Here is a 45,042-nt window from a genome sequence, read left to right on the forward strand (position 1 = left end):
GCGCAGTTTGAAGGAGAACACCGGCTGGAGATCCTCACGCTTCAACCAGACCGTGTTGTTCAGTCGGCGGCTCAGATTGGGGGCGTGATCCAGGGGGGTTTCACGCGCCACGTCGTAAACGCGTGCACGCAGGATCCGCTGCAGGTAGTCGGTCATCTCACCATTCTTCCAAGGGTTCGATCCAGACAGCATCCGGGCTGGTTCCCGTAGATTGCTCGTATTGGAACTGGCAGTGCATGCATCTCGGAGATCTCAAGCATCCGAATGAACTGCACGGACTCAGCCCGGCTCAGCTCGAGGATGTGGCACGGCAGATCCGTGAGAGGCATCTGCAGGTTGTGTCGACCAGTGGTGGACACCTTGGTCCTGGTCTGGGTGTTGTGGAGCTCACACTCGCTCTTTACCAGACCCTCGACCTCGATCATGACCGCGTGGTCTGGGATGTCGGTCATCAGGCATACCCCCACAAATTGATCACAGGGCGGTTCAACGATTTCGATTCCCTGCGCCAGCAGCGTGGGGTGGCTGGATACCTCAAGCGTTCGGAGAGTGGCTTCGATCACTTCGGAGCCGGTCACGCGAGCACGTCGATATCCGCTGCGCTGGGGATGGCGATGGCGCGAGACAACAAGGGTGAGTCGTACAAATGCGTTGCTGTCATCGGTGATGGTGCCCTGACAGGCGGCATGGCCCTGGAAGCCATCAATCACGCGGGGCACCTTCCCAATACCCCGCTCCTGGTGGTGCTGAACGACAACGACATGTCGATCTCCCCACCGGTGGGAGCCCTATCGAGTGTTCTGAACCGTGCGCGGCTCAGCCCACCGATGCAGTTCATCTCGGGAAGTGTCGAAGAGAGTGTTCGTCACCTGCCGTTTATGGGTGGAGAGCTTCCTGCGGAACTCAATCGCCTGAAGGGAAGCATGCGACGTCTCGCTGTTCCCAAGGTTGGTGCCGTGTTCGAGGAACTCGGTTTCACTTACATGGGTCCGATCGACGGCCACGACATCGGTGAGATGGTGCGCACTTTTCAGGCGGCCCACCGTGAGGGTGGTCCTGTTCTGGTGCATGTGGTCACGACAAAGGGCAAGGGATATCCCTACGCCGAGGCTGATCAGGTCGGCTACCACGCGCAATCAGCTTTCGATCTCAATACCGGTAAGGCGATCCCCTCATCGAAACCCAAGCCCCCCAGCTACAGCAAGGTGTTTGGTCAAACCCTCGTCAAGCTGTGCGAGCAAAACAGTCGGGTGGTGGGAATCACTGCGGCGATGGCCACCGGTACCGGGCTCGATCTGCTGCAGAAGGCCATCCCCAACCAGTATGTGGACGTCGGCATTGCCGAGCAGCATGCCGTCACCCTTGCAGCGGGGATGGCATGTGAAGGCTTGCGTCCTGTCTGCGCGATCTACAGCACCTTTCTGCAGCGGGCCTACGACCAGTTGATCCACGACGTTGGAATCCAGAAGCTGCCGGTCACCTTCGTGCTGGATCGTGCGGGCATCGTCGGTGCCGATGGGCCGACGCACCAGGGTCAATACGACATCAGCTACATGCGTGCCATTCCCAATTTCACGGTGATGGCTCCGAAGGATGAGGCTGAGCTGCAGCAAATGCTGGTGACCTGCCTCAGTCACGACGGACCGACAGCCCTGCGCATTCCCCGGGGATCGGGTGAAGGCGTGCCCTTGATGGAAGAGGGTTGGGAATCCCTGCCGATCGGCCGTGGAGAACTGCTGCGGGAAGGTGACGACTTGATGATCGTTGCCTACGGCTCCATGGTGGCGCCGGCTCTTGCCACAGCCACCCTGCTTGAGGAAGCAGGTCTTTCGACCACGGTGATCAATGCCCGGTTCCTGCGGCCGCTGGACCAGGCCCTCATTCATCCTCTGGCTCGACGCATCCCCCGTGTGGTCACCATGGAGGAGGGAGCCCTCCCCGGAGGATTTGGGGCCGCCGTTCTCGAGTCGTTGAGCGATCAGGACATCACTGTCTCAATGCTGCGGATCGGCATCCCCGATCAGCTGGTCGATCACGCCACTCCTCAACAGAGCAAGGAAGCTCTTGGCCTAACTCCTGCACAGATGGCTGAACGCATCCTTGAGCGCTTCAGCAAGGCCGCTGGTGATATGCCATCCAGCGCTTCGATCAAGGCTCTGCAGGCCTGAAGCGGAAGGATCTGTGTCGGTTCTAATCGTTGGTGCGGGGCCTTCCGGTGCCCGCCTGGCGATCCAACTGGCGCGCAGGGGTGCTGAGGTCACCCTGGTGGATCGCTTGATGGATCCGGATCGCAATGCCTATTCCAGCGCAGCTCTTCCTCTGGAGGCTGTTCGTCGGCTTGGCCTGCCGGATGAAATCATTGCCGCAACCTGGCAGGGCTGGCAGCTGCACGATCCTTCCGGTCTGGTGCATCAGTGGTGGTCTGACGACGATCTGGGGGTGGTGCTCGACTTCGGCAGGCTCCGTTCCTTCCTCTGGTCGGAAGCGCGTCGCCATGGTGTGGAGTTGATTCAAGGCTGTCGGGCAGTTCTGAAAAGCCTCAGCGCAGAGAACGCCACCGTGCAGCTGCAGACGCGCGATGGTGTGGAGTCGTTGCGCTCAGTCCGGTGGCTGATTGACGCCACGGGTGCTCGTCGCGATCTGCTTCAGCAGGCTGGTGTCAAGCCCAATCCAGCTGATCCGCTGCTGCAGGGGATCGGTGTCGAGTGGCTGCTTCAAGCCGATGATCGCCACGCCGCAGCCTGGCGGGATCGGATCAGTTTTTTTCTGGGGACACCCTGGATCAGCCACGGATACGGCTGGATCTTCCCTATGCAAGGACAACGGCTGAAGGTGGGTGTCTGTCAGCTTCCTCCGCCCCATCGTCAGACCCCCGGCAGCCTGGCGCAGCCCCTGCAGCGGTTGATTCAACGCTGCGGCTTGTCCGACTGTCTCGTTCTGGATCGCCATGGTGGGCCTGTTTCCAGCTCGATCTCCCGATCTGAAGCGCTGGGTGCCGATGCGCTGTTGGCTGTTGGAGATGCGGCAAGTACAGCCAATCTTCTCGGTGGAGAAGGCATCCGCCATGCGATGGACAATGCCGATCAACTGGCCGATCTGTTGATCGCTGATGGGATGCGCGGCGACTCAGCAACCATTCCCCATCGCTACAGACAGGAACTTGACGCCAAGCGGAGCTGGCGATGGTCGGTGTCAGGCCGTCTGGCGCGGCGCACCTGGTGGGGTCTCAACAATTGCCGGGCTGATCAACGACTCCAACGTCTGATCAATGGACTTTCTTCCACAGCAAAAGCAAGTGCTCTCTCTGAGCTGCTGTTTGAGTACAGATTCGAGCGTTACGGCTTACGCCTGTTGCCCTATCTGCTTTGAGCGATGTTGTTTCCGGGGAGGAGCCGTGGCTCCTTCCCGGAAAGGTGTTGCTTCAGAGCACACCGCGGGCTGCCAGACCCTGGATTGCACCGATGCCGATGATGTGGCCAAGGCTGGTGGTACCGAGCATGGCTGCATGTCCCATTCCACCGAAGAAGGTGGAGTTGGGAAGTGCAGCGCCTTCGTTGGGGTGCTTAATCGTGGCCTTGCCGACCATGATGGCAACCACATTGCAGAGGATCATCACCAGGGCGACCTTGGGAGACCAGGACACGGTGGCGGGAGCGATCGCGAAAAGGTGGGTCAGCATTCGAGCCAATGAGCGACACCTCATCATCCGGGGCTTCCGCCCTCTTGCCTGAGTCTCTTAAGAGTTGTTCACCCTTTCTTGGGGGTCGGTAGCAGCAGTCCGATCACCAGAACGGTGTTGCCGAGCGTTAGGAAGGCTTCTGCACCACCGTGCAGCCAGTCGATCTCCACCAGTTCCGCTGAGCAGCAGCGCAGAGCTGCGATGGCGGCAACAATCGTGACGGCTACGAACAGCAGTGTGAGTTGAAAGCCGCGTTCCGCCATCTGCGGAAGTGCCTTACTCCTGTGGAGCCAGAAGAGAAACAACAAATAAGGGATTAGCGAGACCGCAAACAGGGGTGCGGGATCAAAGTTCATTGACCACCCCGTCAGCCACCCGACGCCGTTGGAGCTGCCATGCCGCAAACGCCAGGGTGCTGTTCCCGATCACGGTGAATAGGGCCTGAAGGGTGACCAGGCCCCGCAGAGCGTCGCTGTTGTCAAACAAGTGCCATGTGCAGGCTGCCATCGCACTCACCAGGGCCGGAAGCATGGCCCAGGCCATGCCTGACAGTCCGCGTCGATGCATCAACACGATCGCCACACACCACTCGATCACTGAGGCGACGTGGATCCACCAGGTTCCGAGAGACAACGCGTGCATAGCCCGAATCCTAGGAATCCGTTGATAATGCTTGGAGTGAACAGGCTGCTGCCCGTGGTCCGCCCCGCTGCACCTGTCCTTCTGCTTTGTGGCTACTACGGAGAACACAATCTCGGGGACGATGCACTGCTTCAGGTGCTGGTGTCAGCGCTTCCCCAGTCGCAGCAGTTGTTGATCACAGTGCGTGATCCAGTTCCTGTCCTTGCCCTGGCACCGTCGGCCCTAACCGTTAATCGCCGCTCATTGGTGAGCTGCCTTCGTGCCGCTCTGCGCGCGGATGTGCTGGTTCTTGGGGGCGGCAGCCTGCTTCAGGACAGCACCAGCTTCAGCAGCCTTGTTTACTACGTGCTTCTGATGGCGGTCGCCCGTATCGGTGGCGCCGAGGTGCTTCTCTGGGGCCAGGGCCTGGGGCCATTGCAGCGTCGGATCAGTCGGATGCTGGTGCGCGCTGTGTTGCCGTTCTGCAAGGCGGCGAGTTGGCGCGATCAGCGCTCCTTTGAATTGGCTCGGCGCTGGGCGCGATCGTTACCGATGGTGCTGGCCGCAGATCCGGTCTGGCAGATGCCGGCGCGTCCATGGATCGGTGGCGACGCCATCGTTCTGAGCTGGCGTCCAACACCACTCCTGGATCACTCGGGCTGGCGTCGGTTGACGGAGGCTTTGGATGCTCTCAGTGCCGAGTTGGCAGCCCCGGTGATCTGGTTGGCGTTCCATGAGCATCAGGATGCACCGTTGCTGCAGCAACTGAGCGATGCGGGGCTGCTGCCAATGCGTCTGAAGGGGCGCAGCACAACCCTGGTGCCCCAGTCGCTGGAGGTTGTTTCTGATGTAGTCCAACGGGCACGCCTTGTTCTGCCCATGCGACTGCATGCCTTGATCCTGGCCCGTCTTTCCAACAGTCCGATGGCTGCTCTTAGCTACGACCCGAAGGTTGAGGCCGCCGCTGCCATGGCGTCCGTGCCTTGCACCCCATTGACCTCCTTGCCTTCTGTGGATGCATTGCTGAATCTGTGGCGAGCTGAAGTGGATCGTCCGGCGGATCCCAATCAAACGGAAGAATTGCGATGCCAGGCATCGGCTCACAGCGACCTGCTCAAGCGGATGGCAGTCGACGACCGGAGATCGTATCGAAGCGATGCTCACAATCGCTCGACCAACTGATCCGCGGTTCAGCCGCGATCGTCGTTTCTCCGGAGCAGACCATCCGTAGGTCGCCGCGATCGCAGCGGACCAGAAGCATCTGATTGGCACCGAACCATTCACGGCTGAGGATTGTGCACGGCCAGCCATCGGAATCGAGCCGCAGGTCGTCCGGTCGGACGCCGATGGTCACGCCGTTCTGAGCTGGCAACAGATTCATCTGCGGGCGGCCGATGAACTGGGCGACGTAGGTGCTGGCCGGCTGCAGATAGAGCTCGCGAGGTGTTCCAATCTGTTCGATGCTTCCATTGCGCATCACGGCGATGCGATCCGCCAACGCCATTGCCTCCTGCTGGTCATGGGTGACGTAGACCACGGGTTGGTCACCACCGATCATCAGACGGCGCAACTGGGGACGCAGGTCCTCACGCAATTGCGCATCCAGATTGCTCATCGGCTCATCCAGCAGATAAACCAGTGGATCCCTGAGCAACGCTCTGGCCAGGGCGACCCGTTGGCGCTGTCCGCCGGAGAGTTGTGATGGCCGTTGCTTGGCATATTCCCTGAGCTGCAGCACCTCCAGAACGCTGCTGATCCGCTTATGGCGGCTGCCGGTGGTGCCACCTCGAATTCTCAAACCCAGTTCGAGGTTTTCCCACACGTTGAGATGCGGGAACAGGGCATAGCTTTGAAAGACCATGCCCACCCGGCGCCGTTCGGCGGGAACGTCAACCATCTCGGCATCATTAATGCGAATGGAGCCTTGATCCGGTTGATCGAGCCCCGCGATTAGACGCAAAGCCGTGCTTTTCCCACAGCCACTGGCACCCAGCAGAGCGACGCATTCCCCATCGGCCACGTTGAGGTCGAGCTGCTTGAGAACCGGGCGTTCGCCGAAGCTCTTGCTGATGGCCCGTAGTTCCAGTGTCATCCCTTAATTGCTCCGTTGGTGAGTCCACTGACGATCTGCCGCTGGAACACCAGCACCAGCACCAGCAGAGGTATGGCACCGAGCACAGTCGCGGCTGCGTAGGTGCCGTAGGGGACCGAATAGGTGGATGATCCCGCAATCCGGGCCATCGCCACCGGCAATGTGAGCAGATCGCTGCGGCTTAGCCAGGTGAGGGCCACTGGATACTCGTTCCAGGCAAACAGGAACACCAGGATCGCTGTGCTGGCGGAGGCTGGTGCAATCAAGGGAAGCAGCACCCAGCGCAGCCGTTGCCAGAGAGACAGACCCTCAAGCTTCGCCGCGTCCTCCAGATCATTGGGTAGGGCTTCGAAGGCAGCGGTGAGCAGAAGCAGGGCCAGGGGCATCGACAGAGCGCTATAGGGAATGGAAATGGCGATGAGGTTGTTGCCCAGCGAAAACGTGCGGGCCAGTTCGAGCAGTGCCAGAAACAGCAGCACATAGGGAAACAAGGCGGCTCCCACCACGGCGGCCCGGAGGCTTCCCCTCCATCGAATGGGGAGTTTCGCCAGTCCGTAGGCGGCCGGGATCGCCAGCACCAAGGTGAGCAGTGTTGTGAGGGAGGCCACCAGGCTGCTGTTGAACAGGTATCTCCAGAACGGCGGATCGGTGCTCAGCAGATCCCTGTAGTTGTTCAGCGTCCAGCGGTTCCAGAAGCTCAGTTGTTCGTTGACCAGGGCATCGGCCGTGGTGAATGAACTCACCAATTGCCACAGCATCGGGGCGAGGGACCAGACCAGCAGCAGTGCAATCCAGATGGAACGTCGCGTCATCGATCCAGGGGCCTCAACACACCGAAGGTTTTCAGCACCAGCGTTCCCGCCAGGATCAGGGCTGTGAGCAACAGGAATCCCGCGAGCATCACCGTGGCGCTGTAACCGAAATCAAGGAAGCGCATGCCGTTGAGATAGGCATAAAGGGCGATGCTTTCTGTGCTGCCGGCAGGACCACCACCGGTCAACACCTGCACCAGATCAAACACCCCGAAGGCCTGGGCCAAGCGGAACAGAAGGCTCAGCAGGATGTAGGGCAGGAGCAGCGGCAAGGTGACGCGGCGCAGGGCCTGCAGAGGGGTTCCGCCTTCCAGACGGAAGGCGCTGTAAAGGTCGTCGGGAATGCTTTGGAGCCCAGCCAAAAGGATCAGCGTGATGAAGGGTGTTGTCTTCCAGACATCGGCGAAAACCGTCACCAACCAGGTGATCGATGGGGTGGACAACAGATCCAGGGAGTCGAGTCCAAGGGTTCGGGCCAGCACCTCGATTGGGCCGTAAGGAGTGTTGAAGATCCAGCGCCAGCCAAGGGCCATCATTGTTGTGGGGAGTGCCCAGGGGAGCAGGGTCAGGGCTCGAACGGCGCCTCTGCCACGCCAGCTCTGATGAAGCAGGAGCGCGATGGCCAGTGCCAATAGCAATTCCATTCCCACGGAGATCAGGGCGAATCGCGCGGTCTGCCCCGCATCCAGCCAGAACCGCTGATCAAACGCCAGCCGCATCCAGTTGGCTCCGCCGTTGGCCACCGGTTCCAGTCCGGTGAGGACGGAATCAGCGTGGAAGCTCAGCCAGGCGTAACGAAGCATCGGCCAGCCGAAGACGACGGCGATCAGCAGTAGGGCTGGAACAGCCAGGAGAACGGTCATGGCGTCGCTCCCGCTGCACGAAGCAGGGTCTGGCTTCGCTGCTGACTGGTCGCCATCGCTTCATCAGCGGATCCAGTTTCGGTGAACAATCCGTTGAGTTCGCGCTGCACCACATCACTGAGTTGGGCGTAGAGGGGTGTTGGCGGACGCACAACCGCGTGGTTTAGGGCTACCTGCAGCTCCGGAAGCACAGGGGAACTCTTCAACATCTCCGGATCGCTGAACAAATTCGCTTGGGTGGGTGAGTAGCCGTTGTTGAGAAAGCGAGCTCGCTGGGAGGCTTCATTGGTGAGGTATCGAATGGCTTCCACCGCCGCCTCCTGATGGGGCGACTGACGCATCAAGCTCAACCCCCAGCTGCCCAGGGTCGCTCCGGGTCGTTCGCCCGGTTGCGCCACCATCAGGCTGATGCCCACGTTGCCTTTCACATTGCTGTCGTCCTTCTGCAGTTCAGCCCAGGCATAGGGCCAGTTCCGCATCAGTGCGGCATCGCCGGATTTGAAGGCTTGAAGCGACTCCGATTCGGCGTAATTGGTGACGGCATAGGGACTGATCCCTTCGTTGATCAGATCGTTCAACCAGGCTGCAGCCCCTGTTGCCTCAGGCGAATCCAGCTGCATGGTGTTGGTGGTGGTGTCCATCCACTCGCCGCCGAAGCCCTGCAGCACTTCTAGGAAGTCGCAGCTCAGCCCCTCGTACTGACGCCCCTGCCAGACGAAGCCATTGGCAACGGAGTTGGTCTGGACCAGCTGTCCTGCAACGGACATCAACTCGTCTGGTGTTTTCGGTGGCTCTTTCATGAGATCCGTCCGCCAGTAGAGCAGTCCCACATCGGCCACCAAGGGCCAGCGGTAGAGATGGCCGTCGTAGTCGTTGCCCAGCCGTGCTCCCTCCACCAGCTGTTCCTGGTCGGCCTGATCAAACCAAGGATCCAGGGGTTCCAGCCATCCCGCGGCTGCATATTTCGGTAGCCAGGTGACATCCATCAACAGCGCGTCGAAGGGTGCATCCCCGAGCAGAAGGCTGCTGATTGCAAGATCTGAAATCGATTCCGTGTTCAACGGACCTCGGATCAAATTCAGATGAATCCGGCCGCGATGCTCGCGGTTGAAGGTTTTCACCAGCTCAGCGCTGGCGTCGGTGAAGGAGGAGGGCATGAGGATGTTCACCTCTTCCGCCCGGAAGGACGCTGACCCCACCAGGCAGCCGAGGGCCATGACCAGCGCTAAGGCCCCGCTCGCCAGCCAGCGGCGCAGCTTCACTGGGCGTTTGAGGGCGTCAGACCAGACATTTGTTCATCGGCCCAGTCACGAACGGTGTAGCTCTCCACGGCATCGGTCATGCGACTCATTCGATCGCGTTGCTCGTCTTCGTCCATTTCCAGCGCCGATTCGATTGCATCGTCCATGCGGCGATTCGAATAGGGGTTGGTCAGAACGGCGCCATCGAGGACAACCGAAGCACCGGTGAATTCGGAAAGAACAAGAACACCGCCGCGGTTTCGCCGAGCAGCCGCATATTCCTTGGCTACCAGATTCAGTCCATCGCGCAGCGGTGTGATCCAGCAGACATCTGCTTGGCAGAACCAGGCAATCATTTCGTCGTAGGGGATCCGACGGGTTGAAAACCGGATCGGGACCCAATCAATTTGGCTGAAGCGTCCGTTGATCCGCCCCGCCATTTCTTCAATCGAGCGTTGCGTGTCTTCGTAGATTTTCATCCCACTGGCAGCGGCGACGCAGGCGAGCATCAGTACAACTTGCCCATGCAAATCCTTGCGTCGTTCCAGCAGGCGTTCGAAGGCCAGCAGCAACTCCTCATTGCCCTTCGTGTAATCAACACGACTCGCGGAGAGGATTAGTTTTCGTCCCTTTTTGGTGTCTTGAACGATCAATTCACCATGGCTTTCAACAGATGGGCTCCAGCACAACTCCTGAATTAGATCAGGAGATGTGCCCACCGGTGAGCTGAGTAACTGAATGGTACGGCCTTTGTGCTCGAGATGACTGGTGACCGTGCCTTCGGAAAGGGCTGTTCCTACTCCAATGAATTTGCGATCTACTGAAACTTTTGGACCACGCTTGGCTCCTACAAGTGTGCTGGCGGCACGGGCAAAGTTTTCGGTGTAGCGCGGGATATGGAAACCAACGACATCGCAACAGAGCAAACTTTCAAGAATTTGCTCACGCCAAGGCAGGATGGCGAAGACATCATTCCCTGGGAAGGGGGTGTGATGGAAAAAGGCAATCTTTAGGTCGGGACGTTCAGCTCGGATGTAACCGGGAACCAGCCAGAGGTTGTAATCGTGTACCCATACCGTTGCACCCTCGGCAGCCTCGGCACATGCCGCAGAGGCGAATCGTTTGTTGACCTCTTCAAAGATCTTCCAGTTCGCATTATTAACGTTGAAGTATGTGGGAAATGTGTGCAGGATCGGCCAAAAGCATTCTTTTGACGTGATGTGATAGAAACTGGAGATCTGCTCGTCTTCTAGAGGGATTCGGCAGAGTGTGAATGGAGATGGATTGTCCATTTCAATCCGTTCTGTGCCTTCATTCGACTGATCGTCGACGCGTCTCCAGGCAATCCATGTACCTTTCTCGCAGCTCCGAAAGAGATTGCGAAGGGTAGGAATTATTCCGTTAGGACTTTTCTGGTCGACCCAAATTCTTGATCCGTTTTTGTCTTTTGATTCGTCAAACGGGGTGCGGTGGTAGAGGATTATGAACGAACTTTGACCCGCACCCATCTATTCGAACAACACTTCGTTCGTTCCACCATTCAGCAAAAGCTGTTTTTTGTCAAATGGTGGTTTTGTTCTGAAGTGTCGTCAAGGAATCCAGCACTTCCCTGGCGTGACCGTTTGGTCGAACTGCCACCCAGCGCTCACGTAGAACGCCATCGGGATCGATCAGGAAGGAGTGGCGCAACGAATAGGGCGCCATCCAGGAGCCGTAGGCCTTGCTCACGGTTCCGTCAGGATCAGAGAGCAGGGGAAAACTCAGCCCTTCGCTTTCACAGAAGGATTCGTGCTCGTCGACACTGTCGGCGCTGATGCCGATGACCTCGGCACCGGCCTGAAGAAACTCCGCGTGCAGGCTTTCGAAGCCCCTGGCTTCGATGGTGCAGCCACCGGTGAAGTCTCTTGGGTAGAAATAAACCGCCAACCAACGACCGCGCAGATCTCCGGTGCTCCAACGGTTACGGTCGGGTTCGGATTGGCTGGATCCGGGCAGATCAAAGTCGGGCACTGTGCTGCCCGTTTCCAAAACAACACCCCCGAGAGCCGAAGCCCGCGAGGGTGAAAGCGTCAGAGCTGCAAGGAAAAGGCCGGACTTGACTAGTAATTCCCGCCGATTCACCCGTTCAAGATCTCAGATCTTGGCCAGGTTAATGCCCAGAGACTTGGCATAGGCGCCGAGGCCTTTCTTCTGGATGGTTTTGAGGGCGCGGGTGGTCACGCGCAGCTTCACCCAGCGGTTGCCTTCCGCCCACCAGAGGCGCCGCTGCTGCAGGTTGGCCTGCTGCAGCTTCTTGGTGCGGATGTGGGAATGGCTCACGGCCATGCCGTTGTTGGCGCGAGTACCGGTGAGCTGACACACCCGTGACATGACGATGTCCTTCTACTGAGAGGTTGTTTGGAGCTGAATTAACAGTTCCAAACGACCAAGTTAGCAAAAGGTCTTCACCTCAAAGGCCTCTCTGCATCAGAGCACCCATCAATTCAGCACTGCGGGTCTGGAATCCGCCAAGTTCATTGGGCTCCAGACCGCCCACGCCCAGCCGAGCCATGTCATAAAGATGACGGGCCACATCCTGGGCGAGGCTTGCTGTGGGTGAGGCTTCCGCCGATCCCACCAGCACGCCACCGGCCCGCAGCTTGAGCATCCCTTCCACCAGGGGATGGCGCCGGTTCACCAGAAGTACGTGATGCTCAGGAAGGCCTGGTAGGCGCTGTTCCATTAAGGCGCCCATGTCGTTCAGCCTGCGCATCTGTTCAGGCAGAAGAATCATCGCCGGAGGTGCCCCTTCCGCTTTCAGGGCCTGTACCTGAACGGTGACCTTCTCATTGGCCAGGGATTCCTTGATCAGATCACGCAGTCGGTCTGATTCCGTTGTTCCATCTTGATCGGTGAGTTCCGCATCGTTGTCTTTCAGGCTCTCGTCCAGTTCCGAGTCGACGCGTTGGAAGGTGAGTTCCTCGTGGCGATGTTCGAGCCAGGGGATGAACTGAGTGTCGATCACCGTTTCCAGCTTCAGCACTTCCGCGCCCTGGGATGTCCAGAGATTGAGCGCACCAGCCTGGGAAACGTCATCGGTGCTGTAGAGCACGCGCTTGTTCTGATCTGCGGCCAGTCGGCTGAGGTATCCATCCAGAGTGGTGAAAGCACGGCCATCGCAGGCGATCGGGTCACCGTCGTCGCCTTCCCCGGCGGCAGCGGTGGTGGCGAACAGGATCAATTCGGCGACCTGCTCGGCGAACTTCTCGTCTTCCATGGCGCCGATCTTCACGAAGGGTGCCAGGGCATCCCACGCCTCGGCATAGGCCTTGGGGTCCTCCTTTTTCAATCCCCGCAGCCGATCTGACACCTTCTTGGCGACAAAATTTCCGATCGAGCGAACGCGTCGGTCGGTCTGCAGAGCACTGCGGCTCACATTGAGAGGAATGTCGGGTGAATCGATCACTCCCCGCAAGGGCAGCAGGTAGCGCGGCACAACTTCCTTGATCGAATCGCTGACGAACACCTGGTTGCAGTAGAGCTTGATTTCGCCCTTCTCCCAGTCGGCACGACCGGTCTGCTTGGGGAAAAAGAGAATTCCCTGAAGGTTGTAGGGGTAGTCGGTATTGAGGTGAACCCAGAGCAGGGGATCGCCTTGAAAGGGATAGAGATAGTGGTAGAGGTCGATGTAATCCTGATCACTGAGATCTCTGGCGCTCTTGCGCCAGGGGGCGTCCATCTTGTTGATCGTTTCCCCCTCGAGCTGCACCGGCACTGCCATGAAGTCGCAGTAGGTGTTGATCAGAGTTCGGATCCGTGCCGGTTCCAGATATTCGAGCTCGTCCTCCATTAGATGAAGGATCACGTCTGTGCCCGGCTGCTCTTTCTCGGCGGCGCTGAGGCTGAAGTTCGGGGAACCATCACAGCTCCAGCGCACAGCTTCAGCGTCGGGCCGAGCTGAACGGGTCAGCAGTTCAACCTTCTCGGCCACCATGAAGCTGGAATAAAAACCAAGGCCGAAGTGGCCGATGATGGCGTCGTTTTCCTGCTTGTATTTCTCCAGGAAATCCTCGGCACTGGAGAAGGCCACCTGGTTGATGTAGCGCTTCACCTCATCGGCCGTCATGCCGATGCCGTTGTCACTGATGGTGACGGTCTTGGCCTCCTGATCCACTGTGATGCGAATGGCACCGTCATCCCCTTCGCTGCAATCGCCCGCCATGGCAGCCATGCGGCGCTTGCTGATGGCATCAACGCCATTGCTGACAAGTTCCCGGAGAAACACCTCGTGGCCGGAGTACACGGCCTTCTTGATGATCGGGAAAATGTTTTCGGTGTGGATCTGAATTTGACCCTGTTCCTCCAGCACCGCCATTCCTGTGTCCCGAAAAACCAGACACTAGAGACCGGTTTCACTCCGGCTCAACGGCCTGTTCAGGGGGTTCTCCGTACCTTCATGTGCTCCGCATGCCTGCTCAAGGCGTCTTCTGAAGGTCAGGACGCTCTTCCGCAACGATGGCGCCCTCAACCGGACAGACCTGCAGGCAGATGCCGCAATCGATGCAGGTGTCGAAATTGATCCAGTAAAAGTCTGTCCCTTTCTTGTTTTTTCCATTGCCTTGGTCAATGCAGGCCACAGGGCAGGCATCGACGCAGTCAGCAATGCCCTCGCAAACGTCGGTGACGATGGAATGAGCCATGGAGGACCTGCTGATCTGCCGGATCCTAAGGATCGACCCAATCGAGCTGTAGACCGCCCTGTGCTTTCGCCAGCTGTTCAGCCTTCTCCCTGGAATCGAACGGTTCCAGGGCCAACACAGCGGTGCGACCTTGCTGATGCCAACCCCGCTGATGCTCCATGGCCGCTTCCAGGCTTGTGGCTGCTGAAAAGGCCACGAGTACATCGGTCTGTTGCTGGTCTGCTGTATCGAATTCCGAGATCAGTTCCCGGATCGGGTCGATCGCCAGGCTGAACCCAGCGCCATAGGCCTTGTGATCGGTCGCGCCGCAACGCTGCACCAGGTCGTCGTAACGGCCGCCACGGGCAATCACCACAGGAGAGCTGCGGCCATCACAGACCAGCTGGAACACCAAGCCGGTGTACAGCTCGAAATGGGGCTGGAATGTCGGGTCGAGCTGAATCGTTACCGACTGATCCTGAGCTGCTTTTGAGAGGTGGGCGCAGAGACGGCGAAGCTTGTCGAAGACCGGCTGATCACCTCCCATGCTGGCGAGCTGGGTCAGGACCTGGTCGGGGGTTCCGCGGCAGTCAAGGAGTGCAAGAAGCCTGGCCTTGGCGTCCTTGGTCAGCTCGAAATTCTCAATGGCCAGACGGTCGAAATCGATCAAGGCTGTGCGGATCTGATCGCGCATCTCACCGTTGAACGGGCTGAGAATCAGATCCATCAGAGCGGTGTGGCCCAGCAACAGCCTTGGTTTCTGGCTGGGCTGCAGCTCCAGGGTCTGAATTGCTGCCATCAACAGGCTGAGCAGTTCCATCTCCGCTTCGCTGCCGCTAACCCCGAACAGTTCAACGCCGCTCTGCAGGTTCTCTTCGATCGATTGCCCCCCTTCATCGGCGGAACGGGTGCGGAACACCGTTCCGGAGGCCCAGAGACGCAACGGCCGTTGGCGATCGGCGAATCGTGTGCAAGCCGCTCTGGCGATGGATGCCGTCATCTCTGGCCGTAGCCCGAGAGGGTCATCTGCAACGAGACGAACGATGTCTGAACTGTCGATGGCACCCCCGGCCATCAACGTTGCCAGACGCTCCACCCGCGGTGGCGACACCTCCTCATAGCCCCACAGACGGAAAACCGATGCAAGACGTTCCGTCAGCTGTCGATTGGTCTCCACCTGACGTGGATTCAGATCCTTTGCGCCAGCTGCAGGTTGCAGCGCCATCTCACGTCCTCGCGGCCACGACTCAGGATCCCATGGCCGTGACCTCCGGGGCACCGAAGGCGGCTCCAGGAAGCGGTTTGACCTGAGACAAGCCATCCCTGATTGCGTCATGCAAGCCAGGACCAGCCGCTACGACTCGGCCGCTGGTGAGATCAAAGGGTTGATTCCCATATCCCGTGACGGTTCCCCCCGCTAGGTCCACCAAGGCCACGCCCGCGGCCAGGTCCCAGGGAGACAGGCCCCTTTCCCAGTAGCCGTCCTGGCGGCCAGCAGCCACGAAGGCCAAATCAACCGCCGCGGCGCCGCCGCGACGGACCCCATGGGTGCGATGGGTGAACCAGCAGAACTCGGCGTAGTTGTTGTCGAGACGGGTGTGGCGGTCATAGGCAAACCCGGTAACGAGGAGAGCATCCTCGAGCCGATCACAGCTGCTCACCTGAAGTGCTGTGTCGTTGCAGAACGCCCCGATTCCCGGCGCTCCCCAGTAGATCTCCTTGAGGAAGGGCACGGCGATGGCACCAAGGATGGGTTGTTGCCCCAGGGTGAGCCCGATCGAGGTAGCAAAGAAGGGATAACCGTGGGCGAAGTTGGTGGTCCCATCCAGGGGGTCAACACACCACCTCAGACCGTCCTGCTGTCCTGTTGCCCCGCTTTCTTCCGCCAGCACGGCGATCTCAGGGGTCTGGTCCGCCAGCATCTCCAAGACGATGCGTTCAGCTGCAACGTCGGCATTCGTCACCAGGTCGCCGATGCGCCCTTTACTTTCGATCGATGACAAGCGTCCGTAATGGCGCATGAGCTCCTGGCCACCGGCATCGGCCGCCGAGCGGGCCACGGCCAGATAACGCTCCAGATCGCTTGGGCTGAGTCCGCCATCGCGGGCGGCACGGCTGCAGATCGACTCCTGCATGGTCACTCCTCTTCGATGGGGATCCTGGTGGTGACGCGTCCTTTCCCAAAGTGGCGCCCGAATTGCAGCTCATATACCTCGTCTTCGTCTTGGGTTTCTGCTTCAAGAGGGGCAACTGCCCGGGCCACACAGAGCAGGCCGTAACCCTGGGACCTCAGCTCCTGAGAAAGACCCATGGCCTCGCGTTGGTCGAGGGTTCCGCTTTGCACCCGAACGGCACAGCTGGTGCAGCATCCGTTTCTGCAGGAGAAGGGAAGTGGGTCTCCTTGCTCTTCAAAGCTCTGCAGGATGTACTCACCCTCTGGGACGTCGTGGGTGATGGTGCGACCCTCCTGGCGCCAGTGAATGGTGATCCTGTGGCTGGGACGCATAAAGCTCTGCCGGCAGTGCCCTGCTACATTCTCACCTGCCCCATTTAGCCGGTGGAGAGCTGGCCGAGTGGTCGAAGGCGCAGCACTGGAAATGCTGTATAGGGGCAACTCTATCGAGGGTTCGAATCCCTCGCTCTCCGCTTCTCCGGTCCGCAAGGTCCGGATTTTTTTTGTCCATCTGAGGCGGCGCTTCAGACCCACGCACGGCCGTCAAACCTTGGCGAGGCTTGGGCTTGAGTGTTCCTGACAGCTGCGTCGTTGCTGAGGGGTCGGGATCAGCCGAACCGACCGGAGACGTAGTCCTGGGTGGCTTGCTGTTGGGGCGCGTTGAAGATCTTGTCTGTGTCGTTGAATTCCACGAGGTAGCCCACTTTTCCGGTTCCGCCCTCGACGGCTTCGGCGTTGAAGAAAGCCGTCATGTCGCTGACACGGACGGCCTGCTGCATGTTGTGGGTCACGATCACGATGGTGAAGCTCTTCTTGAGCTCATGCATCGTCTCTTCGATCTTCAACGTCGAGATTGGATCCAGGGCTGAACAGGGCTCATCCATCAAGATGACTTCTGGCTGGATGGCGATGGTTCGGGCGATACAAAGACGTTGTTGCTGTCCGCCAGAGAGTGAATAGCCGCTCTCATTCAGTTTGTCTTTGCATTCATCCCAAACTGCTGCCTGCCGTAGAGATTGTTCAACGAGTTCATCCATATTTCCCGTATATCCATTGATGCGCGCGCCAAAGGCAATGTTTTCGTAGATGCTTTTCGGGAATGGGTTGGGTTGCTGGAACACCATCCCGATACGACGTCGCACCTCTACAGGATCGACACTGGAACCGTACAAGTCGACCCCACCAAACAAAATGCTTCCCTTGAGGGAGCATGAATCGATCAGGTCATTCATGCGGTTCAAGGCTCGGAGAACCGTTGATTTTCCGCAGCCGGATGGACCGATGAAAGCCGTGACCTTGCCGCGAGGAATGTCGCAAAACACATTTTTTACGGCTTCAAAGTTGCCGTAGCTGATCGTGACGTTCTGCAGCGAAAGTGCTGTGTCTGCGCTCTTGATATCGGGATCTTGGGGTGGGCTGATAGTGGTCATTGATTTAAGTGGAAAATTGGTTTATTTGGCTGCAAATCGTGCCAGCCATCGAGATAAAAGATTGAGCGTCAAAATCATCATCACCAGTACGAAAGATGCGGCCCAGGCCAATTCGTTGTGAAACTCATAGGGCATGATCGCAAAGTTGTAGATCATCACGGAGAGGGTTGCGATGGGAGCGAAGATGCCCTCGGGTGTGAGCAGATCTGACCAGAACGGTGAGAAGAGTGCCGTGAAGATCAAAGGAGCCGTTTCCCCTGCGGCTCTTGCGATTCCAAGAACCACCCCTGTCGCGATCGGGGTTAAGGCTGCAGGGAGTGTGATTCGCACAACAGTGACAAATCTGGATGCCCCCACTCCCAAAGCACCACGACGCAGGTCATCAGGAACCAGCTTCAGACCTTCGTCGGTCGTTTTAATAACTGTGGGGAGCATCAACACAGCCAGGGCCATGCCCCCCGCAACGGCGCTGTAGGCGTTCCCGAAGAGAATTCGGCTGGTGACGATGGTTCCGTAGATGAACACGCCAGCAATGATCGATGGCACACCAGCCAACACATTGGTGCCGAATCGAATGAACTGAGCGAACCATCCTGAACGGGAGTATTCGGCAAGGAAGATCCCACCTCCGACGCCCACTGGAATGGCAATCAATCCAGCGATGCCTGTTACGACGAGGGTTCCAATAATCGCGTTAGCGATACCGCCTTCCTCCAGTCCCGGTGGTGGTGGAAGTTCCGTCAGCAGGGCCAGACTGATCTTGCTGCCCCCTTGTACAAGCACGTAGCCCAAAACCAGGACAAGGGGCAGAACAGCGATAACTGCAAATAATCCCGCCAAGAAGGAGAGAAGGCCGCTGCGGATATTTCTGCGCAGAAACGGCTTGTAGCTCAGATCAGGAGCTGAGTCGGATCGGGTGTGGGTGAGCGTTTGCGTCATGTCAGTACTTCAGGCTCAAGCGCTTCACAATCCACTGGGCAAAAATATTCACGCACAACGTCAGGATGATCAGCACAAATGCTGCATACATCAGCGATGACACTTGGGAACCATCCGCTTCACCAAACTGGTTAGCAAGCATCGCTGCGATGGTGTTGCCCGGTGCCAAGAGCGAAAGGCTGAAATTGTTGGAATTGCCGATGATCATCGTGACGGCCATGGTCTCGCCCATGGCTCGGCCCAGTGCCAGCATCACGCCACCAATGATTCCGGAAATCGCTGCCGGAAGAATCACATTGATGATCGCTCCCCAACGTGTTGTCCCCACGCCATAGGCCGCTTGTCGGAGTTGTGTCGGTACCTGATTCAGACAATCACGGGAAATAGCCGTGATGATCGGAAGGATCATCACCACCAGGATCAACACTGCTGGGATGGTGCCTGGACCCATCGGCGGTGTGCTGAAGAGGGGGAACCAATTGAAGAGCTCATAGAGAAGCTCAAGCCCCGGACGGATGAATGGTTCCAACACAAAGATGGCCCACAGGCCGAGTACCACGGATGGGATTGCGGCGAGAAGTTCAACCATCAAGCCGATCAGACTGCGAATCCGGCTGGGGATGATGTTTTCGGTGATGAAGATGGCTGTTCCAACCCCCAAGGGCACAGCGATCATCAAGGCCAGCAGTGATGTAATCAGGGTGCCGTAGATGGCTGCACCGGCGCCGTACTCGTCATCCACAGGGTTCCAATCCGAGGTGATCAGAAATTGCCAGCCGTAGCGGGCCATGGATTCCAAGCTTCCTTGGAAGACGACGATCAGGATGGAGAACAGAACGATCGCCACCACCGAGGCCATGGCAATGGCCAGATTCTTGAAACCGACGTCCACCAATTTTTCGAACGGTGGACGTCTTCGGAACAGGTATCGCTTGTCCGGGTCGGACATTTACCCAAAGGCGCGCCAGTACAACGTATGTCCCGATCCTCTTGACATGATTAAGAACGCCTTAAGCGATGGGCTCTGTTCTGCCATTTATCGCGACTGGGGCTGGAGCAGGTTGGAAGCTGCCGTTAGCGTGGAGATCAAGCTTTAAGGGATATGGGGCGGATCGTCGGCATCGATCTGGGGACCACCAATTCGGTTGTCGCTGTGCTGGAGGCGGGTCGTCCCCATGTGATTGCCAATGCCGAGGGCGGACGAACCACCCCATCCGTAGTGGGCTACACCAAGGATCAGGAGCTGCTGGTGGGGCAGCTGGCCCGACGCCAACTCGTGCTCAGCCCCCGAAACACCTTCTCCAATTTGAAGCGGTTTGTTGGTCGTGACTGGGACGAGTTGGAGGACAGCAGCCTGTCCGTGCCCTACACAGTTCGTGCCAATGACCAGGGTCAGGTTCGCGTCCCCTGCCCGGTAACGGAAAGGGAGTATGCGCCCGAAGAGATTGTCGCCAGCATCATCCGCAAACTGGTCGACGATGCATCGACTTACCTAGGCGAGCCGGTTGAAGCGGCTGTTGTGACTGTTCCGGCCTATTTCAATGATGCTCAGCGTCAGGCCACCCGTGATGCCGGACGGTTGGCGGGCATTTCAGTGGAACGCATTCTTAATGAGCCAACCGCCGCTGCTCTCGCTTACGGCTTTGATCGCAGTGCGGTCAAACGGGTGCTCGTGTTTGACCTGGGTGGAGGCACATTTGACGTGTCGCTGCTGCGCATCGCCAATGGCGTCTTTGACGTCAAGGCGACGAATGGAGACACCCAGCTCGGTGGCAACGATTTTGATCAACGCATCGTCAACTGGCTGGCCGATGCGTTCGCTGAGGAGCATGGCGTTGATCTGCGGCGGGATCGTCAGGCCCTTCAGCGATTGACGGAGGCTGCTGAAAAAGCGAAGCAGGAACTCTCCGGTGTGCTGAGCACCCCGATTTCGCTGCCGTTCATTGCTACCGGCAGTGATGGTCCGCTGCACATTGAAACTCGTCTGGACCGTGCCACCTTCGAGGGTCTCTGCCCGGATCTTCTCGACCGTTTGCTGAGTCCGGTCCAAGCGGCACTGCGCGACTCGGGTTGGTCTGCAAACGACATTGATGACGTTGTGCTGGTGGGGGGCGCCACCCGGATGCCCATGGTGCAGCAATTGGTTCGCACCCTTGTGCCCATCGATCCCTGCCAATCGGTGAATCCCGATGAGGTGGTGGCGATCGGTGCTGCCGTTCAGGCGGGGATCCTCACAGGGGAACTCAGGGACCTGTTACTGAATGACGTCACACCTCTCTCGCTCGGACTGGAGACGATTGGCGGACTGATGAAGGTGCTGATCCCTCGCAACACGCCGATCCCGGTGCGCCAGTCCGATGTGTTCAGCACTTCGGAAGCCAATCAGTCGTCCGTTGAAATCCATGTCTGGCAAGGGGAGCGCCAGATGGCATCGGACAACAAATCTCTTGGTCGTTTCCGCCTCTCCGGCATTCCACCGGCTCCGAGGGGTGTGCCTCAGGTGCAAGTGGCGTTCGATATTGATGCCAATGGCCTGCTTCAGGTCAGCGCCACCGACCGCACCACGGGGCGCAAGCAGTCGGTTTCGATTCAGGGCGGTTCGAATCTCAACGAGGAGGATGTGACCGCTCTGTTGGCGGAAGCGGAGGCACGGGCCGATGAGGATCGGCGCAAACGCAATCAAATCGAGCGTCGCAACCGTGCCCAAACGTTGCTTGCTCAGGCGGAACGGCGTCTGCGGGACGCTTCGCTGGAGCTGGGGCCCTATGGCGCTGAACGGCAGCAACGGGCTGTTGAAATGGCCATGCGCGATGTGCAGGACTGCCTCGCCAACGACGACCTCCAGGAGCTGGATCTGTGTGTAAGCGGTCTTGAGGAGGCTCTCTTCGGTCTGAACCGTCGTCTTTCGGCGGAGCGTCAGGGCGATGGCAGTCCGCTTCAGGGCATTCGCAACACCCTTGGGTCCCTCAAGGATGAGCTGTTTGCCGATGATTGGGATGACGACCCCTGGGGTCCCCCCAGTCGTCCGGGTGAACGCGGTCGAGGCCTGAGCCGTCGTGACTCTGCACCTTGGGACGATGACATCTACCGCTGATCCTGATTATTGGTCTCTGCTGGGGGTTGATCCCGACTGCACGGATCAGCAGCTGAAACGTGCCTTTCGCCGCGAGGCGCGCCGTTGGCATCCGGATCTGAACAGCAATGATCCCGTTGCTGAGGATCGCTTCAAGCTGGTCAATGAGGCCTATGCGGTGCTCAGTGATCCCCGCCGCCGCGATGCTTGGCAACGGGGCGGTGGTACAGGCGCGGGTGTTGCTGATCCCTTCGCGCACGGGTTCCCCGATTTCGAGGACTATCTCGACGTGATTTTCGGTGGGGGGGCAGGGCGATCAACGGCTGAGTCCGACATGGAGCCGGATCCACCCTTCCGGGGTGATGACGTCAGAAGTGAAACCAGAAGAACTGAACCTCCGGTTTCAGCACCGCCGCCGCCGCCGCCCGTGCGTGCTGTGGAGGACCTCGAATCGGTCGTTCATCTCACCGCTGATCAGGCTCTGCAGGGCACCCAGGTGGAACTCACGCTCGACGACGGCACGGTGATCGAGCTGAACACTCCTCCCTTCGCTGGTGATGGCTGGCGACTTCGGCTTGAGGGTGTCGCCCCGGGTGGTCGTGATCATTTCCTGCAGCTCCGGGTTGTGACCGAAGACGGGCTTCGGATCGATGGTCTTCGCGTGCTCTACAAGCTGCTGTTGTTTCCGCCAGATGCTGCTCTTGGCTGCGCTGTGGATGTGCCCACGCTGGATGGACCCGTGACGCTGCAAGTTCCACCCGGTTCATCGAGCGGACGCTTGCTGCGACTTCGTGGTCGTGGGCTGCAGCTGGAGAACGAACGGGGGGACCAACTGGTGGAGATTGTTGTGGTGATTCCTTCAGATCTGGGCGATGCGGAACGGGCTCTTTATCGCCGCCTTCAGGAACTGGCGAGCGAATCCGAGCAGGTTGGATGACGATGGGTGAGACTCCGGTCCGATTGATCTGACGTTTTCTCGATGCGCGTCCACGTCCTGCTCTTTGATGCCGGTACGGATAGTGAAGGCATCCACTCGCTTGAAATTGCCGGACGCACTGTGGTTCTTCTGTTTGAGAACCCCGACGATGCCGAGCGTTATGCCGGCCTTCTGGAGGCGCAGGACTTTCCGGTCCCGACGGTGGAGGCCCTGGACCGAGAAGACGTGGATTTGTTTTGTCGTGAGGCCGGCTATGAGGCCCGCGTGATCGAGTCGGGTTTTGTGCCGAGCAATGACGAGGAGCGCCTGTTCATGGCGCCGCCGCAGAGCAACCGCGATGTGAGCAACTGGAAGGACGACACCAACCCTGATAACCCAATCCCTGACAACGCCAACCCTGAACAACACGCCGCTGAACCTGCGCGCCAGGGACTGGAGACCGAGCCCGAGTCAAATCCTGAACTCGATGAACTGCGTCGGCGGTTGGAGGGCCTGCTCTGAACCATGGCCCTGTTTGACCCTGATCTCCAGCCCTCCAGCGACCGCGGCCATCTGCTGACCGAGCAGAGCAATCAGCGCAGTTCACGGTTGGATCAACTCGACACCCTCGAGCTCGTCGCCCTGTTTGCGGACGAGGATCGGCGTCCCCAAGAGGCTGTCGCCGCGGCCGCTCCTGACCTTGCTCAGGCCGTTGATGCCGTTTCTGAGCGACTTCGTGCCGGCGGTCGTCTCTTCTATCTCGGTGCTGGCACCTCAGGCCGGCTGGGGGTCTTGGACGCCGCGGAGTGCCCACCCACTTTTTGCAGTGATCCCGAGCAGGTGCAGGGGGTTCTCGCTGGTGGTTCAGCAGCGCTGTTGCGCAGTTCCGAAGGGCTCGAGGATGTTGAGGCTGCCGGTCGGGCTGACCTGGAGGAGCGGGGGTTTTGCTCCAAGGACTGTCTTGTGGGGATCGCCGCAGGTGGCACCACGCCATACGTTCGCGGCGGCCTGGCGTTTGCGACAAGCATTGGCGCTCTGGCGATTGCCATGGCCTGTGTTCCGACGGAACAGGCTCCCCTTCCCTGCGATATCGACATTCGTCTGCTCACCGGCCCTGAGCTGCTGACTGGATCCACGCGGATGAAGGCCGGCACGGCCACAAAACTTGCCTTAAACACGCTGTCGACCGCCGTGATGGTGAAGCTCGGCAAGGTCTATGGGAATCGGATGGTGGATGTAGCCGCAAGCAACAGCAAGTTGGTGGACCGATCGCTGCGGATCCTGAGGGATCTGGCCGGTGTCGAGCGGGAGCGTGGGCTGACGCTGCTTGAGGACGCCGGCGGATCGGTCAAACTCGCTTTGTTGATGGCGTCTGCTGACTTGCCTGTCGACCAGGCATGTGCGCTGCTTCAGCAGCATGACCAGCAGCTTCGCTCGGCACTGGCCTCCTGCGGAGCTCAGCTGAAGGACCTCAGCTGATGGAGGACTGATCGAACGATCCCCAGTAAGGGGAGGTGAACAGATCGAGCTTTGATCGGGTCTCGGCAGGCACCTGGTCCTTGGGCGTGATCAAGGCATTGGCGAGGGCTGTGTGGGCCGTCGAAGCAGGAGGCTTTTGCTTCAGCTGCTGCATCAAACCGCTCAGGATCGGTTCGGTGGCCGAGGCATTGGCCTGCAGGTTGCTAATCACCATCTCCACAGAGACCGCGTCATGGTCTTCATGCCAGCAGTCAAAGTCGGTGACCATGCTCAGGGAGGCATAGGCCAATTCGGCTTCCCGGGCCAGGCGGGCCTCGGTGTGATTGGTCATCCCGATGACTGAACAACCCCAGGAGCGGTAGAGCTTGCTTTCGGCCTGGGTGGAAAAGGCGGGGCCCTCCATGCAGAGATACGTTCCTCCGCGATGCAGCTTTTGCCCCTTCGGCAAGCCCCTCTCGGCAGCATCGGCCAGTAGGGCACTTAACTGCGGGCAGAAAGGTTCGGCAAGGCTGACGTGAGCCACACAGCCGTTCCCGAAAAAACTGGATGGCCTTTGACGCGTGCGGTCAATGAACTGATCCGGTACGACCATGTCCCGCGGATGCAAATGGCCCTGAAGTGATCCAACCGCGGAGAGGGAGATCAACCAGCGCACCCCCAGCGACCGCATCGCCCAGATGTTGGCCCGGTAGGGAACTTCACTGGGCAGCAGCTGGTGATGCCGGCCATGGCGGGCCAGGAAGACGGTCTCGACCCCCTCAAGTTCTCCCAATCGCAGTTGATCGGATGGCGTCCCGAACGGTGTTGGTATCGCACGTTCTTCCACCTGGCTTAAGCCGGGAATCGAATACAGGCCGCTACCGCCGATGACGCCAACCCGGGCTCCCTCGAGATCTGCCATGCCACTACTCTCACTACACTCCAGTTTTGCTCGCGCGATCATGACTAAGGCCTTGATGGACACCGAAGCAGGCCTGATCGAGCTCGAGCTATTTGATGCCGATGCCCCGAACACTGTCGCCAACTTCGTGAAGCTGGTGAAAGACGGCTTTTACGACGGCCTGGCCTTTCACCGGGTGATCCCAGGTTTTATGGCCCAGGGAGGATGCCCCAACAGCCGTGAGGGCGCCCGCGGTATGGCTGGAACCGGAGGTCCCGGTTACCAAATCGATTGCGAGATCAACCCGCAGAAGCACCAGGCCGGAACCCTCGCCATGGCCCATGCCGGCCGCAACACCGGTGGTTCGCAGTTCTACATCTGCCATGAGGCACAGTCCCACCTCGACGGTGTTCATACGGTGTTTGGCCACACCGGCAACATGGATGTGGTGTTGAAGCTCTCCAACGGCTCCCGGATCAACAAAGTGACGATCCAGGAGGGCTGATCAGCGCCGCGTCCAGTGCAGGAGTGACGGGCCGTTTTCGATCAGTCCGTCACTGCTCATGTCGATCAGCTCATTGAGCTGATGCTCCACCCGCTCAAGATTCTGGGGCGGGTGCAGTGCCATCCGCTCGGTCGGAACCCGCATAAGTCCTACCCGTTCGGTAGCCGCCAGGGCCGCCAGGCTTTGCAGCAGAGGGCTGGCATCTCCACCATCTGGGGACAGTTTCCAGACGAATTGCGGACGGTCCCAGAGCGCCAACAGACGGGGCTCATGCAGGGCCTCGAGGCTGAAGCCATGGCGATGCGCGATTCCCTCCACTTCCAAGCGAATGGTGGGCCAGCTTTCCGGGCCAACGTTCACCGCCAGCGCCAGAACCACACAAGGACTCTCAGATTCGAAGAGATGTCCGAGCTTCTCCCGCTTGGCCGCTAGGTAGTCGGCGTTATGAACGCCTGGGTCCATCACCAGCGGCACCCGCTCTTCCACCTGAAGGCCATAGCCACCAAGTCCGGCAATCTTGCGCGGGTTGTTTGTGAGCAGGCGCAGCCGATGGATGCCCAGGTCAGAGAGAATCTGGGCGCCGACGCCGTAGTTGCGGAGATCCGCTGGGAAGCCGAGGCGTTCATTGGCTTCAACGGTGTCTAAACCTGCTTCCTGAAGGCTGTAGGCCTTCAGTTTGTTGATCAGGCCGATGCCACGACCTTCCTGCCGCAGGTAGACGACTACACCTTCCCCTTCCGCTTCGATCTGGCGCAATGCCGCCTCCAGCTGGGGCCGGCAGTCACAACGCAGCGAGCCAAAGGCATCACCGGTGAGGCATTCGGAATGCATGCGCACCAGTACGGGCTCACGCAGGGCATTCGGCTCGCCCTTGATCAGAGCAACATGTTCAGAACCATCGAGTTCGTTGCGATAACCCACCGCTTGGAAGGTCCCGAAACGGCTCGGCATCTGTGCCTGGGCCAGTCGGCGGACAAACCGCTCGTTCTCCAGCCGGTAACGGATCAGATCCGCAATGCTGATCAGCTTCAGCCCCCACCGATCGGCGTAGCTGCGCAGCTCCGGCAGCCGGGCCATCGAGCCATCGCTGTTTTGGATTTCGCAGATCACCCCCGCAGGGCTGAGGCCTGCCAGCTGTGACAGATCGACGGCGGCTTCAGTGTGGCCAGCGCGCTTCAGTACGCCACCAGGGCGGGCGCGTAAGGGAAAGATGTGCCCGGGTCTGCGCAGTTCAGCCGGCCGCGTGGCCGGATTGAGCGCCACCTGAATGGTGGCGGCGCGGTCTTCGGCGGAGATTCCAGTGGTCACCCCATGCTCAATTCCGGCATCGATGCTCACCGTGAAGGCCGTTTCGTTGGCGTCGGTGTTGCGATCCACCATCAGCGGAAGATCGAGTTCATCCAGCCGTTGTCCCTCCATGGCGAGACAGATCAGGCCCCGCGCCTCGGTGGCCATGAAGTTGATCGCTTCTGGAGTTGCGAACTGGGCTGCGCAGATCAAATCACCTTCGTTCTCCCGCTGTTCGTCGTCCACCACGACAATGCACTCACCATTTCGGATCGCCGCGAGGGCATCGCTGATGGCATCAAACGCGATGGGATCGTTCGCGGGGTCAAGGGAACTGGGGTTCAGGAGCCTGGTCGCCGGTTGATGACCTCATTATTGATCTCTGTACGATCAGCCGTTGGTTGGTTGATTCAATGGCAGGCAACAAAGCGTCGGCGGTTGAAGCGATGGCAACGTTGAAGGGCGGACGGGTTGCTGTCATTGGCGCCTCCGGCTATGGCGGCCTCCAGACCATCCGCCTGCTGCAGGGACACCCGGGTCTTTCCGTCAGTTTTCTCGGCGGTGAACGCAGTGCCGGCCAACGCTGGAGTTCTGTTTGTTCCTTCCTGCCCCTGCCGGATGACCCGATGGTGGAATCGGCAGACCCCGACCGGATTGCGGCCTGCTCCGACTTCGCCGTTCTGAGTCTTCCCAACGGCCTGGCATGTCAATTGGCGCCACAACTGCTGGAGCGGGGTGTGCGGGTTGTGGATCTTTCCGCCGACTTCCGCTACCGCTCCCTCGACCAGTGGCTTCAGGTGTATGCCAAGGAGGCCGGGTCTCTCAATCGAAAGGATGCCGAGCTCTGCAGCAATGCTGTCTATGGCCTGCCTGAATGGAACGGCCCTGCGATCGCCGAGGCGAAGTTGGTGGCGGCTCCCGGATGTTTCCCCACCGCGAGTTTGCTGCCCTTGCTCCCTTTTCTTAAGCAAGGTCTGATTGAGACGAACGGCATCGTGATTGATGCCAAGACCGGCACCTCCGGTGGTGGACGGGTGCCAAAGGAAGCGATGTTGCTGGCGGAAGCCTCTGAATCCATTGCGCCCTACGGCGTGATCGGTCATCGCCACACCTCAGAGATCGAACAGATGGCGACGGAGGTGGCTGGGCAGGAGGTTCGTCTTCAGTTCACTCCGCACCTCGTGCCGATGGTTCGTGGTCTGCTTTCAACGGTGTATGCCCGACTGCGCGACCCCGGCCTCACCGCTGAGGATTGCACCACCGTTCTGGACGCCATCTACAGGCACCATCCCTGCGTTGAGGTGCTCCCAGTGGGCACCTACCCCGCCACCAAATGGGCGCGGCACACGAATCGCGCCCTGCTGTCAGTTCAGGTGGACACCCGCACGGGCCAGCTGGTGTTGATGAGTGCGATCGACAACCTGATCAAGGGCCAGGCGGGGCAGGGCGTGCAATGCCTGAACCTCATGGCTGGCCTCGCGCCTGAGACGGGTCTGCCTCTGCAGTCGTTCTATCCCTGACGCCAGGTTGGCTTCAGGCCAGCGAGGGCAGCCGGCAAGAGCAGGTGTTCCTGTTCTTGGATCCGTTTGGCAAGCGTGGCGTGGTCATCACCATCGAGAACGGGGACGGCGGCCTGGGCCAAGATCGGGCCGGCATCCAGCTCCTCGGTGACGATGTGAACCGTGCAGCCGGTGAGCTTCACTCCGGCTTCTAAGGCCTGCCCCACCGCGTCCATGCCGCGGAAGCTGGGCAGCAGCGATGGGTGGATGTTGATCAAGCGTTCTGAAAATCCGCTGATTAAGACATCGGTGACGATCCGCATCCAACCCGCCATCACCACCAGCTCCACCTGGTCGGCGCGGAACAGGTGCACCAGTTCGGCGTCCAGCTCGCGTCGGTTCTTGAGCAGACGATGGTCGAGCACCGACACAGGAATCCCGAGACGTTCGGCGCGTTGCTGGGCTCCACAGCCTGGATTGTTCACCACCAGCCGTTGAATTCGTGCATTGAGTTCCCCCGCCTGGATTGCTTGGGCCAAGGCTTCGAAGTTGCTGCCGTTTCCGGATGCCATCACCCCCAGCTGCAAGGGGGCCTGGTCAGCTCGAATGTTGTGGCTAGGGTCAGTCAAAGCGGGGTCCGGTCCATGTCCCATCTCTCCATCCTGCCGACTGTCTTTACCGATCTCGAGCGACTTGTGCGGGCCCTGCGTGATGAGGGCTTCAGTGTTGAGCGAACGACCGAATTGCAGGGTTTTGCTGACGATTCCCACATCGTTGATGTGCTTGCTGTTCATGGAGATGCCATGCCCCTCGGCTGGACCCAGCGGGAGGACGGCACGATCGTGATGCATGGCGACATTCAACGGATCAGCCGCCAGTCGGGGCTTGAACAGCGGTTGCAGCGGGTGACGCGTCGCTATGCCCTGCTTCATGCCATGGACCAGGTGCGTTTCGGTGCGATGGGATCGGCCGACCTGATCGTGCAGTCCCTCTGACGTGCCAGATCCGGTTCAGATCAGGCTCGATCTGAGCCATCCCGAAACGCAGACCATCGGTGTGTCCATCCAATGGACACCCCAGACGAGGCGCCAGACCTTTCAGCTGCCGGTGTGGACCCCGGGGTCCTACACGGTGCGCGATCACGCTCAGCACCTCCACAGCCTGGAGCTGCTCGCCAACAGCGAAGAGCTCGCGGTGCGTCGTTTGGCGCCCCACCAGTGGCTCTGTGATCTTCCTGATCTGAGCCCGCTCACGCTCAACTATCAGCTTGAAGCAAGGGATCTGACCGTCCGCACTGGGTTGCTGGACCCTGATTTTGCCTCGCTCTGCCTCGCCGCTGTGGCGATGGATATCGATGGCTTCCGCTGGTCGCCCCACCGCGTTGCGGTGAAGGCTCCGGAGCACTGGAGTGTGCATCTGCCGCTTGAAACCAGTCCTGAGGGGTGGATCGCTGCGGATTTCGATGCCCTCGTCGACAGCCCGCTCCATGCCGGTCCCTTTCAGGCGGAACCCTTCACGGTGCAGGCCTGCAGCCATGAGTTGCTGTTGATCGGCACTCCGCCCAAGGGTTGGCCGCCGAACTTCCTCAGCGACATCGAGCGCGTTTGCAGCGCAACCTGTCGATTGATGGGAACTCCTCCTCCGGCTGGGGATCGCTATCAGTTGGTTCTGCAACTGCTCGACCAGGGCTATGGCGGCCTCGAGCACGATCACAGTGCCGTGTTGCAGTTCAGTTGGTCAGCCTTGGCCAAGCCCAAGGGCTACCGGCAGCTGTTGCAGTTGATCGGCCACGAATACCTGCACCAATGGAACGTGCGCCGGCTGCGGCCTGTTGAGCTGCGTCCCTACGACTACGGACAGGCGGTGATCACTGAGGGCCTTTGGTTTGCCGAGGGGATCACCAGTTACTACGACCTGAGCCTGCCCCTGCTGGCGGGGCTTTCGGATCGACCGACCCTGCTCAAGGATCTGGGGGAGGAGCTCTCCAGCGTGTTGATGTCACCTGGTTGCTCCGTTCAATCGCTGGCAGCCAGTGCCCGTGAGGCTTGGATCAAGCTGTACAAGGCCACGCCAGCGTCGCGGGATACCCAGATCAGCTACTACCGATTGGGTGCCGCGGTGGCCTTCTGCCTGGATGTGCGCCTACGGCAGCGTGGTCAATCCATGGCGGCCATCCTGCGGGAACTGTGGTTGAGGCTTGGCCGTCAGGCTCGCGGTTACAGCCGCCACGACATCAAAGCCGCCTTGGCCCAATGGGATGCCGACCTGGCGGCCGATCTGGATCAATGGCTGGATCAACCTGAGGCTCTTCCCTTGATCGATTGCGTGGAGGCTCTTGGGCTGCGGATGGATCCTGTTCCGCTCAAGCATCCCGACCATGGACTCACGCTCAAGGATGGAGATGGTGCCGCCTTAATTCAGCGGGTGCGGCGCCAGAGTCCCGGCCAACGGGCTGGGCTTGTGGTGGGCGATGAGTTGCTCGCGATTAATGGCTATCGGGTGCGTCGCGGCAGCGATCTCCCGTCTCTGTTGGAGCAGCAGGACTGCGTGAGCGTCACCTACGCGCGACGCAGTCTCTTGAAGGAGACCCAGTTGTTTCCTGACAAAGGTGTGGACCATTGGTCGTTGGATTGGGATCCTGGGTGCACAACGGAACAACGGCAATTGCGGGATCGATGGTTCGAGATCGTTTAAGTCGTTATTGGAGCGGTCTTCGGAGTCGCGTTCAGGAGCATCGGGGTCTCTCGATTACTGCAGCAGCAGCAGGGTCGTTGGCTCTGGGCCTGGTGGGCTGGGTGTTGGTGGATCAAGGTGGGCTGTCCCATGCAGGGGTTCGCCCGTCCCTGATGGAGCTGCTCGACCAGGTGGGGAGGGAACGCGGTCGCCAATTGGAAGAGAACCCCTCCTCCTCGGTGCCTTTACCGCCGAAGTCGCGCTCGTGGCGCTCTCCATTGGCTCGCCAATGCTCAGATGTCGACACCGCGCTGCGGTCCCGTCTGAACCAGCTCGATGCCCGGTCAAGCTCCTGGCGTGCATTCGTGAAGATCGATCCCACCAATTTCGGTGAGCGCTACGACCAAGACGCGTTCGGTCGTCGGATTGATGCCACTCCCAGGGTGGTGGTGCTGCACGAGACGGTGTATTCACTCGGTTCCGCCTTGAACACCTTCATGACTCCCCACCCGCGGGATGAAGATCAGGTGAGCTACCACACGCTTGTGGGGCAGGACGGGCGTGTTCTGGATCTGGTGGACCCGTTAAGTCGCGCCTATGGCGCCGGTTTTTCAGCTTTTCTGGGTGAGTGGGCGATCACCAATAAGAAGCTCAAGGGCTCTGTGAACAACTTCGCGTTGCACCTAAGCCTGGAAACACCGCCGTCGGGGGCGAACGCCAATGGCACCCATGCCGGCTATACGACCCAGCAATACGACGCGTTGGCTTTGGTGTTGTCGGGTTGGATCCGTTCTTTCAATCTCCCTCCAGCGGCGATCACGACCCATCGCCATGTGGATCTGGGCGGAGAACGGGGTGATCCACGCAGCTTCGATTGGTCGAAACTTCAGGTGCGGCTGGCGGCTCTTGGCGACCTCTGCGTGACCTGAAGCGTCGTTAGCGTTCGCATCCCTGACACGGCTTCGGTGACAAGGCTCCCCAGCGAGGATCTCGATCGGATCATTGAAATGGCCTGGGAAGACCGCACTCCCTTCGAGGCGATTGAATTTCAATTCGGACTCTCCGAGCCGCAGGTGATCGCGCTGATGCGGCAACAAATGAAAGCGTCGTCGTTCAAGCTTTGGCGCAAGCGTGTGAGCGGACGCAAGACCAAACACGCCGCCACCAGCAGCTCCGACCGGTTCCGGGCGAGTTGCCACAAGTGATTGGGGCCTGCTTCGGTTCAGCGCAGGACGCCCCGCAGGATCCCTTGAACCAAACCTGCCGGATTCATGCCCCGGGGGAAAGTCTGGGGTGCGTTGCGGTAGCTCGGGCCTGAGATCAGGCCTGCAGCCACCTGCCCCATCACGCCGTCAAAAGGGGCAGTGTCATCGGAACGCCGGACCGGAGTGGTGAAGGCCCTCACGCAGCCATAGAAATCCCTGGCGTCTTTGCACTGTGCTGCCACTTCGGCGTCCACCTGAGCGAGTGCGGTTGATGGGACAAGCAGGCCAAATGCCAGCAGGTGTAGGAGTTGTTTCATCGATCTGCCGTGCTGGATCAATGCTTCAACAGATAGGGGGGCTTCCACCTCCCCCATTTGGGGGAGGCATGAAGGCTCGCCCCATCCCTCAGTTGAGGGATGGGGCTTAGCTCTTGCTAACAGCAATCAGAACTGGAAGGTCACACCGCCGCTCGCGCGCCATGTCGTGCCCCGGTCGCTCGCCCAGAACTCCATGCCACCCCGCCCGTACAACTTCACCGAGATGCCGTTGACGTTCTGCACCGTGTAATCCAGACCAGCCTCAAGCAACGCTCCGTTTTCGGTGCCCAGCTGGGAGTCGAAATTCACCGTCTTGTTGGTGAACTTGTAGCCAATCTCCTGGCCCTCATTCGCCTGGTTCCAATCCGCCAGCCAGGCTGCCCGCAGGCTCGGCACCAGCAGTCCCCGCTCACCGGTGCGGATCGGCACCGACAGTTTCATCCCCAACTCCGTCTCAGCGAAGTTGGTCGTGCGGCTCTTGTACTTCAGCCGCAGGTTCTTCTCCGTTCCATGGCTTTCCGAGAAACCTTGCTCGTGGTTGCGGGTCCACACCACCTGGCCCTGGGGTTCCAGCACCACGCCACCGGTCTTGAACGGGGCACCGATCCGCAGTGCTCCCAGATAGCTGGTGACGCTCTTGTCACCCTTCGCAGTATTCCCGCCCAGATCCTCGTTGATCCTCAGGATGTTGCGGGACTGTTCACCGCTGAATTCACTCGCCCCCAGCAGGCCCTGCACATAGAAATGTCGGGTGGAGTACTGGGCCGTTAAGCCGCCGCCCCAGCCCTCAGGGTTCCAGCTGCCGCCGCCAGTCTCCCCGCTGTGCTGGTTCACATTCAGATCGCCGTAATTGGCATACGCTCCGATCTGGAACGTCTCGCTCAGCGCCACATCCACACCAAAGCTGGTGCCGTAGGCGCTCAAGTCGTAGTCGTTGTACAAAATCGACGACTCATCAGCGCGGCTGTTACCGCCAAATCCCTTCACCCAGGCGCTGACGCCATCACGCTTGGCCAGATCCAGCTCGTCATCGTTCAGATCAACAAGGCTGACGCCATCGAACTCAACAACAACGGCGCCTTCCTCAACCTCGATCGCAACAGCAGCATCACCATTGCCCGCAGCATCATCAACCTCAACCTCTGCAACCTCAACGCCTTCAACAGCACCTTCCACATACTCAGCCGCTTCTCCATCACTGAGCTCATCAGCCTTCAGCCACAACGGTTGAACAGGAGCTGCCTCCTCCATCACAGCCTCGTCTTCCACAACGCTCTCCTCAACAACCTCTTCTGCCACCAGTTCCTCGAACTGACGCAACGGCTGGCGATCAAACAACGTGTCCACCAGCAGGTTGTTATGCAGCGCTAAACCACGACCCGCGGCATCCACATTCCGCGGCGCCAAACCACTGCCCACCAACCGAGACAACTGACCAAAATCAAAGCTCAAGGGCAGGTCAATTTCTTCATTCTCCAAACCATCAAGCAGGGCATCAATGATCTCCCCTGCCACCTCTTCTTCCTCGTCCCAAGCTTCATCTTCATCGCCGGGGATGTCGCTGATCACATCACACAAATCATCTCCCACCTCACAACCGGGGAGAGCATCCAATTCGCCGTCGCCATCAGCATCGGGATCATTCTCATCAGGAATACCGTCGTTGTCGTCATCCTCATCGATGGCATCGGGCTCTCCATCTCCATCGGTATCCGGCAGCTCATTGCTCACATCACACTCATCACCTTCACAAGGCTTCTCAGGCTCCGGATCAATCACATCCGGCAAGCCATCGCCATCGCCATCCACAATCGGCAACTCATTGCCGACTGAGCAGTCATCGCCCTCACACGTTGGAGGCTGGAACGGGGGAATCACGGGAGGCTTCTCTGTGCCTTCCTCCTTGCAACTGTCTGGATCAAGCAAACACTCCAAATTATCGTTGACTTGAACGACGAGATCGAGGGAACCTTCTTCTAAATAACCCTCATACACAGCACCCATGCCAGTGACTGCATTTTCTTCACCCAAGCCCTCAAACTTGTAAGCCCCACCACCTTTCTGACCTTGAACAACGATAAACGTGTTCTTCGCTAACTTCTCTGCACCATCAACGTTGCCGGCAATAATTTCATACACCGCCTTGCCATCATCATCAAGATCAATATTTTGAAGCTCCTGTGGAATACCAACCACCAAGCTGCCACTTTCAAACTCAAATTCGTCAGAAACACGAATCGGTGGATTATTTTTCCGATTCAGAACCGTTGCAATACCGCCAGGTAAAACGGCATCAGCTTCATATGCATTCAGTTCAATACTTTGTGAAACAAGAGGCTGCACCGGACTGATAAATACCTGGCCACCTTCCGTAATATCCAGGCGATTAATTTTGAACTCACCGCGGCCAATCGAATTGGACGCCAGATCCAATCGACCCCTTCCCTTCACGAACGTTTCTGATTCCTGATCAATGCCTTGAGCATTGGCGAGGGCCAAGACACCATCTTCGATGGTTGTTGGCCCCCTGTATATATTAACACCTGAGAAAGTGGTTGTACCATATCCAACTTTCGTGAAGCCACCAGCTGGCCGCTCCATCGTTCCAGACCAAGTTGTATCTGTATTCAAGCTCCCCGCAGTGAGAATAATTGCCTTACCTCCTTGGCCAAGGGTAATTCCACCTGAACCTTCGATTGACCCAATCTCATCAGTGGTGTCAACTACATACCTGCCACCAAGATCAACGATAACTCGGTTTTTATCAGAAAGCTGACCACCCACAACTAGTGCACCCTCTTGAATATGCGTATCACCAGAATATGTATTTTCACCCATCAGACTTAGATTCGATTTACCAGTCTTTCTAAAACCACCGCCACCCTGAACATTCCCTTTAATCGATAGAAAGCTATCAGCAGCAACATGAATTTCGGCATTCCCCTTTAATGTCAAATCGGAAGTTAACTCAGAAGTCGTATGACCTCGACGAGAAGAACTTCGAAGGGTGCCACGATCAAGGGTCAAAGAAGTAATCTCAACATCTTTCTGACCATTCAGATCCAGAGTTCCGTCTTTCTCAATCGTTGTCTTAGAGCCTTTTGGAATGCCCGTAGCTGAGCCAAGTTTCAAAGTGCCTCCCGCAACGACTGTCTCCCCCTTGTAGGAATTTTCAGCTGTTAACTCAAGAACACCAGCGCCAATCTTGTTGAAGCCAGCGCTGCCCGTGATCGCACCATCAATCGACAAGGATGCGCCTTGTTTTGAAACATCGATCGTGCTATCTGAAGCCAAACTAAATCCCTTCGCAAGGCTCGCCTTGCCATCTCCACTGTTCTGAAGCGTTCCGCTTTTAAGCGTTAGCGAATCGATGCTGATATCTTGTTGATCATTGAGATCAAGCGTTGCACCGGAGTCAACCCTTGTTGAGGATATATTTGGGATGCCCGTAGGAGAACCAAGCCTTAAAGTCCCTTCCTTAACGGCTGTCTCCCCCTTGTAGGAATTTTTTCCAGAGAAGATTGTCGTACCACCCCCAACCTTGCTGAAATTACCATCATCGCCATAGATTTCTCCCGAAAACTCAGAATCAAACTTACCTGCACTCAAAGTCTCGAATTTAGCAATCTCTATATTTCCAGCCCCTGCAATCGAGCCAACAGTGTCTGATGAATAGACATTGTAGTAAGCATCTTTTTTGACAACGACCCTCGTTTCGTCGCTTAAGCTTCCTCCTTCTTTGACAGTTAATTGGCCACCGCTGATGATCGTGTTACCTGTATAGTTATTTTCAGCTGTTAACTCAAGAACACCAGCGCCAATCTTGGTGAAGCCAGCGCTGCCCGTGATCGCGCCATCAATCGACAAGGATGCGCCTTGTTTTGAAACATCGATCGTGCTATCTGATGTCAAACTAAATCCCCGCGCAAGGCTCGCCTCGCCATCACCACTTTTCTGAAGCGTTCCGCCAGCGAGCGTCAGCGTATTGATACTGACATCTTCAAGATCGTTGAGATCAAGCGTTCCAAAAGTCCCTTTATCAACGTCGGATTCAACTGTTGTTGGGGATTGATATGGGATATCCGTAGGAGAACCAAGCCTTAAAGTCCCTCCCGCAACGACTGTCTCCCCCTTGTAGGAATTTTGAGCTGTTAACTCAAGGACACCATCACCAATCTTGGTGAAGCCAGCGCTGCCCGTGATCGCACCATCAATCGACAAGGATGCGCCTTGTTTTGAAACATCGATCGTGCTATCTGATGTCAAACTAAATCCCCGCGCAAGGCTCGCCTCGCCATCACCACTTTTCTGAAGCGTTCCGCCAGCGAGCGTCAGCGTATTGATACTGACATCTTCAAGATCGTTGAGATCAAGCGTTCCAAAAGTCCCTTTATCAACGTCGGATTCAATTGTTGTTTCGGATTGATTTGGGATGCCCGTAGGAGAACCAAGCCTTAAAGTCCCTTCTTTAACGACTGTCTTCCCCTTATAGGTATTGTTGCCCGACATCTCAGTGATGCCCTTACCTATAAAAGCCAAGAACGATGGCGTATCCATCTGCCAACCATTCGAGAAATTGCCAGAGAAACTCCAATGATAGCCATTGTTATTAATTCTACTTCCTCCTTTGGTATCGATTTTCCCAGCTTCTTTCAAATCGTCTAAAACAGGGTTTTTATTGTGTTGATGAACCTTAAAATCAAGTTCGCTGGACTCGTTGCCCAGGGCAGTCAACATCCCCCCTTCAAACACGGGTCTTATCTTTCCCTCGTCAGCAAGATCCCCTGGTTCTTTATCCCCTAATTTTTCAACGTCATCGAGCGTGGCATCATCACAACTAATGCCTGTGGGGCAACCCTCCTTACAGACTTGAAAGCGTTTTGTGACCGTTTGCTTGCAGTATTCTGGATCGTTCCCACTAATGTCCTGCTGACACCTCCACAAGGCATCTAGATAACTTATTTTGCAGTTGGTATTGCACAATTCCGCAGCATCAGACCCATCCGAGGAGTGCGCGGGAAGCAAATGGGCTGCCGACAAGTAAAACGCGGCGATGGCAGTGAGCTTGAACTTATTCATTTTATTCGTTTGTAATCAACTTTATTAGCTTATGCTCTACCTAAGGTTTTGCAATAATCCACAACCAATCTTTCGATTCTAGTGAGACTTTGAATGGGAATAGCTTTACGGCTCCTCTTTTCTCGTGGCACGGATCAAAGGAAAAGGGTTGGTTTTTTCCCGGTTAGCTATCAATTTGCGTGATTCATACTTCGGACCCCCTTGATTTCTGAGCGCAGCACTGCCTGATATCGATACACCTTCCTGCTCAGAACAGGAAGCTTTCGATGCAATTACTAGGCTCCTGAGCTTCAAACAGTTCCACCTCACGTTTTGAGAACGCTTGCAGAGCCCTTTGAGATCTCAAAGTACTGAGGATTGGTTCTTCGCTGTCGTGACTACGACTCAGAAGAGCAATGGTGCATTTTCTTGCCCTGAGCTCTACGCCATTTGCTTGGTTGGGTTTGGTGAGGAGCCGGCTTGTTCCGAATGACCAGCCCAAGCAGCCTCTAAACCGTGATGTCTGGGTTGGGTTGGCGGCCGCCGTAAATTAATCCGTGCAGCTCAGGGTCTTGCATGTAGCCCAGCACCCGAGCGGGGTAATCCAGCTTTCCGTTGTGGAGATAGGTGAGGGTGGCGATTGCCTTGGCATCCAGATACGAGCGACTCGCCTGCAGCATCAAGCTCTCCGGCAGGCCAAGGGCAAGCTTCAGCCGTTGGAACTTCGCCGCCAAGAAAGTGATGTTCATCTCGGGATCCAGCAGCTGTTTGCGGGCCCAGGTGATTTCCTCCTGCGTCGGGTTCGCTGGAAGCCGGTTCTGATGAATGAGCTCAGCAATGCCGAGCTGCGCAAGACCATGGGTCTTCACCAGGCCGGAGTGGGCGATGAAGGGGAGGCTCTCCCCTGGCTTGGAGTGCTGGATCTCGTCGAAGAGAACGGCCGTGATCAACATCGGATTCACCTGATGCGCCGTTGCTTCGCGCAGGATCACCGGTTTCAGCTTCCGCAGGCGATTCAAGGTTGATGAGCGCAGCGGTTTGAGCTGATCGACGCTGTTTGTGAACAGCTGGGCAAGCTGTGTCTGGGGGCCATGCACACCGAAGCGCCGTTGCAGCAGCTTCAGTTCTTCCGGTGAAAAGTCTGTTGGCTCAAGTCTGTCCTCGACAACCACAGGCACCTGATTCTCGCGATCAGTGACAGGTTGTGCCCACTGTCCGATCAAGCAAAAGCTTGCTGCTGTCGCCAGAAGCGCAGTCGTTAATCGCAGTGGCTCAGCCATGGGGGCTGGAAAACCGGTCAGTGGAAGGTGACATGAAACTAACTGGGGTGTCCTTTTGCGTGGGCATCCCGTCAGATCCTGGATACGTTCAGCAAGACTGCATCGCCCGCCCGGCATGAGCTTCCCGGATTTCAGCGCTTCCGACGCTCAGATTCAATGGCAGCGTTTCTGTGATCTCAGCTGGTACCACGATGATCTTGGGGTCTGGTTGGACATCAGCCGGATGCACGTCAACGCCGCAGACCTGCAGCAGTTGCAGCCGCGGATGGACAAGGCCTTCACCGCGATGCAGGAGTTGGAAGCCGGAGCGATTGCCAATCCGGATGAACAGCGTCAGGTGGGTCACTACTGGCTGCGCACTCCCGAACTCGCTCCAAGCTCAGAGCTGCAGCAGCACATCTCCAGGGAAATCGAGTTGATCGCCGCCTTCGGGCGCGATGTGATCAACGGAACGATCAAGGCTCCCAACGGTGAAGCTTTCACCGATGTGCTCTGGATCGGCATTGGCGGCAGCGGTCTGGGTCCGGCATTGATGATTCGAGCTCTGCAGAACCCCGGTCAGGGACTTCCCTTCCACTTCTTCGACAACGTTGACCCCAACGGGATGAGCAACGTCCTGGCAGGTCTTGATGGTCGCTTGGATCGCACGCTGGTGGTGACTGTGAGCAAGTCGGGAGGCACCCCCGAACCGCATCTCGGCTTGGAGCAGGCTCGCCATCGGCTTGAAGCGGCTGGAGGCCAGTGGGCTGGTCAGGCTGTCGCTGTGACGATGCTGAACAGCAAGTTGGATCAGCAAGCTCAGTCCGAGGCTTGGCTCAAACGATTCGACATGTTCGATTGGGTTGGTGGCCGCACCAGCATCACCAGTGCCGTTGGCCTGCTGCCTGGGGCCCTGATCGGTTGCGACATCCGCGACTTTCTCGCTGGCGCCTCTCAGATGGATGCCGCCACCCGCGAGGCGGATCTGCGTCGGAATCCGGCTGCCCTGATGGCGGCCTCCTGGTTTGTCGCCGGCGGCGGTCGGGGTCAGCGCGACATGGTCGTTCTGCCTTATCGCGATCGACTGGAGGTGTTCAGCCGTTACCTCCAGCAGCTGGTGATGGAATCCCTGGGCAAGCGCCTCGATCGCAACGGTGAGGTGGTGCACCAGGGCATTGCTGTTTACGGCAACAAGGGCTCCACCGATCAGCACGCCTACGTGCAACAACTTCGTGATGGTGTCGACAACTTCTTCGCCACCTTCATCGAGGTTCTGGAGGATGTCAGCGACATCCCCGTGATTGGTGGCGAATGCCCCGGCGACTTCCTTGACGGATTCCTACAGGGCACCCGCTCAGCCCTCACTGAGGGTGGGCGCCAGAGCATGACGATCAGCATGCGGTGTTTTGATGCCCGGCGCCTTGGTTCCTTGATTGCCTTGTTCGAGCGCGCCGTTGGCCTGTACGGCGAACTCGTCAACATCAATGCCTACCACCAGCCCGGCGTTGAGGCAGGCAAAAAAGCAGCGGCGGCGATTCTCGACCTGCAAGGCCGTGTGGAAGCGATCTTGGCCGACGGTGTGGCCCGTTCCGCCGACGAGATCCGCCTGGTCCTCGGGGATGGCACCGATGAATCCATTTTCTGGATCCTGCGTCATCTCACCAGCAACAAGCGGGGTTTCAATGCTCAGGGGGACTGGGGCAAACCAGCTTCCATGCGGTTCAGCAAGAACTGATTGCGCCTGGTATCAGGGCACCAGGTTGACCAGTTTCCCGGGAACCACAATCACCCGCCGGGGTGCGGCGCCCTCCAACCATTTTTCGGCAACTTCACTGGCTAGGGCGAGCCGTTCTAACTCTTGCTTGTCGGCAGAAGCGGGAACCTGAATCTTGCCCCGCACCTTGCCCTTCACCTGGATCACCAGTTCAACACTGTCTTGAATAAGAGCCGACGGATCAAGGGCTGGCCAGGTTTGGCGATGAACACTTCCGATTCCACCGAGGCGGCTCCAGAACTCTTCTGCTAAGTGCGGTGCAAAGGGGGCTAAGAGGCGAACCAGGCCGGAGAGGGCCTCCTGCAACACAGGCTCACTCAGGGCGTCGACGCCTGTTGCGCTGATGGCATTGGAGAGCTTCATCAGCTCGGAGATCGCCGTATTCAGCTGAATCTCATCGCTGAGATCTTCGCTGACGGCTTCGATGGCGAGATGCAGGGCACGACGCACGGCGCTGTCGGCTTCATGAAGCGAATCCGACCGTTGCATCGGCTCCATGGAATCGATGCGTGCGGCACCCGCCTCAACAAGCCTCCACAGCCGTTGCAGGAAACGGAACTGGCCTTCCACATCGGCGTCATCCCACTCCAGATCCTTCTCTGGAGGTGCCTTGAACAGGATGAACATGCGGGCCGTATCAGCGCCGTAGCGATCGATTACGGCTGCAGGGTCGACGCCGTTGTATTTCGACTTCGACATTTTCTCGAACAACACCTCCAGCTTGTCGTTGGTGTTGGGGTCGCGGGGATCCTCTGGATCCGCCACATCCGCAGGAGCGATGTACTTGCCGGTTGTCGCATTTCTGTAGGTGATTCCCTGAACCATCCCTTGGGTAAGGAGGCGTTCAAACGGTTCGTTGATGTCAATCAGGTCCCGATCCTTGAGCGCCTTGGTGAAGAAGCGTGCATAGAGCAGGTGCAGGATCGCGTGCTCGATCCCACCCACGTACTGCTTCACCGGCAACCAGCGGTTCACCGCCTCCTTGGTGAAGGGCTTTTCGGTGTTGTGGGGATCCGCAAAACGGAGGAAATACCAGGAGGAACACATAAACGTGTCCATGGTGTCGGTCTCGCGCTTGGCGGGCTTGCCACAGTTGGGGCAGGGCACGTTGACCCAATCGCTTTGCTGACTCAGGGGCGAGCCACCCTTCCCAGAAAGATCAATGCCCCGGGGCAGTTCCACCGGCAGGTCTTCTTTGGGGACAGCTACCGCGCCGCAGTCATCGCAGTGAATAACAGGAATCGGGCAGCCCCAGTAGCGCTGGCGGGAGATCAGCCAGTCGCGCAGGCGATAGGTGACTTTGCTGCGGGCCCAACCCTGTTCCGCTCCATGGCTGGTGATGGAGGTCTTGGCCTCGGCTGATGCTGTGCCATCGAAGGATCCTGAATTGATCAGTGTTCCGGGATCCGTCCAGGCCTGACCAGCGGCGATCGCCTCCGCAGCCCCCTCGGCATCGATCACCTGCTGAATCGGCAGATCATTCGATTGGGCAAAGGCGATGTCACGTTGATCGTGGGCCGGCACGCCCATGACGGCCCCGGTGCCGTATTCGGCGAGCACGTAGTCGGCGATCCAGACCGGAAGAACAGCTCCCGTCAGGGGGTTGACGACACGACTGCCGATGGGAACACCCCGCTTGGGTCGGTCATCGCTTGTGCGTTCGATCGTGCTGAGCCGAGCCACTTCTTTTTTGAAGGCTTCGACCGCCCCCTTCTGCTCAGCGCTTGTCAGGTCGTCGACTTGCTCGTTTTCCGGAGCCAGCACCACGTAGCTCGCTCCGGCGAGGGTGTCGGGCCGGGTGGTGAACACGGTGATCGTCTGGTCCTGGGCCCCTTCAACGCAGAAGGTGATTTCCGCGCCTTCGGAGCGGCCAATCCAGTTGGCCTGCATGGTGCGTACCCGTTCCGGCCAGCCCTGGAGCGCGTCAAGGTCGTTAAGAAGCGGTTCGGCGTAGTCGGTGATGCGTAGGAACCATTGGTTCAGCTGGCGTTGTTCCACCAGGGCCCCGGAGCGCCAGGATCGGCCGTCGCCATCCACCTGCTCATTGGCCAGAACGGTCTGGTCAACGGGATCCCAGTTGACGGTGGCGTTCTTGCGATAGGCAAGCCCCCCTTCAAGGAGTTCCAGGAAAAGCCATTGGGTCCAGCGGTAGTAGTCGCTGTGGCAGGTCGCCTGCTCGCGGCTCCAGTCAATCGATAAGCCAAGCCGATCCAGCTGCGCCCTCATCTGATCGATGTTGCGGTCGGTCCAGTCCCCAGGATCGACATTCCTCTCGATCGCGGCATTTTCCGCGGGGAGTCCGAAGGCATCCCAGCCCATGGGATGCAGTACAGAGTGTCCGCGCATGCGCTGAACACGGGCGATCACATCGGTGATGACGTAATTCCGCACATGGCCCATGTGCAAGCTTCCCGATGGGTACGGGAACATCGACAGGGCAAAGAAGCCAGGTTTGTCACTGTTCTCGTCGGTGGCATCCACCCCATCGGTTTTCCAGCTGGCCTGCCAGCGCTGTTCAAGCGCTACGGGGTCGTAACGATCGTTCTGCGTACTGGCGTCGACGGCAGGGTTGGCAGCGTTCACGGAACCAGCGCTCGGCAAGGTTGCGATCGTGCCACATGCCTGGTGTTCAGCCGAGGGAGCGGATCACAGTGATCTGGCGTCGATTGATCAGCACGGGCCGGCTGGCTGCCATGCGTTCAATGGCCAGAAATTCAGGGTCCTGCCAGATCAGACGCCCCTCGATGGGCTCCTGACCAACCAGCCCGATGCTGAGTGGCAGCTGTTCACGAATCCAGCTCTGCAGCAGCCGAACCCCCGGAAGACTTGGATCAAGTGGAGCTGTCTCCATAGGATTCAGGGGCGATACCGGCCACGCATGCTGCAGTTCAGCAAAGATTGGCTGAAATGAGCCTATAACTAAGGTGTCCGGTATTGTAATTGTTCAATACCAACCCAATACTAACTTTTCTCCAGGTCCGTGCCACGGATTTCCCATAAGCAAGTCGTATTGAGTGGGCGAGGAGCTGTTGTTCAGTACGCCTCTGGCAGCAGTGCAGGCGGGTGGTTTTACAGAGAGTTGGTCCCTGGGACCAAGTCGTACAGAACAAAGCGCATCAAAGGCGTCCAGACGCTTGAGGAAGCCGTGTTGGCGGCGACCGACGTGGCATTCCAGATGCAGGCTGCTTCGGCAGGCACTGAGGCGGTTCTAGGCGGCGTTCTCAGGCTTCAGCCCGGGACAGCAAAGCAATACGTCGCTTCCTCAGTCCGCAAACCAATGTCTTTGACCATCGAATCGGCCTTAGGAGGATTCGAAAAGGAGGAGCTACTTCGGGTTAAAGCAGGTCACATCACGGAGGAGACCCACCGGAACAAGATCCGAACGCTCAGGAAGCACCTCATCCCTTTCCTGGAATCCAAGTACGTCGTTCAAAGCAATCAGATCAGACCTGACAGCTTTCAGGACTACGCACTGTGGAGAGCGAATGCGACTCCTTTAAGCATCAATCGTGAAATCGTTCAAATTCGCGACTTCCTGAGGAACTATCTGGTCAGGCATCGCCTGATGCCAGCAGAACTCCTTGCGGACAAAGGACTCTTTAGGAAGCTTCCGATCCGACAGACAGACCTAATGGCAAACCCAGCCATTAACCCTGAGGACTGGAAGCTGATCATTGACTGGATTCGTGGTCCGTTCCGCAAGGAGGTGGAAGAGGTCTCAAATCACAAGTGGCATTACTGGAGAACTGCTTTTTGGCACTTTGCGCTTCTCTTGAAGAACAGCGGTATGTCGCCTGAGGAGGCGATCAAGCTGAAGTGGAAACAGATTGAGTTCCGAAACGAACCCAGAAGAACGTCAAGAGGAGGCACGGAAGACTGGATTGTTACCTACATCAACACAGTTAGATCAAAAACGAAGCAGGCAAGGGAGATCCCTTGTAATCAGGGTAGAGAATTACAGCGATGGCTTGAGTTCCAACGTCAGTACATCAAGGACAACAACATTCCAACAGAGATAACTTTGGATACACATGTGTTTGGACAGCCAATGAAGGATTGGCGGCCATGGGAGCGCAATCAATTCGGCAAAGCCTGGATAAAAGCAAGGAATGCCGTAGGAGCACAACTTAAAGGTCACAAGTTCTCAAAAAAGCCTTATACACTTTATTCATTGCGGTCTACCTTCATCGAAGATCATCTTGTTAAAGGGACCGACATCTTTCTGTTGTCTAGGATTGCTGGTCATGACGTGAAGATCCTGCAACGACATTACGAGAGAATGGACATCCGAATGAGATCTCGCGAAATCACTCAGATTGAATTTGGTAAAACTAAAGATCGGTCACGTCTTGTAAATCCCTTTGAATAGAGTCCACTCAGAATCGCCCACAACCAGCCTCAAATGGCGCGAACGAAATCCCTTGTTCATAATCACTAAGGCATCAAGCAGCGGCTCTCCGGATATCCACAACGGATAATCACAACGCCCCTGTTTTTCCCTTGCGGGTTTTTGTATTGCTTTCAGCCAACAGACGTTGCGATTCCCTACTTAACCCCATCAAGCATCCACTCCAGTGGTCATGGATTGCAGCTGACTTGAAGTTAAGTC

The 45,042-nt window shown here is 58.2% G+C and carries 42 protein-coding genes and 1 tRNA gene (1 of these 43 running past the window's edge); 16 read left to right on the forward strand and 27 right to left on the reverse strand.

The annotated features are described in order from the left end of the window. Positions 1-156, reverse strand: partial view of a threonine ammonia-lyase, biosynthetic gene (gene ilvA, locus DXY29_RS00755; RefSeq protein ID WP_115022021.1) — the 5' end (the start) only. 1,374 nt of this gene lie to the left of the window's left edge; the window shows 156 of its 1,530 coding nt (coding positions 1-156); its start codon is at positions 154-156; its stop codon lies off the left edge, out of view. An 80-nt stretch (positions 157-236) separates the two neighbouring features. Here ilvA and dxs point away from each other — a divergent pair, with 80 nt between their 5' ends. Further along, a complete protein-coding gene (dxs, locus tag DXY29_RS00760) occupies positions 237-2,168 on the forward strand; it encodes a 1-deoxy-D-xylulose-5-phosphate synthase (RefSeq protein ID WP_115022023.1) in 1,932 nt (643 codons plus the stop codon). A 13-nt stretch (positions 2,169-2,181) separates the two neighbouring features. Beyond that, positions 2,182-3,369 (forward strand): NAD(P)/FAD-dependent oxidoreductase, encoded by a 1,188-nt coding sequence (locus tag DXY29_RS00765; RefSeq protein WP_115022025.1) that lies wholly within the window; start codon positions 2,182-2,184, stop codon positions 3,367-3,369. Positions 3,370-3,421: 52 nt separating this feature from the next. On the opposite strand, the gene psaK is transcribed toward DXY29_RS00765, so the two are convergent. The 3 genes from psaK to DXY29_RS00780 form a co-directional block, all read right to left on the reverse strand. Then, positions 3,422-3,679: a photosystem I reaction center subunit PsaK gene (gene psaK, locus DXY29_RS00770; protein ID WP_115022027.1), complete on the reverse strand. Its 258-nt coding sequence runs from the start codon at positions 3,677-3,679 to the stop codon at positions 3,422-3,424. A gap of 68 nt (positions 3,680-3,747) precedes the next feature. Next, positions 3,748-4,035, reverse strand: coding sequence for a DUF3593 domain-containing protein (locus DXY29_RS00775; RefSeq protein WP_115022029.1), 288 nt, complete (start codon positions 4,033-4,035; stop codon positions 3,748-3,750). Further along, the gene (locus tag DXY29_RS00780; RefSeq protein ID WP_115022031.1) at positions 4,025-4,321 is read right to left on the reverse strand and encodes a DUF2499 domain-containing protein; all 297 of its coding nucleotides are present in this window, start codon (positions 4,319-4,321) and stop codon (positions 4,025-4,027) included. The genes DXY29_RS00775 and DXY29_RS00780 overlap by 11 nt, the downstream gene beginning before the upstream one ends. A gap of 54 nt (positions 4,322-4,375) precedes the next feature. Between DXY29_RS00780 and csaB the strand changes: the two genes are divergently transcribed. Next, entirely contained in the window at positions 4,376-5,482 is a 1,107-nt protein-coding gene (gene csaB / locus DXY29_RS00785; RefSeq protein ID WP_115022129.1) for a polysaccharide pyruvyl transferase CsaB, read from the forward strand. On the opposite strand, the gene DXY29_RS00790 is transcribed toward csaB, so the two are convergent. From DXY29_RS00790 to DXY29_RS00845, 12 genes are all read right to left on the reverse strand, one after another. Beyond that, complete coding sequence (locus DXY29_RS00790; RefSeq protein ID WP_115022033.1) at positions 5,415-6,392, reverse strand: ABC transporter ATP-binding protein; 978 nt, start codon at positions 6,390-6,392, stop codon at positions 5,415-5,417. The genes csaB and DXY29_RS00790 overlap by 68 nt on opposite strands. Continuing rightward, positions 6,389-7,204 (reverse strand): carbohydrate ABC transporter permease, encoded by an 816-nt coding sequence (locus DXY29_RS00795; RefSeq protein WP_115022035.1) that lies wholly within the window; start codon positions 7,202-7,204, stop codon positions 6,389-6,391. The genes DXY29_RS00790 and DXY29_RS00795 overlap by 4 nt, the downstream gene beginning before the upstream one ends. Then, positions 7,201-8,067, reverse strand: a complete 867-nt coding sequence (locus DXY29_RS00800) for a carbohydrate ABC transporter permease (RefSeq protein ID WP_115022037.1) — start codon at positions 8,065-8,067, stop codon at positions 7,201-7,203. Before DXY29_RS00800 ends, DXY29_RS00795 begins: the two co-directional genes overlap by 4 nt. Then, positions 8,064-9,329: an ABC transporter substrate-binding protein gene (locus DXY29_RS00805; RefSeq protein WP_115022038.1), complete on the reverse strand. Its 1,266-nt coding sequence runs from the start codon at positions 9,327-9,329 to the stop codon at positions 8,064-8,066. Before DXY29_RS00805 ends, DXY29_RS00800 begins: the two co-directional genes overlap by 4 nt. Then, complete coding sequence (gene ggpS, locus DXY29_RS00810) at positions 9,326-10,816, reverse strand: glucosylglycerol-phosphate synthase (protein WP_115022041.1); 1,491 nt, start codon at positions 10,814-10,816, stop codon at positions 9,326-9,328. Before ggpS ends, DXY29_RS00805 begins: the two co-directional genes overlap by 4 nt. Before the next feature lie 52 nt (positions 10,817-10,868). Continuing rightward, positions 10,869-11,429 (reverse strand): peroxiredoxin, encoded by a 561-nt coding sequence (locus DXY29_RS00815; RefSeq protein ID WP_115022043.1) that lies wholly within the window; start codon positions 11,427-11,429, stop codon positions 10,869-10,871. A gap of 12 nt (positions 11,430-11,441) precedes the next feature. Beyond that, positions 11,442-11,678 (reverse strand): 50S ribosomal protein L28, encoded by a 237-nt coding sequence (rpmB, locus tag DXY29_RS00820; RefSeq protein WP_006850205.1) that lies wholly within the window; start codon positions 11,676-11,678, stop codon positions 11,442-11,444. A 79-nt stretch (positions 11,679-11,757) separates the two neighbouring features. Next, entirely contained in the window at positions 11,758-13,662 is a 1,905-nt protein-coding gene (gene htpG, locus DXY29_RS00825) for a molecular chaperone HtpG (protein ID WP_115022045.1), read from the reverse strand. A 100-nt stretch (positions 13,663-13,762) separates the two neighbouring features. Beyond that, positions 13,763-13,987 (reverse strand): ferredoxin family protein, encoded by a 225-nt coding sequence (locus DXY29_RS00830; RefSeq protein WP_115022046.1) that lies wholly within the window; start codon positions 13,985-13,987, stop codon positions 13,763-13,765. A gap of 25 nt (positions 13,988-14,012) precedes the next feature. Next, entirely contained in the window at positions 14,013-15,191 is a 1,179-nt protein-coding gene (locus DXY29_RS00835; protein WP_115022048.1) for an ATP phosphoribosyltransferase regulatory subunit, read from the reverse strand. Between the two features lie 22 nt (positions 15,192-15,213). Continuing rightward, a complete protein-coding gene (locus tag DXY29_RS00840; protein ID WP_115022049.1) occupies positions 15,214-16,101 on the reverse strand; it encodes an inositol monophosphatase family protein in 888 nt (295 codons plus the stop codon). A gap of 2 nt (positions 16,102-16,103) precedes the next feature. Then, positions 16,104-16,472, reverse strand: coding sequence for a 2Fe-2S iron-sulfur cluster-binding protein (locus DXY29_RS00845; protein ID WP_115022051.1), 369 nt, complete (start codon positions 16,470-16,472; stop codon positions 16,104-16,106). Positions 16,473-16,525: 53 nt separating this feature from the next. Between DXY29_RS00845 and DXY29_RS00850 the strand changes: the two genes are divergently transcribed. Further along, a tRNA-Ser gene (locus DXY29_RS00850) sits at positions 16,526-16,612 on the forward strand. A gap of 135 nt (positions 16,613-16,747) precedes the next feature. On the opposite strand, the gene pstB is transcribed toward DXY29_RS00850, so the two are convergent. The 3 genes from pstB to pstC are packed head-to-tail and all read right to left on the reverse strand — an operon-like array spanning position 16,748 to position 19,457. Further along, the gene (gene pstB, locus DXY29_RS00855) at positions 16,748-17,569 is read right to left on the reverse strand and encodes a phosphate ABC transporter ATP-binding protein PstB (protein ID WP_115022052.1); all 822 of its coding nucleotides are present in this window, start codon (positions 17,567-17,569) and stop codon (positions 16,748-16,750) included. Positions 17,570-17,590: 21 nt separating this feature from the next. After that, a complete protein-coding gene (pstA, locus tag DXY29_RS00860) occupies positions 17,591-18,508 on the reverse strand; it encodes a phosphate ABC transporter permease PstA (protein ID WP_115022054.1) in 918 nt (305 codons plus the stop codon). A 1-nt stretch (position 18,509) separates the two neighbouring features. After that, positions 18,510-19,457 carry a phosphate ABC transporter permease subunit PstC gene (gene pstC / locus DXY29_RS00865; protein WP_115022056.1) on the reverse strand — a complete coding sequence of 316 codons (948 nt, stop codon included), beginning with the start codon at positions 19,455-19,457 and terminating at the stop codon, positions 18,510-18,512. Positions 19,458-19,610: 153 nt separating this feature from the next. Between pstC and dnaK the strand changes: the two genes are divergently transcribed. Genes dnaK through murQ form a run of 4 tightly spaced genes read left to right on the forward strand, consistent with a single transcriptional unit; the run spans position 19,611 to position 23,976 of the window. Continuing rightward, positions 19,611-21,602: a molecular chaperone DnaK gene (gene dnaK, locus DXY29_RS00870; protein WP_115022057.1), complete on the forward strand. Its 1,992-nt coding sequence runs from the start codon at positions 19,611-19,613 to the stop codon at positions 21,600-21,602. Continuing rightward, complete coding sequence (locus tag DXY29_RS00875; protein ID WP_115022059.1) at positions 21,586-22,518, forward strand: DnaJ domain-containing protein; 933 nt, start codon at positions 21,586-21,588, stop codon at positions 22,516-22,518. The genes dnaK and DXY29_RS00875 overlap by 17 nt, the downstream gene beginning before the upstream one ends. A 42-nt stretch (positions 22,519-22,560) precedes the next feature. Continuing rightward, complete coding sequence (locus DXY29_RS00880; protein ID WP_115022061.1) at positions 22,561-23,019, forward strand: DUF3110 domain-containing protein; 459 nt, start codon at positions 22,561-22,563, stop codon at positions 23,017-23,019. 3 nt (positions 23,020-23,022) lie between these two features. Continuing rightward, positions 23,023-23,976, forward strand: coding sequence for an N-acetylmuramic acid 6-phosphate etherase (gene murQ, locus DXY29_RS00885; RefSeq protein ID WP_115022062.1), 954 nt, complete (start codon positions 23,023-23,025; stop codon positions 23,974-23,976). Here murQ and mtnP read toward each other — a convergent pair. After that, positions 23,969-24,877, reverse strand: coding sequence for an S-methyl-5'-thioadenosine phosphorylase (gene mtnP / locus DXY29_RS00890; RefSeq protein ID WP_115022064.1), 909 nt, complete (start codon positions 24,875-24,877; stop codon positions 23,969-23,971). The genes murQ and mtnP overlap by 8 nt on opposite strands. A gap of 40 nt (positions 24,878-24,917) precedes the next feature. Here mtnP and DXY29_RS00895 point away from each other — a divergent pair, with 40 nt between their 5' ends. Then, on the forward strand, positions 24,918-25,361 hold the full coding sequence (locus DXY29_RS00895; protein ID WP_115022066.1) for a peptidylprolyl isomerase: 444 nt from the start codon (positions 24,918-24,920) through the stop codon (positions 25,359-25,361). Here the strand turns inward: DXY29_RS00895 and ribBA are convergent, their stop codons facing one another. Further along, the gene (gene ribBA / locus DXY29_RS00900) at positions 25,362-26,957 is read right to left on the reverse strand and encodes a bifunctional 3,4-dihydroxy-2-butanone-4-phosphate synthase/GTP cyclohydrolase II (protein ID WP_170952074.1); all 1,596 of its coding nucleotides are present in this window, start codon (positions 26,955-26,957) and stop codon (positions 25,362-25,364) included. A 137-nt stretch (positions 26,958-27,094) separates the two neighbouring features. Here ribBA and argC point away from each other — a divergent pair, with 137 nt between their 5' ends. After that, positions 27,095-28,168, forward strand: a complete 1,074-nt coding sequence (argC, locus tag DXY29_RS00905) for an N-acetyl-gamma-glutamyl-phosphate reductase (RefSeq protein WP_170952075.1) — start codon at positions 27,095-27,097, stop codon at positions 28,166-28,168. Here argC and purN read toward each other — a convergent pair. Next, positions 28,159-28,719 carry a phosphoribosylglycinamide formyltransferase gene (gene purN, locus DXY29_RS00910; protein WP_371411053.1) on the reverse strand — a complete coding sequence of 187 codons (561 nt, stop codon included), beginning with the start codon at positions 28,717-28,719 and terminating at the stop codon, positions 28,159-28,161. The genes argC and purN overlap by 10 nt on opposite strands. Before the next feature lie 72 nt (positions 28,720-28,791). On the opposite strand from purN, the gene DXY29_RS00915 reads away from it, so the two are divergent. The 4 genes from DXY29_RS00915 to DXY29_RS00930 are packed head-to-tail and all read left to right on the forward strand — an operon-like array spanning position 28,792 to position 32,025. Next, positions 28,792-29,142 (forward strand): DUF1257 domain-containing protein, encoded by a 351-nt coding sequence (locus DXY29_RS00915; RefSeq protein WP_115022070.1) that lies wholly within the window; start codon positions 28,792-28,794, stop codon positions 29,140-29,142. Between the two features lies 1 nt (position 29,143). Next, complete coding sequence (locus DXY29_RS00920) at positions 29,144-30,841, forward strand: M61 family metallopeptidase (protein WP_115022071.1); 1,698 nt, start codon at positions 29,144-29,146, stop codon at positions 30,839-30,841. Next, complete coding sequence (locus DXY29_RS00925) at positions 30,823-31,749, forward strand: N-acetylmuramoyl-L-alanine amidase (RefSeq protein WP_115022073.1); 927 nt, start codon at positions 30,823-30,825, stop codon at positions 31,747-31,749. The genes DXY29_RS00920 and DXY29_RS00925 overlap by 19 nt, the downstream gene beginning before the upstream one ends. A gap of 36 nt (positions 31,750-31,785) precedes the next feature. Further along, positions 31,786-32,025: a TIGR03643 family protein gene (locus DXY29_RS00930; protein ID WP_115022075.1), complete on the forward strand. Its 240-nt coding sequence runs from the start codon at positions 31,786-31,788 to the stop codon at positions 32,023-32,025. A gap of 17 nt (positions 32,026-32,042) precedes the next feature. Here DXY29_RS00930 and DXY29_RS00935 read toward each other — a convergent pair whose 3' ends face one another. The 3 genes from DXY29_RS00935 to DXY29_RS00945 all read right to left on the reverse strand — a co-directional run bounded on the left by DXY29_RS00935 (position 32,043) and on the right by DXY29_RS00945 (position 38,680). Then, positions 32,043-32,342 (reverse strand): hypothetical protein, encoded by a 300-nt coding sequence (locus DXY29_RS00935; protein WP_244279263.1) that lies wholly within the window; start codon positions 32,340-32,342, stop codon positions 32,043-32,045. A 126-nt stretch (positions 32,343-32,468) separates the two neighbouring features. Continuing rightward, the gene (locus DXY29_RS00940) at positions 32,469-37,421 is read right to left on the reverse strand and encodes an autotransporter outer membrane beta-barrel domain-containing protein (protein ID WP_115022077.1); all 4,953 of its coding nucleotides are present in this window, start codon (positions 37,419-37,421) and stop codon (positions 32,469-32,471) included. Positions 37,422-37,909: 488 nt separating this feature from the next. Beyond that, positions 37,910-38,680, reverse strand: a complete 771-nt coding sequence (locus tag DXY29_RS00945; protein WP_115022078.1) for a helicase DnaB — start codon at positions 38,678-38,680, stop codon at positions 37,910-37,912. Positions 38,681-38,795: 115 nt separating this feature from the next. On the opposite strand from DXY29_RS00945, the gene DXY29_RS00950 reads away from it, so the two are divergent. Beyond that, entirely contained in the window at positions 38,796-40,394 is a 1,599-nt protein-coding gene (locus DXY29_RS00950) for a glucose-6-phosphate isomerase (protein ID WP_115022080.1), read from the forward strand. 12 nt (positions 40,395-40,406) lie between these two features. Here the strand turns inward: DXY29_RS00950 and leuS are convergent, their stop codons facing one another. Both leuS and DXY29_RS00960 read right to left on the reverse strand, forming a co-directional pair. Then, entirely contained in the window at positions 40,407-43,016 is a 2,610-nt protein-coding gene (gene leuS / locus DXY29_RS00955; protein ID WP_170952071.1) for a leucine--tRNA ligase, read from the reverse strand. 46 nt (positions 43,017-43,062) lie between these two features. Continuing rightward, positions 43,063-43,284: a hypothetical protein gene (locus DXY29_RS00960; RefSeq protein WP_115022083.1), complete on the reverse strand. Its 222-nt coding sequence runs from the start codon at positions 43,282-43,284 to the stop codon at positions 43,063-43,065. Positions 43,285-43,581: 297 nt separating this feature from the next. Here DXY29_RS00960 and DXY29_RS00965 point away from each other — a divergent pair, with 297 nt between their 5' ends. Continuing rightward, entirely contained in the window at positions 43,582-44,802 is a 1,221-nt protein-coding gene (locus tag DXY29_RS00965) for a tyrosine-type recombinase/integrase (protein WP_136987695.1), read from the forward strand. Positions 44,803-45,042 lie beyond the last annotated feature (240 nt).

The organism is Synechococcus sp. UW69, assembly GCF_900474185.1.
Classification (GTDB): Bacteria; Cyanobacteriota; Cyanobacteriia; order PCC-6307; family Cyanobiaceae; genus Parasynechococcus.

Excerpts from the sequence above, each read along its gene's own strand:
- dxs (WP_115022023.1), top strand. The coding sequence starts at position 237 with ATGCATCTCGGAGATCTCAAGCATCCGAATGAACTGCACGGACTCAGC.
- psaK (WP_115022027.1), bottom strand. The coding sequence starts at position 3,679 with ATGCTGACCCACCTTTTCGCGATCGCTCCCGCCACCGTGTCCTGGTCT.
- DXY29_RS00775 (WP_115022029.1), bottom strand. The coding sequence starts at position 4,035 with ATGAACTTTGATCCCGCACCCCTGTTTGCGGTCTCGCTAATCCCTTAT.
- DXY29_RS00780 (WP_115022031.1), bottom strand. The coding sequence starts at position 4,321 with ATGCACGCGTTGTCTCTCGGAACCTGGTGGATCCACGTCGCCTCAGTG.
- DXY29_RS00790 (WP_115022033.1), bottom strand. The coding sequence starts at position 6,392 with ATGACACTGGAACTACGGGCCATCAGCAAGAGCTTCGGCGAACGCCCG.
- DXY29_RS00795 (WP_115022035.1), bottom strand. The coding sequence starts at position 7,204 with ATGACGCGACGTTCCATCTGGATTGCACTGCTGCTGGTCTGGTCCCTC.
- DXY29_RS00800 (WP_115022037.1), bottom strand. The coding sequence starts at position 8,067 with ATGACCGTTCTCCTGGCTGTTCCAGCCCTACTGCTGATCGCCGTCGTC.
- ggpS (WP_115022041.1), bottom strand. The coding sequence starts at position 10,816 with ATGGGTGCGGGTCAAAGTTCGTTCATAATCCTCTACCACCGCACCCCG.
- rpmB (WP_006850205.1), bottom strand. The coding sequence starts at position 11,678 with ATGTCACGGGTGTGTCAGCTCACCGGTACTCGCGCCAACAACGGCATG.
- htpG (WP_115022045.1), bottom strand. The coding sequence starts at position 13,662 with ATGGCGGTGCTGGAGGAACAGGGTCAAATTCAGATCCACACCGAAAAC.
- DXY29_RS00830 (WP_115022046.1), bottom strand. The coding sequence starts at position 13,987 with ATGGCTCATTCCATCGTCACCGACGTTTGCGAGGGCATTGCTGACTGC.
- DXY29_RS00835 (WP_115022048.1), bottom strand. The coding sequence starts at position 15,191 with ATGGCGCTGCAACCTGCAGCTGGCGCAAAGGATCTGAATCCACGTCAG.
- DXY29_RS00840 (WP_115022049.1), bottom strand. The coding sequence starts at position 16,101 with ATGCAGGAGTCGATCTGCAGCCGTGCCGCCCGCGATGGCGGACTCAGC.
- DXY29_RS00845 (WP_115022051.1), bottom strand. The coding sequence starts at position 16,472 with ATGCGTCCCAGCCACAGGATCACCATTCACTGGCGCCAGGAGGGTCGC.
- pstB (WP_115022052.1), bottom strand. The coding sequence starts at position 17,569 with ATGACCACTATCAGCCCACCCCAAGATCCCGATATCAAGAGCGCAGAC.
- pstA (WP_115022054.1), bottom strand. The coding sequence starts at position 18,508 with ATGACGCAAACGCTCACCCACACCCGATCCGACTCAGCTCCTGATCTG.
- pstC (WP_115022056.1), bottom strand. The coding sequence starts at position 19,457 with ATGTCCGACCCGGACAAGCGATACCTGTTCCGAAGACGTCCACCGTTC.
- dnaK (WP_115022057.1), top strand. The coding sequence starts at position 19,611 with ATGGGGCGGATCGTCGGCATCGATCTGGGGACCACCAATTCGGTTGTC.
- DXY29_RS00875 (WP_115022059.1), top strand. The coding sequence starts at position 21,586 with ATGACATCTACCGCTGATCCTGATTATTGGTCTCTGCTGGGGGTTGAT.
- DXY29_RS00880 (WP_115022061.1), top strand. The coding sequence starts at position 22,561 with ATGCGCGTCCACGTCCTGCTCTTTGATGCCGGTACGGATAGTGAAGGC.
- murQ (WP_115022062.1), top strand. The coding sequence starts at position 23,023 with ATGGCCCTGTTTGACCCTGATCTCCAGCCCTCCAGCGACCGCGGCCAT.
- mtnP (WP_115022064.1), bottom strand. The coding sequence starts at position 24,877 with ATGGCAGATCTCGAGGGAGCCCGGGTTGGCGTCATCGGCGGTAGCGGC.
- DXY29_RS00895 (WP_115022066.1), top strand. The coding sequence starts at position 24,918 with ATGACTAAGGCCTTGATGGACACCGAAGCAGGCCTGATCGAGCTCGAG.
- argC (WP_170952075.1), top strand. The coding sequence starts at position 27,095 with ATGGCAACGTTGAAGGGCGGACGGGTTGCTGTCATTGGCGCCTCCGGC.
- purN (WP_371411053.1), bottom strand. The coding sequence starts at position 28,719 with ATGGCATCCGGAAACGGCAGCAACTTCGAAGCCTTGGCCCAAGCAATC.
- DXY29_RS00915 (WP_115022070.1), top strand. The coding sequence starts at position 28,792 with ATGTCCCATCTCTCCATCCTGCCGACTGTCTTTACCGATCTCGAGCGA.
- DXY29_RS00925 (WP_115022073.1), top strand. The coding sequence starts at position 30,823 with ATGGTTCGAGATCGTTTAAGTCGTTATTGGAGCGGTCTTCGGAGTCGC.
- DXY29_RS00935 (WP_244279263.1), bottom strand. The coding sequence starts at position 32,342 with ATGAAACAACTCCTACACCTGCTGGCATTTGGCCTGCTTGTCCCATCA.
- DXY29_RS00940 (WP_115022077.1), bottom strand. The coding sequence starts at position 37,421 with ATGAATAAGTTCAAGCTCACTGCCATCGCCGCGTTTTACTTGTCGGCA.
- DXY29_RS00945 (WP_115022078.1), bottom strand. The coding sequence starts at position 38,680 with ATGGCTGAGCCACTGCGATTAACGACTGCGCTTCTGGCGACAGCAGCA.
- DXY29_RS00950 (WP_115022080.1), top strand. The coding sequence starts at position 38,796 with ATGAGCTTCCCGGATTTCAGCGCTTCCGACGCTCAGATTCAATGGCAG.
- DXY29_RS00960 (WP_115022083.1), bottom strand. The coding sequence starts at position 43,284 with ATGGAGACAGCTCCACTTGATCCAAGTCTTCCGGGGGTTCGGCTGCTG.